Raw genomic sequence first — 47886 nt, forward strand, 5'->3', positions numbered from 1 at the left:
AGGCTTTGCTCCGGCGTACGGCCCGCTCGCTAAAGCTCGGGGTTCCTTCGTTACGGAACCGATCCGGGCGCAGCGAAGGAACCCGAGCCTGCGAGGGCCGAACGCAGGAGCAAGCGTTTTTTTGCTTACTTTTTTTAGGCGTTTGTAAAAAAAGTGAGTCGCCGTAAGGGCGAAACCCTAAGCCGCCGTTACCGCAGCAACGGATATACACACCAAACCAACCGATAACCGCCCACAAAAAAAACGCCCCAATCTCTCAACCAGGGCGTTTTCTTGAAGCTTGAAGCTTGCAGCTGATCTCTTAGTGCGAAACCGCCCCACTCGCCCCCAACCCCGTCTGCGAACGCACAAACTGCGGGAAGAACAGCGCCCGCTCGTTGTCCGCAGCCGCCGACTTGTCAGTGATCGAGAAGAACCAGATGCCGATGAACGCAATGATCATCGAGAACAGCGCTGGATACTCGTAAGGGAAGATCGCCTTCTCGTGATGCAGGATCTGCACCCAGATGGTCGGGCCGAGGATCATCAGACCCACCGCACTCACCAGACCCAGCCAGCCGCCGATCATCGCGCCGCGGGTGGTCAGCTTCTTCCAGTACATCGAAAGCAGCAGCACCGGGAAGTTGCAGCTCGCCGCGATAGAGAACGCCAGGCCGACCATGAACGCGATGTTCTGGCTTTCGAACAGAATGCCCAGACCAATCGCCAGCACCGCCAGGGCAATGGTGGTGATCTTCGAAACGCGAATCTCGTCCTTCTCGTTGGCCTTGCCCTTCTTGATCACACTGGCGTAGAGGTCGTGCGAGACCGCCGAAGCACCGGCCAAGGTCAGACCGGCTACCACCGCAAGAATGGTTGCGAATGCCACCGCCGAAATGAAGCCCAGGAAGATGCTGCCGCCGACCGCGTTGGCCAGGTGCACCGCCGCCATGTTGTTGCCGCCGAGCAAGGCGCCCGCCGCATCTTTGAAAGCCGGATTGGTGCTGACCAGCAGAATCGCGCCGAAACCGATAATGAAAGTCAGGATATAGAAGTAGCCAATGAAGCCGGTAGCGTACAGCACGCTTTTGCGCGCTTCCTTGGCGTCACTTACGGTGAAGAAGCGCATCAGAATGTGCGGCAGGCCAGCGGTACCGAACATCAGCGCCAGACCCAGCGAAAACGCCGAAATCGGATCCTTGACCAAACCGCCCGGGCTCATGATCGCTTCGCCTTTGGCGTGAACCTTGATCGCCTCAGAGAACAGCGTGTTGAAGTCGAAGCCGACGTGCTTCATCACCATCAACGCCATGAACGAGGCACCGGACAGCAGCAACACAGCCTTGATGATCTGCACCCAGGTCGTTGCGAGCATGCCGCCGAACAGCACGTAGAGGCACATCAGCACACCGACCAGAATCACCGCAACGTGGTAATCGAGGCCGAACAGCAGCTGGATAAGCTTGCCGGCACCGACCATTTGCGCGATCAGGTAGAACGCCACCACCACCAGCGAACCGCAGGCCGACAGGGTGCGGATCTGGGTTTGCCCGAGGCGGTAGGACGCGACGTCGGCGAAGGTGTATTTACCCAGGTTGCGCAGGCGCTCGGCGATCAGGAACAGAATGATCGGCCAGCCCACCAGGAAGCCGATGGAGTAGATCAGGCCATCGTAGCCAGAGGTGAACACCAGCGCGGAAATGCCCAGGAAGGACGCCGCCGACATGTAGTCACCGGCAATCGCCAGACCGTTCTGAAAACCGGTGATCTTGCCGCCCGCGGCGTAATAGTCGGCAGCCGAGTTGTTTTTCTTCGATGCCCAGTAGGTGATGTACAGCGTCGCACCGACGAAGGCCACGAACATCAGGATCGCCGGGATATTCAGCGGTTGCTTGGCCACGGCACCGGTCAGAGCGTCAGCCGCCCAGGCACCGGGGGTGAACGCGGCAACACTCAGTAGAGCCATCAGACGCCGGATCATTGCTGAGCCTCCTTGAGAATCGCATTGTTCAGGTCGTCGAACTCCCCATTGGCACGGCGCACGTAGATGCCGGTCAGGATGAACGCCGAGACAATCAGGCCGACACCGATCGGGATGCCCCAGGTGATCGAAGATTGCGGACTGAGTTTCGCCCCGAGCACGTGCGGCCCGTACGCGATCAGCAGGATGAATGCGGAGTAAAGCCCAAGCATGATTGCCGAGAGAATCCAGGCGAATCGTTCCCTTTTCCGAACCAGCTCCTTGAATCGGGGACTGTTTTGAATCGAGAGGTAAATGCTGTCGTTCATTGTTTTTATCCTCGCAGCACAAATTATTGTTGGAACGTAGCTAATGTATTCGGCTGCGAGAGAGGTTCCAGACGACCTTAGTAGTAGATGGCCATGATGTTTTTGCCATTTTCAAGCACACACAAAACAACTGTAGGAGTGAGCCTGCTCGCGATGGCGTCGTGTCAGTCGATATTGCATCAACTGACAGACCGCATTCGCGAGCAGGCTCGCTCCCACATGGGCTGTAGCGGTGTTTAGATTATTTGGTCCAGTCAGCCACGCGATCCGGGTGTTTGGCCACCCAGTCCTTGGCCGCTGCATCAGGCTTGGCGCCGTCCTGTATCGCCAGCATCACTTCGCCGATTTCGTCTTTCGATGCCCACTGGAAGTTTTTCAGGAACTTGGCCACTTCCGGCGCTTTGGCTTCCAGGCCTTTGCTGCCGATGCTGTTAACGGTTTCAGCCTGGCCATACACGCCTTTCGGATCGTCGAGGAAGCGCAGTTTCCACTTGGCGAACATCCAGTGCGGCACCCAGCCAGTGACGGCGATGGATTCGTTTTTCTTCTCGGCGCGGGTCAGTTCGGCAATCATGCCGGCGCCGGAACTGGCCTTGAGGCTGTACTTGTCGAGGCCGTAATCCTTGATCGCCTGATCGGTCTTGAGCATCACGCCTGAACCGGCGTCGATGCCGACGATACGGTTTTTGAAGGTGTCATCGGTTTTCAGGTCTTCGATCGACTTGGCTTTTACGTACTCCGGCACGATCAGGCCGATTTTTGCGTCCTTGAAGTTCGGGCCGTAGTCGACGACCTGATCCTTGTTCTTCGTCCAGTAATCGCCATGGGTGATCGGCAGCCAGGCCGAGAGCATGGCGTCGAGTTTGCCGGTGGCCACGCCCTGCCACATGATCCCGGTGGCGACGGCTTGCAGCTTCACGTCGTAGCCGAGCTTCTGTTTGATCACTTCGGCCGCCACGTGAGTGGTCGCGACGCTGTCGGACCAGCCGTCAACGTAACCGATATTCAGGGTCTGTTTTTCAGCGTTGGCGAAAGTGGAACTCATCGCAAGCACCAGAGCGGCACCTGCGCCTAAAAGTCGTCGCATCTTCATCGTTTACTTCCCCGAAATGCTGCGCCCGACGGATGCCGGGCATCGTCAACGTATTGTTATGGTGCACAGCGCCCCCATCACGCCCGACTGCAAACTCGCTGGAACATCAGTGGAGTACTGATGGATTGATCATCAACCTCGCGCCTTGGTCGACCTGCTCTGTCAGCGACCTCAAGGCAACGAGAAACGACATCAGAAAGCCATTAATCAAGCGAGATTAATTGGCGCCGGACAATCCGCCCGAACTTTGCATGTACAACGCCTGCAAGCCACCTGCCCTTCTATAAATGCAGGTAACATGCGTCGCTTTGCTGCCACTCGGCCTGACCATGTCCGCGACGTTCCGATTTCCTTTTCTGCCCTATCTGTTCGCCTGCCTGCTCGGGCTCCTGGCCCTTGGCGGTTTCTGGTATGGCCTCGGCCAACCGGTGATCCTGCCCGACGCTGCAACGCCGACGCACAAGCTGCAATGCGCCTCCTACACGCCGTTCGACAAGGACCAGTCGCCGTTCGACGTGCCGTTCAAGTTGCGGCCGGAGCGCATGGACGCCGACCTTGCACTGCTGGCGACACGCTTCGAATGTATTCGCACCTATTCGATGACAGGCCTCGAAGCCCTGCCCGTTCTTGCGCGCAAACACGGTCTGAAGTTGATGATCGGCGCGTGGGTCAACAGCAATTCGGTGGATACCGAGCAGGAAGTCGAGCTGCTGATCAAATCGGCCAATGCCAATCCCGACGTAATTACCGCGGTGATCGTTGGCAACGAGGCGCTCTTGCGCAAAGAGGTCACTGGCGCGCAACTGGTGCGGCTGATCAACAAGGTCAAGAGCCAGGTCAAGCAACCGGTGACCTACGCCGACGTCTGGGAATTCTGGCTCAAGCACCCGGAAGTCGCCCCGGCTGTGGACTTCCTCACCATCCATTTGCTGCCCTATTGGGAAGACGATCCCTCCAACATCGACGTAGCGCTGCAACATGTCGCAGATGTGCGCCAGGTGTTCGGCCATAAATTCGCGCCCAAAGACGTGATGATTGGTGAAACCGGGTGGCCGAGCGAAGGCCGCCAGCGCGAAACCGCCGTGCCGAGCCGGGTCAACGAGGCGAAATTCATTCGTGGCTTCGTGGCGATGGCCGAGCAGGAAGGCTGGCGTTACAACCTGATCGAAGCCTTTGATCAGCCATGGAAACGCGGCAGTGAAGGCGCGGTCGGTGGCTATTGGGGGCTGTTCGATGCCGACCGTCAGGACAAGGGCGTGCTCGCCGGCCCGGTGAGCAATGTGCCGTACTGGAAAGCGTGGCTGGCGGTCGGCGCATTGATTTTCCTCGGCACGCTGATCCTTGGCGGTGCCGTTCGCACCACACGTTCGGCACTGCTGCTGCCGCTGCTTGGTGCCGTCGCTGCTTGCTCGATTGGCGCCTGGGGCGATCTGGCGCGGCTGACCACGCGGTTCGCTGGCGAATGGCTGTGGGTCGGCTTGCTGACCGGGTTGAATCTGTTGGTGCTGGCGCATGCCGCACTGACCTTGAGTGCGCGTACGGGTTGGCGTTTACGCGCATTCGATGTCCTCGAGCGTCGTGCCGGCTGGCTGGTGGCGGCGGCAGGCTTTGCCGCGGCGGTGATGATGCTGGAGATGGTCTTCGATCCGCGCTATCGCAGTTTCGCCAGCATGGCGTTCGTACTGCCGGCACTGGTGTACCTGTGCCGCCCTGCGAGCGTGCCGCGTCGGGAGATCGCGCTACTGACGTTTATCGTCGGTGCAGGGATTGCGCCGCAGTTGTATCAGGAAGGATTGCAGAATCAGCAGGCTTGGGGGTGGGCGTTGGTCAGCGGCTTGATGGTGGTGGCGTTGTGGCGCTGCCTGCGGGTTCGCAAAGGTTGAGCAACAGCGAGATCAAAAGATCGCAGCCTTCGGCAGCTCCTACAGGGTGTACGGCATTCCAATGTAGGTGCTGCCGAAGGCTGCGATCCTTTCTGTCAGGCGCCGCGAGAAGATCTGACCAGGCGCAGCCCGGAAATTACTACGGCAAACACCGCCAACGTGGTGTTGTACAACGCCAGTGCCGGCAACCCGAACACCAGCGCCAGTGCCGCCAGCCACCACCCTGCCCGCCCGGGCACAAAAAAGCCCAATACCGCAGCACCCACCGCTGCCCAGCCCAGCACCTTGAAATGAATCATCAGCCCGAGGTTCGAACGCACAACGCATTCCCAGCGACTGGCCTCGTCAACGCAGAGGCCCACCCACTGCCCGTCTTCCATGAAGCCATAACGTGCGGCGTAACTGGCAGCCAGCCACAGGGGCAACAAAACGAGCAGCACAATCACGGGCAAACGGCGGGACATGGAGCACTCCAATCGGTGGAAATCGGCGGCCAGCTTAATCTGCCAACCGGCATTCGCAAGCACTAACAACTGTTAACTGTTCAGCGAGCCCTCGCAACGTGTATCGTCCAGCTACTATTACCCCGAATTCCGCCTGTTTGGTGCCGCAGCATGGCACTTTGGCGCGTGGCCGGTGGTCATAGCCTGCGAACTTCAATCGGCACCTTCCTCTAAGGGATCCATTCATGCTCCGTTCCTTGCGCTTCGCCGCGCTGTTCAGCGGCCTTATCTTGAGTGCGTCCGCACTGGCGGTGGATATCGACGCCGCCAGCTATGGCTACCCGCTGACCAACCCGTTCGAGGCGACGATCGCCACGACTCCGCCGGACCTGCGTCCGGAGTTGCCGCTGGACGACGACATCAATCAATCGGACCGCAGCGTCACCCTGCGCCCGGAGCGCGAGTTCCAGTTGCCGGACAATTTCTGGGCAGTCAAGAAGCTCACCTACCGCATCGCTACACAGGACAAGCCGGCGCCACTGATCTTCCTGATCGCCGGCACCGGCGCGCGTTTTGACAGCACGCTCAACGAATACCTGAAAAAACTCTATTACAAGGCCGGCTATCACGTTGTGCAGTTGTCGTCGCCGACCAGTTTCGACTTCATCAGCGCCGCCTCGCGTTTCGCCACCCCGGGCGTGACCAAAGAAGATGCCGAAGACATGTACCGGGTGATGCAGGCAGTACGGGCACAGAATCCGAAGCTGCCGGTCACCGAGTATTACTTGACCGGTTACAGCCTTGGCGCCCTGGATGCCGCATTTGTCGCGCATCTGGACGAGACCCGCCGCAGCTTCAACTTCAAGAAAGTCCTGCTGCTCAACCCGCCGGTCAACCTGTACACCTCGGTGACCAACCTCGACAAACTGGTCCAGACCGAGGTCAAGGGCATCAACAACAGCACCACGTTCTATGAACTGGTACTGGCCAAGCTGACCCGCTACTTCCAGCAGAAAGGCTACATCGATCTCAACGATGCACTGCTGTATGACTTCCAGCAGTCCAAGCAGCATCTGACCAACGAACAGATGGCCATGCTGATCGGTACTTCGTTCCGCTTCTCGGCGGCCGATATCGCCTACACCTCGGACCTGGTCAACCGTCGCGGCCTGATCACCCCGCCGAAATTCCCCATCACCGAAGGCACCAGCCTCACGCCGTTCCTCAAGCGTGCGCTGCAATGCGACTTCGACTGCTACATCACCGAACAGGTTATTCCGATGTGGCGCGCGCGCACCGACGGCGGCAGCCTGCTGCAACTGATCGATCAGGTCAGCCTGTATGCGCTCAAGGATTACCTGCACGACAGTCCGAAAATCGCCGTGATGCACAACGCCGACGACGTCATCCTCGGCCCGGGCGACCTGGGCTTTCTGCGCAAGACCTTCGGTGATCGCCTGACCGTTTATCCACTGGGCGGCCACTGCGGCAACCTTAACTACCGCGTCAACAGCGACGCCATGCTGGAGTTCTTCCGTGGCTAAATATCTCCTGCTGATTGCAGCGTTCCTCTGTGCAGGCGTGGCCCAGGCCGACAACAGCAAAGCCGATGCACCGGTGGTGGTCGACAGCGACGGTTTCAAGGAACCGCTGACCAAACTCAAGTTCAACCCGGGCCTGGACCAGCGTGAGTTCGAACGTTCGACGCTCAACGCGCTGAACGTCTACGACCCGCTGGAGTCGTGGAACCGCCGGGTCTACCACTTCAATTACCGGTTCGACCAGTGGGTGTTCCTGCCGGTGGTCGATGGTTATCGCTACATCACCCCAAGCTTCGTGCGCACCGGGGTGAGCAACTTCTTCAACAACATTGGCGATGTGCCGAATCTGGTCAACAGCCTGTTGCAGTTCAAGGGCCAGCGCTCGATGGAAACCACCGCGCGCCTGCTGCTCAACACCACCATCGGCATCGCCGGCCTGTGGGACCCGGCCACCGCCATGGGCCTGCCGCGCCAGAACGAAGACTTCGGTCAGACCCTGGGCTTCTACGGCGTACCGGGCGGCGCCTACTTCGTCTTGCCGATCTTCGGCCCGTCGAACCTGCGCGACACTGCAGGTCTCGCCGTGGATTACACCGCCGACACCGCAATCAACTTCCTCAATGTGGCGGAAGTCAGCTCCAACCACCCGGAAGTCTGGGCCCTGCGCGCGATCGACAAGCGCTACCAGACCAGCTTCCGCTACGGTCAGATGAACTCGCCGTTCGAGTACGAGAAAGTGCGGTACGTGTACACCGAGGCGCGCAAGTTGCAGATCGCCGAGTAAATCGGAGGCCGCAAAACACAAGGAGCGAGCCTGCTCGCGAAAGCGGAGTTTCAGTCGATATGAATATTGACTGGACTTGCGCATTCGCGAGCAGGCTCGCTCCCACATTTGTTATGTGTTGTTGATTAACCCTTGAGCGCTTTCCAGAGTTTGCCAACAACAGTCACTACCGCCAGTACCACGGCGCCGGCGATAATCCCCGCAACACCATTGAGCAGCATCGGCACGGCAAACCCGGCACTGCCTGCCGCTGCGCCAACGCCTTCGATCCAGTGATGCAGCACCGGCACGCCATGGGTGAGGATGCCGCCGCCGACCAGGAACATCGCCGCCGTGCCGACCACCGACAGGGTTTTCATCATGTACGGTGCGGCACTGAGAATACCGCCGCCGATTTTTTTCGCCATCTGCCCGGGTTTCTGCGTCAGCCACAGCCCCAGGTCGTCGAGTTTTACGATGCCGGCCACTAGGCCGTAAACGCCGACGGTCATGACAATGGCGATGCCGGACATGACGACCACTTGCTGCGTCAGCGAGGCGTCCGCCACGGTGCCGAGGGTGATGGCGATGATTTCTGCCGAGAGGATGAAGTCGGTGCGGATCGCGCCTTTGATCTTGTCCTTCTCGTACGCCACCAGATCGGTGGCCGGGTCGGCGACGGCCTCAGTCAGTTGCGCATGCCCGGCGTCGTCTTCCTCTTTGCTGTGCAGGAACTTGTGCGCAAGCTTTTCGAAACCCTCGAAGCACAGGTACGCACCGCCGACCATCAACAGCGGCGTCACCAGCCACGGCACAAAGGCGCTGATCGCCAGCGCCGACGGCACCAGGATCAGTTTGTTGACGAACGAGCCCTTGGCTACCGCCCAGACCACGGGAATTTCCCGCTCGGCGCGCACGCCCGAAACCTGCTGGGCATTGAGCGCCAGATCATCACCGAGCACCCCGGCGGTCTTCTTGGCGGCCATTTTCGTCATCAATGCAACGTCATCCAGAACGGTGGCGATGTCATCGATCAGCACCAGCAAACTGCTTCCTGCCATGAATCCTGTTTCCTTCTATGTATGAATGTTGCCAAGCATACGCGACCGCCGGCCACAAGGTGCATTGTTGAGCGCCGCTCAAGGCCGGTGCTACCATGCGCCACCGCCAGAACAGGCAAGGAACCACCGGGTTTATGAGCACAATTCGCGAGCGTAACAAAGAACTGATCCTGCGCGCCGCCAGCGAAGAGTTTGCCGACAAGGGCTTCGCAGCGACCAAAACCAGCGACATCGCCGCCAAGGCGGGATTGCCCAAGCCCAACGTCTACTACTACTTCAAATCCAAGGAAAACCTCTACCGCGAGGTGCTGGAAAGCATCATCGAGCCGATTCTGCAGGCCTCGACCCCGTTCAACCCGGACGGCGTGCCGAGCGAAGTGCTGAGCGGTTACATTCGTTCGAAAATCCGCATCTCCCGCGACCTGCCCTACGCCTCCAAAGTGTTCGCCAGCGAAATCATGCACGGCGCCCCGCACTTGAGCGCTGACCTGGTCGAACAGCTCAACAGCCAGGCCAGGCACAACATTGCCTGCATCCAGAGCTGGATCGACCGCGGCCAGATCGCCCCGATCGACCCCAACCACCTGATGTTCAGCATCTGGGCCGCCACCCAGACCTACGCCGACTTCGACTGGCAGATTTCCGCAGTGACCGGGAAAGACAAGCTGGACGAGGCGGATTATGAAGCGGCAACGCAGACGATTATCCGGTTGGTGTTGAAGGGGTGTGAGCCGGATCAGTGAGACCGCCGAAACCGCTTCGCGAGCAGGCTCGCTCCCACAGGGGGTTGGGACATTTTGTGTCCACGCCAAATCCAATGTGGGAGCGAGCCTGCTCGCGAATAGCGGCAACTCAGACTTTGACTCATAACCAAATCGAATCCCACAACGGATAATCGCCAAGGCTATCGACCAGCCCTGCCCGCAATGGGTTGGCAATCACATACCGAGCCATCCTCACCAGATTCTCCTCTTTACGCAGCGCCCGGTCATGGAAACCCGGCTGCCAAATGCTGGCCTCCCGACCGGTAGAACGCTTTACTGCTTTGGTACTGAGGGACTTGGTTCGCTGCATCACCTCACTGAGCGAGCCTTTTTTCAATTCAATCAGCCAATGAAAGTGAGCTGGCATGACGACCCAAGCCAGAGAGCTGGCCACCCCCATCTCTTCGGCTGCCCGGAACTGAGTTACAAGCAATCTGCCCAGGAAAAAATCACTGAATATGGGTTCTCTCCCGGCGGTATTGGCGGTCAAAAGATAAATGCGGTTGTGTTCTGAATAGCGTCCGATGCGCAAGCGATGTGAAGCAGATAAACCCGGCATTCCATTGCCTTCTCATATGTTGATCATGAAAAGGCTAGCCGGGGAAATAGCGAAGAGAGCGCCAGGGTTTTAACAAGCTGTGTAGCGAAGATCGTAATCGCGAGCAGGCTCGCTCCCACAGAGGGCTTCAGCGATTCAGACATTTTGTGTCCGGCCAAAAGCAATGTGGGAGCGAGCCTGCTCGCGAAAGCGGTTAACCAGACGCCTACAATCAAGAAACTACCCCCCCATCCGCCCTCAAATCCAGCGCCTCCACCGCTCTGATCGCCACCTGCTCATCCACATCCGACAAATCCCCACTGATCCCGATCGCGCCCAGCACTTCACCCGCCTGACTGCGAATCAAAACGCCACCCGGTGCCGGCACAACGCTGCCCTGCCCCATGCTGTTCAGCGAAGAAAAAAAGGCCGGGCGTTGTTGGGCGTCCTGGGCGAGCAGGCGTGAGCCTTTGCCCAGGGCGATGGCGCCCCAGGCTTTGCCGATGGCGATGTCGGGGCGTAGCAGGCTGGCGCCGTCTTCGCGTTGCAGGGCGATCAAGTGGCCGCCGGTGTCGAGCACTGCGATGGTCAGCGGCGCGGCGTTGATGCCGCGCCCTGCATTGATGGCTTCGCTAATCAGGTTGACTGCGACTTTCAAGGTTAAAGCGCTCATGGTGCCGTCCTCATTTTGTTATAGGGAAAGTCGTGGGACTGCGCGTTTGTGCCGCAGTCCGATGGCACAAATAGAACACAATGAGTTATTTTTTTGTATACAATAATTCTCGAAAAGCGCCACATGCGACGAAAAGCCACAGCAGAGCGGGCTGTCGAAGAATGAAACAGGCGCTTGAGAAAATGGATTGACCTGCGCCGTCCGCCGTGAATACACTCTGCGCAAAGCCACTTGTATACAATTACAAAACGTAAAGAGGCACAAAACCATGAGCAAAATGAGAGCAATCGAAGCCGCCGTTCTGGTGATGCGCCGCGAAGGGGTTGATACCGCTTTTGGCATCCCGGGCGCAGCGATCAACCCGCTGTACTCCGCCTTGCAGAAGGTCGGCGGCATCGATCACGTCCTTGCTCGCCACGTTGAAGGCGCCTCGCACATGGCCGAGGGCTACACCCGCACCAAGGCCGGCAACATCGGCGTGTGCATCGGGACTTCCGGCCCGGCCGGTACCGACATGGTCACCGGGCTCTACAGCGCCTCGGCCGACTCGATTCCAATCCTCTGCATTACCGGCCAGGCACCCCGCGCCCGTATGCACAAGGAAGACTTCCAGGCTGTCGACATCACCAGCATCGTCAAGCCAGTCACCAAATGGGCGACCACGGTTCTGGAGCCGGGCCAAGTGCCTTACGCCTTCCAGAAAGCTTTTTATGAAATGCGCTCCGGCCGTCCGGGCCCAGTGCTGATCGACCTGCCGTTCGACGTGCAAATGGCCGAGATCGAATTCGACATCGACGCTTACCAACCGCTGCCACTGGCCAAACCGACTGCGACCCGCGTGCAGGTCGAGAAGGCTTTGGCTTTGCTGGATCAGGCCGAGCGTCCGTTGCTGGTGGCCGGTGGCGGCATCATCAATGCCGACGCCAGCGATCTGCTGGTCGAGTTCGCTGAGCTGACCGGTATACCGGTCATCCCGACTCTGATGGGCTGGGGCACCATCCCTGACGATCACCCGTTGATGGTCGGCATGGTCGGCCTGCAGACGTCGCACCGTTACGGCAACGCGACGATGCTGAAATCCGACGTGGTGCTGGGCATCGGCAACCGCTGGGCCAACCGTCACACCGGTTCGGTTGACGTCTACACCGAAGGTCGCAAGTTCATTCACGTCGATATCGAAGGCACGCAGATCGGCCGTGTGTTCACGCCGGATCTGGGGATCGTTTCCGACGCCGCCGCCGCGCTGACCGTGTTCATTGAAGTGGCCCGTGAATGGCAAGCCGCCGGCAAACTGAAAAACCGCAGCGCATGGCTGCAGGATTGCCAGCAGCGCAAGGCCAGCCTGCATCGCAAGACTCACTTCGATAACGTGCCGGTCAAGCCGCAGCGCGTTTACGAAGAAATGAATCAGGTGTTTGGCAAGGACACCTGCTACGTCAGCACCATTGGTCTGTCGCAGATTGCCGGCGCGCAGTTCCTGCACGTCTACAAGCCGCGTCACTGGATCAACTGCGGTCAGGCCGGCCCGTTAGGCTGGACCATTCCGGCAGCGCTGGGCGTGGTCAAGGCCGATCCGAACCGTAAAGTCGTGGCCCTGTCGGGGGACTATGATTTTCAGTTCATGATCGAAGAACTGGCAGTCGGCGCTCAGTTCAAACTGCCGTACATCCACGTTGTGGTGAACAACTCGTACCTGGGCCTGATCCGTCAGGCCCAGCGCGGGTTCGAAATGGACTACTGCGTGCAGCTGTCCTTCGATAACCTGAACGCGCCGGAACTCAACGGTTACGGGGTTGACCACATCGCAGTTGCCGAAGGCCTCGGCTGCAAGGCGCTGCGTGTGTTCGAACCATCGGAAATCGCCCCTGCCCTGCGCAAGGCCGAACAGATGATCGAAGAGTTCAAGGTGCCGGTGATCGTCGAGATCATTCTGGAGCGTGTGACCAACATCTCCATGGGTACCGAGATCAACGCGGTCAACGAGTTTGAAGACCTGGCACTGGTCGGCAATGACGCGCCGACGGCGATTTCGTTGCTCGATTAACTGCTGACCGCTCTCATTGTGGGAGCGAGTTATATGGCGAGGGAGCTTGCTCCCGCTGGGGCGCGAAGCGGCCCTCAAAATCCTGGGTCTGCTACGCAGCCCAGCGGGAGCAAGCTCCCTCGCCACACAGGCTCGCTCCCACAGGAGACCTCACAAGATTTACGGGAGACCATCATGCCGCGTTTTGCAGCCAACCTGTCCATGCTGTTTACCGAACAGGATTTCCTTGCCCGTTTCGACGCCGCCGCCAAGGCCGGTTTCAGTGGCGTGGAATACTTGTTCCCGTACGACTTCAGTTCCGCCGAAATCAAGGCAAAACTGGCAGCCAACGGTCTGACCCAAGTGCTCTTCAACCTGCCGGCCGGTGACTGGGCCAAAGGCGAGCGCGGTATCGCCTGCATGCCGGACCGGGTCGAAGAGTTCCGTGCCGGGGTCGATCTGGCGATTGCCTACGCCCAGGTGCTGGGCAACACCCAGGTCAACTGCCTGGCCGGTATCCGTCCGCAGGGCGTCGACGATGCCACCATCGAAAAGACCTTCGTCGCCAACCTCAAATACGCCGCCGACAAGCTGCAAGCGGCGGGTATAAAACTGGTGATGGAAGCGATCAACACCCGCGACATTCCCGGTTTCTACCTGAACAACACCGCCCAGGCCCTGTCGATTCGCGAGCAGGTCGGCAGCGCCAATCTGTTCCTGCAATACGACATCTATCACATGCAAATCATGGAAGGCGACCTGGCCCGCACGCTGCAATCGCACCTGGCCGAGATCAACCATGTGCAGCTCGCGGACAACCCGGGACGCAACGAGCCGGGCACCGGTGAGATCAACTACCGCTTCCTGTTCGAACACCTCGACCGCATCGGTTATCAGGGTTGGGTCGGCTGTGAATACAAGCCGTTGACCACCACTGAAGCCGGCCTCGGCTGGTTGAAAACCCACAACGCAATCTGACCAACACGTGACCCCTGTAGGAGCTGCCGAAGGCTGCGATCTTTTGATCTTGACCTTCAAAAGCAAAAGCAAAATCAAAAGATCGCAGCCTGCGGCAGCTCCTACGGCTGTTTATAAAAACAAGAGGATTTTCTCATGGCTAAAATCGGATTCATCGGCACCGGCATCATGGGCCACCCAATGGCGGCGAACCTGCAGAAAGCCGGTCACAGCCTGTTCCTGTCGCAACATCACGACGCTGCCCCGGCGGATCTGGTCGCTGCTGGCGCCGTTGCCCTGGCCAACACGCGCGAAGTGGCGCAGGAAGCCGAATTCATCATCGTCATGGTTCCCGACACCCCGCAGGTCGAAGACGTGCTGTTCCGTGCCGACGGCGTGGCGGCCGGTATCGGCAAAGGCAAAGTGGTCATCGACATGAGCTCGATTTCGCCAACCGCCACCAAGACTTTCGCGGCGAAGATCAACGAGAAAGGCGCGCAGTACCTCGACGCGCCAGTGTCCGGTGGCGAAGTCGGCGCCAAGGCCGCGACCCTGAGCATCATGGTCGGTGGCGACGCCGATGCCTTCGAACGCGCCCTACCGCTGTTTCAGGCGATGGGTAAAAACATCACCCTGGTCGGTGGCAATGGTGACGGGCAAACCGCGAAAGTCGCCAACCAGATCATCGTCGCGTTGAACATTCAGGCGGTAGCCGAAGCCCTGCTCTTCGCTGCGAAAAATGGTGCTGATCCGGCCAAAGTGCGTGAAGCACTGATGGGCGGTTTTGCCTCTTCGAAGATTCTTGAAGTGCACGGCGAGCGCATGATCAAGGGCACCTTCGACCCGGGCTTCCGCATCAGCCTGCACCAGAAGGACCTGAACCTGGCCCTGCAAGGCGCCAAAGAGCTGAACATCAACCTGCCGAACACCGCCAACGCCCAGCAAGTGTTCAGCACCTGCGCGGCCATCGGTGGCAGCAACTGGGATCACTCGGCGCTGATCAAGGGCCTGGAACACATGGCCAATTTCTCGATCCGCGACAAGTAGGCGCTGCCGAAGGCTGCGATCTTTTGATCTTTAGCCAGACAGCTCACCGCATGACCCGCTAAAAGATCGCAGCCTGCGGCAGCTCCTACAGGACCCGGTTCATCCAGTTGAAGGGATGTTCCATTCAGAGCTTGCCCAGGCTGCTTCCTTCGAATAACAAGAATTCCGGGAGCCCGCCATGTCGGTCGATCCGCAACAACTGCTGCGCGAGCTGTTTGCCACAGCCATCGACGCGGCCCATCCGAACCAGGTCCTCGAAGCCCATTTGCCGGCCGACCGTACCGGTCGCGTCATCGTCATCGGTGCCGGCAAGGCCGCTGCCGCCATGGCGCAAGTGGTCGAGCGTTGCTGGGAAGGTGAAGTCTCAGGCCTGGTGGTGACCCGCTACGGTCACGGCGCCCCGTGCGAAAAAATCGAGGTGGTCGAAGCCGCGCACCCGGTGCCGGACGCCGCCGGTCTGGCCGTGGCCAAACGCGTGCTGGAACTGGTCAGCAACCTCAGCGAAGACGACCGGGTGATCTTCCTGCTCTCCGGCGGTGGCTCTGCCCTGCTCGCCCTGCCGGCCGAAGGCATCACCCTTGCCGACAAACAGTCGATCAACAAAGCCCTGCTCAAATCCGGCGCGACCATCGGTGAGATGAACTCCGTGCGCAAGCACCTCTCGGCGATCAAGGGCGGGCGACTGGGCAAGGCCTGCTGGCCGGCGACGGTGTATACCTACGCGATTTCCGATGTACCCGGCGACCTCGCCACGGTCATCGCCTCCGGCCCCACCGTGGCCGACCCCAGCACCTCGGCCGAAGCACTGGCGATCATCAAGCGTTACGGCATCGACATTCCGGCCTCGGTGCGCAATTGGCTGCAGAGCCCGGAATCGGAAACGGTGAAACCCGGCGACCCGAGCCTGGGGCGCAGCCATTTCCAATTGATCGCCCGCCCGCAGCAATCGCTGGATGCGGCGGCGGTGAAATGCCGTCAGGCCGGTTTCAGCACATTGATTCTCGGCGACCTCGAAGGTGAATCCCGCGAGGTGGCGAAGGTCCACGCCGGCATCGCCCGGCAGATCATCCACCACGGCCAGCCATTGGCGGCGCCGTGCGTGATTCTCTCCGGCGGCGAAACCACGGTGACCGTGCGCGGCAATGGCCGTGGCGGGCGCAACGCCGAATTCCTCCTCAGCCTGACCGACAGCCTCAAGGGCCAGCCCGGCGTCTACGCCCTGGCCGGTGATACCGATGGCATCGACGGCTCGGAAGACAACGCCGGCGCGATCATGACCCCGGACAGCTACGCCCGCGCCGCTGCCCTCGGTTTGAGCGCCAGCGACGAGCTGGATAACAACAACGGCTACGGCTACTTCCAGGCGCTCGATGCGCTGATCGTCACCGAGCCGACCCGCACCAACGTCAACGACTTCCGCGCCATTCTGATCCTTGAGAACTGCAAATCATGACGCCTGACAAAAAGGTCAAAATCCTCGCCACCCTCGGGCCTGCGGTCGATGGCATCGACGACATCCGCGAGCTGGTCGAGGCCGGGGTCAACATCTTCCGCCTGAACTTCAGCCACGGCGATCACGCCGACCATGCCAAGCGCTATCAGTGGATCCGCGAAGTCGAGCGCCAGCTCAACTATCCGTTGGGCATTCTGATGGATCTGCAAGGGCCGAAACTGCGCGTCGGCAAGTTCGCTGACGGCAAAGTGCAACTGCATCGCGGTCAGGCGTTCCGTCTCGATCTCGATGCGACGCCGGGCGATGAACGTCGGGTAAACCTGCCGCATCCGCAGATCATTGCCGCGCTGGAAGCGGGCATGGACCTGCTGCTCGACGACGGCAAGCTGCGCCTGCGCGTGGTCACCAAGTACGCCGACGCGATCGACACCACCGTGCTCAACGGTGGCGAACTGTCGGATCGCAAAGGCGTCAACGTGCCGCAAGCGTTGCTCGATCTCAGCCCGCTCACCGCCAAGGATCGCCGCGATCTGAGCTTCGGTCTGGAGCTGGGCGTGGACTGGGTCGCGCTGTCGTTCGTGCAGCGTCCGCAGGACATCGTCGAGGCCCGCGCATTGATCGGCGACAAGGCGTTTCTGATGGCGAAAATCGAGAAGCCGTCAGCGGTCGAGCAACTGCGTGAAATCGCTGAATTAAGCGATGCGATCATGGTCGCCCGCGGTGACCTGGGCGTGGAAGTACCGGCGGAAAGCGTGCCGCAGATTCAGAAAAACATCATCACCACCTGCCGCGCACTGGGTCGACCGGTGGTGGTGGCCACGCAGATGCTCGAGTCGATGCGCTTCTCCCCGGCACCGACCCGCGCCGAGGTGACTGACGTCGCTAACGCCGTGGCCGAAGGTGCCGATGCGGTGATGCTGTCGGCGGAAACCGCGTCCGGCGAGTACCCGCTGGAAGCCGTGCAGATGATGAGCAAGATCATCCGCCAGGTGGAAAACGGACCGGATTATCAGACCCAGCTCGACGTCAGCCGGCCGAAGGCGGAAGCCACCGTATCCGATGCAATCAGCTGTGCCATCCGGCGCATCAGCAACGTGCTGCCGGTGGCCGTGCTGGTCAATTACAGCGAGTCCGGCGCCTCGACGTTGCGCGCATCGCGGGAGCGGCCGAAAGCGCCGATCCTCAACCTGACGCCGAACCTGCAGACCGCGCGACGCCTGAGCGTGGCCTGGGGCATTCATTCGGTGGTCAACGATCGCCTGCGTCAGGTCGACGAGGTCTGCTCGACCGCGCTGGAGATTGCCCAGGCGCAAGGCATGGCCGAGCGAGGCGACACGTTGCTGATCACCGCCGGTGTGCCGTTCGGGCAGCCGGGGTCGACCAATTCGCTGCGCATTGAGACGTTGATTTAGCGCTTGTACCGGCCTCTTCGCGAGCAGGCTCGCTCCCACATTGGTTCTGTGTCGATCACAGAACCGAGACTGGACGCAGATCCATGTGGGAGCGAGCCTGCTCGCGAAGCAGGCGCCTCGGTTTTCCCTGACTTTCAGAACTGTCATGCCTGCCAATCATTTCAACACCCACTGCCCCGACTGGGCCGAGGCTTTGCTCAACGGTTTCAGTCAGATTTTCTTCCAGCGCCATCCGCTGTGCGGCCTGCTGTGTCTGTTGGCGATTCTGCTGACGGCGCCAGTGCTTTTCGCCGGGGCGTTGCTCGGTGGCGTCGCCGGTTTGCTCACCGCGCAACGGCGCAACTACGCCAAGGCCGACCGCCAGGCCGGGCTGTTCAGCTACAACGGCGTGCTGCTCGGCCTGCTGCTGAGCCTGTATTTCCCCTGGTCGCCGCTGCTGCCGCCGCTGATTCTGGCGGCTGGCGGGCTGAGCGCGATGCTCACCCAGCAATGGCTCAAACATGTATACCGCAGCCGCTCGATACCGGCGTACACCTCGCCGTTCGTGGCCATCAGTTGGGTGCTGCTGGTGTTCGCCGAGCCGTCCGCGCCGATGGCTTCGCTCGATCTGAACGCGGCGAATGCACTGGCTGCCGAGTTCAAGGGCTTGGGACAGGTGATGTTTCTTGACCACCCTTTGGCGGGGGCATTGATTGCCAGCGGCTTGCTGATCGCTGATCGCCGGGCTTTCTGCTGGGCGCTGCTGGCGTCGGTGATCGGCCTCGGCGCCAGTCTGCTGCATCACGAAACGTCCGCCGCCCTGCTCGGCCTCGGCAGTTACAACGCCGTGCTCGCCGCCCTCGCCTTCAGCGCGCAACGCCAGCATCCGTGGCTGCCGCTGCTCGGGATTGTCCTGGCGCTGCTGGTGACACCGCTGTTTGCTGCCCTTGGACTGGCGACGCTGACCGCGCCGTTCATTCTCGCCTGCTGGCTGATCAGTGCCGGTACACAAATGCTCGGTAAAGGTTCGCTTGCGCATGAGCCTTGCGCTCACGGGGACAATCAACCTAGGCTGCGCTGATCTTCGATTCAGGCGTTTTCCATGGACAGCAGCAACAATTGGCGCGAACGGCTTTACGTCATGATTTTCCAGAGCGACACCCCGGCCGGGCGTCGCTTCGACGGCATCCTGCTGTTGATCATCCTCGCCAGTCTGGTGATTGTGATGCTCGACAGTATCGACAGCATCCATCGCAATTACGCCGACGTACTGGCCTACATCGAGTGGGGTTTCACGGCGATTTTTCTCGGCGAGTACATCCTGCGTCTGTACTGTTCGCCCAAACCGCTGCGCTACGCTTTCAGCTTCTACGGGCTGGTGGATTTGCTGGCAATCGTGCCCGGCATCCTCGCGCTGTATTACAGCGACGCGCAGTATCTGCTGATTATCCGCATCATCCGGATGCTGCGAATTTTTCGCGTACTCAAGCTCAGCCCGTACCTCAAGCAAGCCAATTACTTGATGTCGGCGCTGCGTGGCAGCAAGCAGAAAATCGTCGTGTTTCTGGTCAGCGTCTGCACCTTGGTGACGGTGTTCGGCACGCTGATGTACGTGATCGAAGGCCCGGAACATGGCTTCACCAGCATTCCCAAAGGCATTTATTGGGCAATCGTCACCCTGACCACTGTTGGCTTTGGCGACATCGTGCCGAAGACACCACTGGGCCAAGTGATTTCCTCGCTGGTGATGATCACCGGTTATTCGATCATCGCTGTGCCCACTGGCATCTTCACTGCAGAACTGGCCAACGCCATGCGCGGCGAGCAGCTGCAACATGACTGCCCGACCTGCCAGAAAAAGACCCACGAGCAGAGCGCGGCGTTCTGTTCGCGCTGCGGCAGTCAGCTATTCAAGAAAGAGGAATAAGCACAGAGCTTTTTAATCTTTAAGCGACTCATTCCCTCCCGTTATAGTCGCTGGCAATTAAACATCACCCTGTAGGAGCTGCCGAAGGCTGCGATCTTTTGATCTTGATCTTCTGCAAGCAAGATCAAAAAATCGCAGCCTTCGGCAGCTCCTACACATCCGCAACCAACAAGGAATGCGCAGTGAACAAACTCTTTGGCGCCTCACTTCTCGCCGCCGGCCTGGCCCTGGCCAACATCGCTCAGGCAGCACCGACGCTGCTCAACGTTTCCTACGACGTGATGCGCGATTTCTACAAGGACTACAACACTGCGTTCCAGAAACACTGGCAAGCCGAGCACAAGGAAAACATCACCGTGCAGATGTCCTTCGGCGGCTCGAGCAAGCAGGCGCGCTCGGTGATCGATGGCCTGCCGGCCGACGTCATCACCATGAACATGGCCACCGATATCAACGCCCTCGCCGACAACGGCAAACTGGTCCCGGACAACTGGGTCACGCGCCTGCCGAACAACAGCGCACCGTTCACCTCGGCCACCGTATTCATCGTCCGCAAGGGCAACCCGAAAGCCTTGAAAGACTGGCCGGATCTGCTCAAGGATGGCGTGCAGGTGATCGTGCCCAACCCGAAAACCTCGGGCAACGGCCGCTACACCTACCTGTCGGCCTGGGGGTATGTGCTGAAAAACGGCGGTGACGAGAACAAGGCCAAAGACTTCGTCGGCAAGCTGTTCAAGCAGGCACCGGTGCTGGATACCGGTGGCCGCGCCGCCACCACTACGTTCATGACCAATCAGATCGGCGACGTGCTGGTGACCTTTGAAAACGAAGCGGAGATGATCGCCCGCGAGTTCGGTCGCGATCAGTTCGAAGTGATCTACCCAAGCGTCTCCGCCGAAGCCGAGCCACCGGTGTCCGTGGTCGACAAAGTCGTCGACAAGAAGGGTTCGCGAGCGGCGGCTGATGAATATCTGAAATACCTGTGGTCACCTGAAGGCCAGGAAATTGCTGCGGCCAACTACCTGCGCCCGCGTGATCCGGCGGTGCTGGCCAAGTACACCGATCGTTTCCCGAAGGTGGATTTCCTCTCGGTGGAGAAGACCTTTGGTGACTGGCGTACGGTGCAGAAAACCCACTTCAACGATGGTGGCGTGTTCGATCAGATTTATAGCGGGCAGTAAGGCCTGATCTGAAAAACAGAAAGGCGACCCACCGAGGTCGCCTTTTTTGTTGCGCGGGAATACAGGTCATTACACAACGTAATAACAGTTATCATCCGAAAACGTCTTCTGCCAGTCCACGTTGTCCATTAGCCTCACCGCTTTCCTGTGCCCGACTCGAGTAATCCTATGACCACCACTCCTCACGCAATGACCCGAGGCATGGTCCTGCTGTTCGCGTTCTGCTGCGGCGCCATCGTTGCCAACATCTACTACGCACAACCGATCATCGGTCTGATCGCACCGGACATCGGCCTCTCCGACACCATGGCCAGTTTCATCGTTTCGCTGACGCAGATCGGTTATGCGCTGGGCCTGTTCTTTCTGGTGCCGCTGGGCGATCTGCTGGAAAACCGGCGGCTGATGATCATCACCACGGTCGTGGCGATCGCCAGTCTGCTCGGCGCTGCGTTTACCGAGCAGCCGAACGTGTTTCTGCTGATCTCCTTGCTTGTCGGCTTCAGCTCGGTGTCGGTGCAGATCCTGATTCCGCTGGCCGCGCATCTGGCGCCGGAAGAGTCCCGTGGCCGCGTGGTCGGCGGGATCATGGGCGGCCTGCTGCTGGGCATTCTGTTGGCGCGACCGGTGTCGAGCGTGGTCGCCGACCACCTCGGCTGGCGCGCCATGTTCATGATCGCCGCCGGGTTGATGGCGGCTATCAGCGTGTTGCTGGCGCTGACCGTGCCCAAGCGGCAGCCGGATCACAGCGCCACGTATGGCCGACTCATAGGTTCGCTGTGGACGCTGCTGCGCCAGCAACCGGTGCTGCGTCAGCGGGCGTTTTATCAGGGTTGCATGTTTGCCACGTTCAGCCTGTTCTGGACCGCGGTACCGTTGGAACTGGCGCGCAACCATGGCCTGTCGCAAAGCGAAATCGCGATCTTCGCCCTGGTCGGCGCCATCGGTGCCATCGCTGCGCCCATCAGTGGCCGTCTCGCCGATGCCGGCCACACACGCATCGCTTCGCTGCTGGCCATGCTGTTCGCCAGCCTGAGCTTCCTGCCCGCCTTCATCCACCCGGCCTACAGCGTTATCGGCCTGGCCGTGACCGGCGTAGTGCTCGACTTCTGCGTGCAGATGAACATGGTGCTCGGCCAACGCGCGGTGTACTCGCTGGACTCGAAAAGCCGCGGCCGCTTGAACGCGTTGTACATGACCAGCATCTTCATCGGCGGCGCCTTCGGCTCCTCGGTGGCCAGTGCGGTGTACGAACATGGCGGCTGGTTGTGGATCGTGATTGTCGGCAGCGTATTTCCATTGCTGGCGTTGTTGCGGTTTTTGAGCGCATCGCAAAGCGCTTCGCTGGCGCAACGAAAAGTCGCGTCCTGAGACGATGTCATAGTGGGAGCGAGCCTGCTCGCGAAGACGTCAGTGCAGATCATATTTGCGCTTACGGACACAGTGCTTTCGCGAGCAGGCTCGCTCCCACAGGTTTTTGCGGCGTACTCCAATTCCCCCGCAGACGAAAAAAACGGCGATCCGAGGATCGCCGTTTCTCTTACTGCCCGAACTTCTTCCCCAACCCCGGCGGTACACCGTGGATGTTGGTGTCTTCCCACGGGCCGTTGGGGCTGACCGAGCGGCTCCAGCCGTTGTTCCAGCGGTAATAGGTGCGCTGGCGGTAGAAGGTGTTGGTCTGGTCGTCGAGGACGTAGACGCCGAGTTTCTGGTCCCAGTGACTGTTGCCGCCCGGTGGCGGGGCGAAGCTGGCCGAGGTGCGCGGCACAGGTTTGGCGGGTTTGGCCGGGATGCTTTTGCCGGGGGTCGGCGACGTCGATGGCGTCGGGCTCGGTTGCGAAGGCGGGATCGGCGGCAGGTTGGTGGTCGGTTCAGGTCGCTGTACCGCACATGCACTCAAGCCCAGGGCCAGTGTGAGGACTGTGATGCGGGCAATCGTGTGCATGGCGGGGCTTTCCTGTTGGATCCGGTTAGTTGTCCGGGCTGTCGATGGTCAGTTTTTGTGGCGCGGTGGTGCTGCTGGCCAGAGGGCCGCTGCGGCCGACCCACTCACCGGCGGTCGGTTGACCGGCCCGTGAGATGCGCGCAACCAGTTGGACTTCAGGGAAGTTGGACAGTTTCAACTGCGGCATCATTGCGTCGGCATCGCCCAGTTCGACGGTCACCGGTAGATCGGCCACCGTCAGGCGCTTGGCGGCCAGCGGCGCCGGAGGGCCGGAAGTGGCGCGGGCGAAGATGAACACGCTGTCGCCTGGTTGCACTTTGCCCTTGAGTTCGCCGGCCAGATCGACGCTGACCTTCAGCAATGCAGTTTTCGGCGCTGGCGCTTGGGCAACCTTGCCACCACTGGCTTGCAAGCGTTCGGCGGCGCGCTGGATGCCGCCTTCGAGGGCGGCACGGGATTTGTCGTCCGTTGGCAGTTGCGCGAGCAGGCGATTCCAGTAGTCGATGGCCTCCTGATAGCGCTCGCCCTCGAAGGCGGCGATGCCGAGCAGGCCGAGGCTGGTGACTTCTTTCGGATCGGCTTTCAACGCTTCGTCAGTCAAGGCCTGAATCTTCTCCGACCATTTTTTACCGTTGGCAAAATACTGCGCCTGCGCCCACTGGCCGAGCAACTCCGGTTGGCGCCCGGCGAGATTGGCGGCGCGCTCGAACATCTTCGCCGCGTCCGCCGGGCGCTCCTGAGCCATGTAGGTACGGCCGAGGAAATACAGGCCCTCGGCGGAATCCGGTTGCGCGGCAACCGCACGTTCCAGACGCTGGGTCATCTGCTCCATCGACTGGGGTGCCTGAGCGAACTCGCGGGTCAGTTCGACCTTGTCGGCGGCACCGAAATGCAGATAAAGACCCAGGCCCAACACCGGCACCAACACCGCAGCCAGCAGCGGCAATGGCTTGCCCAGACGCGAAACACGCGGCGCGACGACGCCTTCGGTATCGGCGAGCAGTTCACGCGCGGCTTCCGCGCGGCCGCTGTCCAGTTGCGCGGCGTCGAGCACGCCTTCGGCCTGCTGCGCTTGCAGCTCGGCGACTCGTTCCTGATACAGCGCGACGTTCAGCGCGGTACGATCTTCCTCCCGCTGAGCGCGGCGTTCACGCAGCACCGGGATCAGCAGAAAACTCAGGGCGACCAGAAGCAACAGCCCTGCGGCAAGCCAGAAATCAATCATTCTTGGTTTTTATCCAACAGTTGGTCGAGGCGCTGACGTTCTTCGGCAGACAGCGATGGCGGCGTTTCGGCACGTTGCCCGCGACGGCGGCGCACGATCAGCGCAATTACCACAAAACCACCGAGCAGCAAACCCGCCGGACCGAACCAGAGCAGCGCGGTCTTGGCATTCAGTGCCGGTTTGTAGCGGACGAAATCACCGTAGCGATCGACCATGAAATCGATGATCTGCTGATTGTCCTTGCCCTCGCCGAGCATGCGGAAAATCTCTTTGCGCAGGTCGGCGGCGATCGGCGCGTTGGAGTCGGCGATGTCCTGGTTCTGACACTTGGGGCAGCGCAGTTCCTTGGTCAGTTCACGGAAGCGCTCGCGGTCGACCTCTTTGGCAAATTCGTAGGTGTCGATGGCCGCATGCGCGACACCGGCCAGGCTCAAGCCCAACACCACTGCAACGAGGAAGCGCTTCATGGCTTGGCCTCATCAACGAGCGCCTGATACCGGGCGGCCAGTTTTTCGCGCCAGACCTGCTCGTCGATCACCCCGACGAATTTGTCGCGGATGATGCCCTTGGCGTCGATGAAGAAGGTTTCCGGCGCGCCGTAGACACCGAGGTTCAGGCCCAGCGAACCTTCGTCGTCTCGGATGTCCAGCGCGTACGGATTGTGAAACTCGGCCAGCCATTTCAAGGCATCGGCGTTGGTGTCCTTGTAGTTGATGCCGTAGATCACCACGCCGCGCTCGGCGAGTTTGTTCAGCACCGGGTGCTCGACCCGGCAGGAAATGCACCAGGTGCCCCAGACATTGACCAGCGCCGGTTTGCCGAGGATGTCGGCGCGGGTCAGCGTCTTGTCGCCCTGCACGCTCGGCAGGGAAAATTCCGGGAACGGTTTGTTGATCATCGCCGACGGCAGTTCCGCCGGATCCAGATACAGACCGCGATAAAGAAACACTGCCACCAGCAGGAAAATCGCCAGCGGCAGCAACATCAACCAACGTCTCATGCCGCCGCTCCCGTCATGCCCAGTGCTTCGCGCACTTTGCTTTTCACCTTGACCCGATAACGCCGATCCAGCGCTGCCAGCAATCCACCCAACCCGGTGAGCAGCCCGCCGAACCAGATCCAGCGCACAAACGGTTTGACGTGCACGCGCACCGCCCAGGCGCCGTTGTCCAGCGGCTCGCCGAGGGCAACGTACAGGTCGCGGGTGAAACCGGCGTCGATCCCGGCCTCGGTCATCACCGAGTTCTGCACCGTGTACAGACGTTTTTCCGGGTGCAGCACGCTGATTTCCTTACCGTCACGAATGACGCGGATGGTGCCCTTGTCCGAGGTGAAGTTCGGCCCCTCGAAGTGTTCGGCGCCTTCGAAGACGAACTGATAACCGGCCAGATCCATCGACTCGCCCGGCGCCAGACGCAGATCGCGTTCGGCACTGTTCTGGCTCGACAACACCACGCCCAGCGCGCACACGGCGATACCGAGGTGGGCGATCTGCATGCCCCAATAGCTGCGGGTCAGCGTCGGCAAACCCTTGATCAGACCTTTGTGGCGGGTCTTGTCGAACAGGTCGCGCACGCCGGCGAGCAACACCCATGCCGCCAGCAGGAAAGTCGCGATCACCGCCCAGTTGAAGTCGCCGTAAGCGACGCCAGCCACCACCGCCAATGCGACGCTGCCGAGCAGCACCGGAGTGAGCATGCTCGCCAGCCATTTCACCGGGGTGTCCTTCCAGCGCACGATCACACCGACCGCCATCACCAGCATCAGCAGTGCCATCAACGGGATGAACAGCGCATTGAAGTATGGCGGGCCGACCGACAGTTTGGCGCCGCTGAGCGCATCGAGGATCAGCGGATACAAAGTGCCAAGCAGGATCATCGAAGCCGCGACGACCAGCACCAGGTTGTTGCCCAGCAGCAGGGTCTCACGCGACCAGAGGTTGAAGCCGACCTGGCTTTTCACCACTGGCGCACGCAGGGCGAACAACGTCAGCGAACCACCCACCACGAACAGCAAAAAGATCAGAATGAATACGCCGCGCTCAGGATCGGAAGCGAACGCGTGCACCGATGTCAGCACGCCGGAGCGCACGAGGAAGGTGCCGAGCAGGCTCAGGGAGAATGCAGCGATCGCCAGCAATACCGTCCAGCTCTTGAACACGCCGCGCTTTTCGGTGACGGCCAGTGAGTGAATCAGCGCAGTGCCGACCAGCCATGGCATGAACGAGGCGTTTTCTACCGGATCCCAGAACCACCAGCCGCCCCAGCCGAGTTCGTAGTACGCCCACCACGAACCAAGGGTGATGCCGATGCCGAGGAAGGCCCAGGCGACGATGGTCCACGGACGCGACCAGCGTGCCCATGCCGCATCGAGACGCCCGCCAAGCAAAGCGGCGATGGCGAAGGCGAAGGCCACGGAGAACCCCACATACCCCATGTAGAGCATCGGCGGATGCACGATCAGGCCGATGTCCTGCAGCAACGGATTGAGGTCACGGCCATCGGCGGGAATCTGCGGCAGGATCCGCGAGAACGGGTTCGACGTCAGAATCAGGAACAGCAGGAAACCGGTGCTGATCATGCCCATCACCGCCAGGACGCGGGCAAGCATGACTTGCGGCAACTGCCGGGAGAACACCGACACGGCAAAAGTCCAGCCGCCGAGGATCAACGCCCATAACAGCAGCGAACCTTCGTGTGCGCCCCACACCGCGCTGAACTTGTAGTACCAGGGCAACGCGCTGTTGGAGTTCATCGCCACGTAGCCGACGGAGAAATCGTCGGTCATGAACGCATAGGTCAGGCAGCCGAAGGCAAACAGCAGAAAGGCGAACTGGCCCCACGCCGCCGGTTGCGCCAGGCTCATCCACAAGCGGTCGCCGCGCCATGCGCCGAGCATCGGCACCACGGCTTGCACCAAGGCGAAACACAGGGCGAGGATCATCGCCAAATGGCCCAGCTCAGGAATAAACAGTGCGGCAGCCATCGATCAACCCTCCTTCACAGGCGTCGGTGCGGATTGACCGCTGTCTTTCAATGCTTTGGTTACCTCCGGCGGCATGTACTTTTCGTCGTGCTTGGCCAGCACTTCATCGGCCACGACCACGCCGTCAGCGTTGAGCTTGCCGAGGGCGACGATGCCCTGCCCTTCGCGGAACAGATCCGGGAGGATGCCGCGATAGGCGATGGTCACGGATCTGTTGAAGTCGGTGACGACGAATCTGACGTCCAGCGAATCCTTTGATCGTTGCAGCGAACCGGCCTCGACCATGCCGCCGGCGCGGATGCGCGTGTCCTGCGGCGCTTCGCCATTGGCAATCTGCGTCGGCGTGTAAAACAGATTGATGTTCTCCTGCAACGCGCTCAGGGCCAGGCCGACAGCAGCGCCGACCCCGACCAGAATGGCCAGAATGATGATCAGACGTTTTTTGCGCAGCGCATTCACTTGCCGTTCTCCCGGCGCAGACGACGCGCCTCTTGTTGCAGATAACGCTTGCGCGCCACAATCGGCGCCACGACGTTGAGGGCCAGCACCGCCAGACAGATGCCGTAGGCCGACCAGACATACAGGCCGTGATGGCCCATGGCGAGAAAGTCGCCAAAGGAAGCAAAACTCATCGCGCCGCCTCCAGACTCTGCTGCACTTCGGTCTTCACCCAACTGGCGCGGGCCTCGCGCTTGAGCACTTCAAGGCGCATGCGCAGCAACAGCACAGCGCCGAAGAAGCAGTAGAAACCCAGCACGGTCAGCAGCAGCGGCAGCCACATTTCGGCGGGCATCGCCGGTTTCTCCGTGAGGGTGAACGTCGCGCCCTGGTGCAGGGTGTTCCACCACTCCACCGAGTACTTGATGATCGGAATGTTGATCACGCCGACGATCGCCAGCACCGCGCAGGCCTTGGCGGCGCTGTCGCGGTTGCTGATGGCATTGCCCAGCGCGATCACGCCGAAATACAGAAACAGCAGAATCAGCATCGAGGTCAGGCGCGCATCCCAGACCCACCACGAGCCCCAGGTCGGCTTGCCCCAGATCGCTCCGGTGACCAGCGCCACGGCGGTCATCCACGCACCGATGGGCGCAGCACATTGCAGAGCGACGTCGGCCAGTTTCATCTTCCATACCAGCCCGACCACGCCGCACACCGCGAGCATCACGTAGATCGACTGGGCGAGCATCGCCGCGGGTACGTGGATATAGATGATGCGAAAGCTGTTGCCTTGCTGGTAATCCGGCGGCGCGAACGCCAGGCCCCAGACCACACCAACGCCGATCAGCAGCAACGCGGCGAGGCTCAACCACGGCAGGAACCTGCCACTGATGCCATAGAACCACTTGGGTGAGCCGAGCTTGTGAAACCAGGTCCAGTTCATACTGTTTCCATCACGGTTGCCGCTCATCGTCGTGAGCTGGCAAAGGGTCTTTGCTGATCAGATTTTGATCAGACCTCATTATTCGCCGACGCTGATCTTCAGGCCAGCCGCTATTGCAAAGGGTGTCAGGGTGATTGCCAGTGCGGTAAGGCTGGCCATCCATAACAGGTATCCAGTCGCCGGCATGCCCTGCAACGCCGCTTGCAACGCGCCGCTGCCGAGAATCAACACCGGGATGTACAACGGCAGAATCAGCAGTGCCAGCAACAGGCCGCCGCGTTTCAGGCCGACCGTCAGTGCCGCGCCGACTGCGCCGAGCAAGCTCAGCACCGGCGTGCCCAGCAGCAACGACAGCAGCAGTACCGGCAGGCACGCCGCCGGCAGACCGAGCATCAACGCCAGCAGAGGCGATAGCAGCACCAGTGCCAGACCGGAGAAAAGCCAGTGTGCCAGCACCTTCGCCAGGACCAGAAGCGGCAGCGGGTGCGACGAAAGGACCCACTGTTCCAGCGAACCGTCTTCAAAATCACTGCGAAACAGTCCGTCCAGAGAAAGCAGGACCGACAGCAATGCCGCCACCCAGACTAACCCCGGGGACAGGTTTTGCAAGACTTGAGTTTCCGGGCCGACGGCCAGCGGGAACAGCGCGATGACGATGGCGAAGAAAATCAGCGGATTGGCCAGCTCTGCCGGGCGGCGGAACAGCAGACGGGATTCGCGGGCGAGCAGTAGACCGAACACACTCATACTGCCCATTTCCCCAGATCGATGTCGCGATAACCGGCCGGCACCCGGCTCAGCGTATGGTGCGTGGTCAGCACCACCAGCCCACCGCGTTCGCAATGCCCGGCCAGATGTTCTTCCAGTTGCGCGACACCTTGCTTGTCGAGCGCGGTAAACGGCTCATCGAGAATCCACAGTGGCGGGCAGTCGAGATACAACCGCGCCAGCGCCACGCGACGTTGCTGACCGGCGGAGAGACTGTGGCAGGGAACATCCTCGAAGCCGCGCAATCCTGCGGCTGCCAGTGCCTGCCAGATGGCGTCGCGCTCGGCGGGCTGATGCAGGGCGCAGAGCCACGACAGATTTTCTTCCGGGGTCAGCAAGTCCTTGATCCCGGCGGCGTGGCCGATCCACAGCAGATTGCGTGCAAGTTCACTGCGTTGTCCGGCCAGTGGCTGGCCATTGAGCAGCACCTGGCCATCGGTGGGTTGCATCAGCCCGGCGAGCAACCGTAACAAACTGGTCTTGCCGCTGCCGTTGGGGCCGCTGATCTGCACCATGTCGCCACTGGCCAGACGCAATTCGAAGTTTTCGAAGAGCAGCCGCAGATCGCGTTCACACGCCAGGGCAACGGTTTGCAGGACAGGACTGGTCAAGGGATCACGGGCCTTATACGGTTCAAGTCGGCTCTGGCGCGGCCGTTAAAGAGATGCAGCATAGATGCTTTGATCGCCCGTTCTGGCGAGCTGGATCAAACAATTGCTATGTTTTTTGAACGAAGCGCACGACGCGCGGCATTATACATGCCGTGCCTTACTCTCAAGAGCGCAATTTCCTCAGGTTGTGTCCGCGTATGACAGGCGAAATGAACATCCTCCCGCTGCCACCCACCGTGCCGGCGAGCGCTCGCCCGCAGATGGGTGAACTGCTCAAGCTGCTGACGCCGGTCGAGGGGCTGATTGGCGCCGGGCAAAGCGCCAAGGCCGAGGTGTTGTCGCTCAAGCAGGCCGATCAGACCTTTGAGTTGCTGCTGAAGGTAACCCTCGACAGCGGTCGCCAGACCACCGTGCAGGCCAGCAGCAATCTGCCGCTGCCACAGGGCACCAGTCTGGCGATCACGCAGCCGTCGGCCGGCAATCTGGCGATCACCGTGCAGCAAGCAATCGCCAGCAGTGTCGCCACCCTTACCCGTATCGATACCGCACAATTGCCCACCGGGACCCTGTTGCAGGGCAAAGTCGTGACCTCGCAGGCATTGCCCCAAACGCCGGGGCAAGCAGCGGTGTTCCGTTCGATGGTGACCCTGCTCAACACCGCTTTGAGCGGCAGCACCCTGACCGTCGACAGTCCGCAACCGCTGCGCATCGGCACCTTGTTGTCGGCGCAGGTGCAGGATGCGCAAACCCTCAAATTCGTGCCGCTGAGCAGCCGCCAGGAGCAACTGGCCGTCAGTCAGCAATTGCTCGGCCAGCAAAGTCGCCAGGGCTCGCTCGATGGTCTGCTGAAATTGCTGCAGAACCTGCCGCCGGCCACGGATCAGACCTCGGCCGATCTGCGCGCGGTGGTCGGCAAGTTGCTTGCCAGCCTGCCCGACGTGCAGCAAATGAGCACCGCCAAAGGCGTGGCGCTGGCCTTGGCCAACAGCGGCGCGTTCCTCGAAGCCAAATTGCTTGGCGGACAAAACCCGACCCTCGCCCCTGACATGAAGGCCGACCTGCTCAAGCTGATCGCGCAACTGACCCCGGGCCTGCCGAGCAACACCAGTTTCAACGCGATCATCGCCGCCAACACCCTGGCGCAGGCGCTGCCGAGTTTCGTCCGTAACGCCCTGGGCACCCTCGGCCAGGTCAGCGCGAAACCGGTGCCGAGCAGCTTCCCGTTGCCCGAACGGCTGCTGGCGAAACTGGAAGGCGAAGGCGATCTTGAACAACTGCTGCGCCTCGCCGCCGCTGCGGTGTCGCGTCTGCAAAGTCATCAACTGTCGAGCCTGGAACAGACCGGCGTCACCGACGATGGCCGCCTGCTCAGCACCTGGCAGCTGGAAATTCCCATGCGCAACCTGCAGGACATCGTGCCGCTGCAGGTCAAGGTCCAGCGCGAAGAAGCGCCGGAACGCGAACCGCAACCGCACGAACGCCGTGACGAGCGCGAGCCGAAACAGCATCTGTGGCGCGTCGATCTGGCCTTCGATCTGGAACCCCTCGGGCCGATGCAGATTCAGGCGCAGTTGATCGCCGGCAGCCTGTCCGGCCAGCTGTGGGCCGAACGGCCGTACACCGCCGACCTGATCGAGAACAATCTATTCGCTCTACGTCAACGTCTGCTGGATCGCGGGCTGAACGTTGGCGACATCGACTGCCACCACGGCACCCCGCCGCAGGGCAACCAAACTCGCCTCGAACACCGCTGGGTCGACGAAACCGCATGAACGATTCCACTGCCCCACGCCAGGCCATCGCCCTCAAATATGACGGCAACCACGCCCCGACCCTCACCGCCAAGGGTGACGAGGAACTGGCCGAAGAAATCCTGCGCATCGCCCGCGATTACGAAGTGCCGATCTACGAGAACGCCGAACTGGTGCGGCTGTTGGCGCGAATGGAACTGGGCGACAGCATTCCTGAAGAGCTCTATCGCACGATCGCCGAGATCATCGCGTTTGCATGGAATCTGAAAGGCAAATTCCCCGAGGGACAAGACCCGAACGCGCCGATGGTCGAGAAAGATGTGACCCTGCGCGGCGATGATTATTAAGCCTTAAAAGCAAAAGATCGCAGCCTTCGGCAGCTCCTACAGGGAAATGCGAATCCCATGTAGGAGCTGCCGAAGGCTGCGATCTTTTGATCTTGCTTCTAGTTCTTGTGCAACTTGCGCATCAACTCCGCCTCAGCCTGGGTCAACCCGCACGACTGGGTCAGTTCATCGACGCTCGCGCCCATGCCCACCAGTTTCGCCGCCTGGGCGAATGACAGGCTCGACGGGTCGCGTTGTTCCAGGGCGACGATCTTGTCCGGCAACGGACTCACCACCGCGCGCAACTCGTGCAGGGCGTCGCCCATGCGCACGTTGCCGTTCTGGTAATCGTCGACACGCTTGGCCAGTTCCTTGATGCGCTGATCGCGCAGCGCATCGCCCTGGGCCTGTTGCGCAGCGATCACCCGCTGCGCCTTGATGTACGAGACGAACATCGCCAGCGTGCCCGCCCAGAACAGGAACAGAACAATAACCGCAACCTCGAGAATCAAATCAGATGCTCTCCAGTTCCGACCATTCTTCTTCGCTCATCATCTTGTCCAGCTCGACCAGAATCAGCAGCTCGTTGTTCTTGTTGCACACGCCCTGGATGAACTTGGCCGATTCCTCGTTACCGACGTTCGGCGCGGTTTCGATTTCCGACTGACGCAGGTAAACCACTTCAGCCACGCTGTCGACCATGATGCCGACGACTTGCTTGTCGGCTTCGATGATGACGATACGGGTGTTGTCGCTGATTTCACCGCTCATCAGGCCGAAGCGCTGACGGGTGTCGATCACGGTCACAACATTACCGCGCAGGTTGATGATCCCCAGCACGTAGCTCGGTGCCCCCGGCACTGGAGCGATTTCGGTATAGCGCAGCACTTCCTGCACGCGCATCACGTTGATGCCGTAGGTTTCGTTATCCAGTTTGAAGGTCACCCATTGCAGGATCGGATCTTCAGAACCTTTTGCATTCGACGCCTGACCACTCATACCCTGACCCCTCGAAAAAACCGCCCTGGGCGGTGTGTGTTCTGTTTGGTGGCACTGAAAAATGCCATCGCCTGATTGTTATGTCGGCTGCTATGTCGGTTTATGTAGCGGCTTGTTGCCGCCCAAGTGCTTTGCCCCGCCGCTGGCGATCAATTCGGCCAGCGCGGATACGTCAAGCAATGCACACATGTGCTCAATCACGGTGCCGGCGAGCCATGGCCGCTGACCCCGGTGACTTCTCCATTTGATTTCATTCGGGTCCAGGCGCAACGAGCGGCTGACCTGATGCACCGCCAGCCCCCACTCGTAACCTTGTACCGAAATCACGTATTGCAGGCCCTGACGGAAGTCATCGCGATAACGATCCGGCATGACCCAGCGTGCGGTGTCCAGAACCTTCAGGTTGCCGGCCTGGCTCGGCAGGATCCCGAGGAACCACTCCGGCTGACCGAACAGCGGCGTCAGCTCGTGTCCGGCCAGCGAATAGATCGAACCGAGGCACACCAACGGCACCGCCAGGGTCAGCCCGGCGACATCGAACAGCAGGCATTCGAACGCTTCGGCGGCCCAGGCCGGACGGCCATCGGTTTCCACCGGTGGCGGCGGGTTGTTCGGCGGCAGGTGCACTTCGACCAGCGGCGGGATCAGAACCTGCGGTTCTGAAACTTCCGGCGCGGGCTCTGGCTCGGGCTCGGGTTCCGGCACTGTCAATAATTGTGTTTGCAGCAGCGGCGCCAGAGTCGACAGCGGCGCGCGCGGTTCGTCGATCAGCGCAACCGGTGCTTTGGCCACAGGCGCGATGGCAGGCGCGGGCACCGGGCTGACGGTTTTCTGTGCGTCGCGGGCCTGCTCTTCGAGCACCGCAGCCTGGAATTCATCCATGGCCTGGGCGCTTTCCAGCATTTCAGGCTGCGCCTTTTCCAACACTGGCGGCTGCGCTTCGACCGGCGGCGGCACGTCTTCGGGCAGGTCCAGCAGCAGATCTTCCAGATAGGACTGCAAGGCCTGTTGCGGACGTGAAGTCAGCTTGACCGGCCGGTTCATGCGCAACCCCCTGTAGGAGCTGCCGAAGGCTGCGATCTTTTGATCTTCTGAGGAACACTGGCAGGCAAGATCAAAAGATCGCAGCCTTCGGCAGCTCCTACACGGATGGAGATCATGTTCAGGCCACCTGCGGAACAAGTTGCTGCGCGAGCAGGTGCTTGAGCAGCGCGCGGTAGGCCAGTACGCCACGGCTCTTGCCGTCGAATTGCGAAGGCGTGACGCCAGCTCGGCTGGCATCGCGCAGACGGGTATCGACCGGGATGTAGCCGTGCCAGATATCGTCGGGGAATTTATCGCGCAGCACACGCAAGGTACCCATCGAGGCCTGTGTGCGGCGGTCGAACAGAGTTGGCACGATGCTGAACGGCAGTGGCTGTTTGCGCGAACGATTGATCATCGCCAGGGTGTTGACCATGCGCTCCAGACCTTTGACGGCCAAGTGCTCGGTCTGCACCGGGATCACCAGTTGCTGGCTCGCCGCAAGGGCGTTGACCATCAGCACGCCAAGCAATGGCGGGCTGTCGATGATCGCGTAATCGAAATCCTGCCACAGCTGCGCCAGACTCTTGGCGATCACCAGACCCAAACCACTCTGCCCCGGTGATTGACGCTCCAGGGTAGCCAGTGCGGTGCTCGACGGCAGCAGGGAAATGCGCTCGTCGCTGGTCGACAGCAGCAGTTGTCCCGGCAAGCCTTGCGGCACGCTGCCCTTGTGCAGAAACAGGTCGTAGTTGCTGTGTTCCAGGCTGTCGGGGTCGTAACCAAAATAGCTGGTCATCGAGCCGTGCGGATCGAGATCGACAATAACCACGCGCTTGCCCGCCTCGGCCAGCAATCCGGCTAAAGCGATGGAGGATGTGGTTTTACCGACACCACCCTTTTGATTGGCGACTGCCCAGACTCTCATTCAGTTCGTTCCTCCCGGCCGGGTTGATTGGCCGAGACATGCTTCAGCGTGTTAATGCGGGCGACGGAGAATTGACGGCACTCTCGCGTCCCGGTGTCTTGACCGGGGTTGGTGCAGTTTGTGTGCCAGCGCGCTTCAACGCCGCGTCCGGTTGCGCATTGGCGGTTCCGGTGCCGGTGAGGCTGCGGCGCACATCGAGATTGCGCGACACCACCAGCACCACGCGGCGGTTCTTCGCCCGGCCTTCGACCGTGGCATTGTTGGCCACCGGCTGGAATTCGCCATAGCCCACCGACGCCAGCCGACCGGGGTTCACGCCCTGCATCGCCAGCATGCGCACGATGCTTGCCGAACGCGCCGAGGACAGTTCCCAGTTGGTCGGGTACTGCGCGGTGCGGATCGGTTGATCGTCGGTGAAGCCTTCGACGTGGATCGGATTGTCGAACGGTTTCAGGATCGCCGCGACCTTGTCGATGATGCTGAAGGCGATGTCGCTCGGCATCGCGTCGCCGCTGCCGAACAACAGGCTGGAATTGAGCTCGATCTCAACCCACAACTCGTTGCCGCGCACGGTCATCTGATTGGAACTGATCAAGTCACCGAACGCGGCGCTGATGTCATCGGCGATGCTTTTCAGCGGATCGCTGGCGCCGGCGATCCCGGCGTCGACCTGCTCGGCGTCCTTGACCAGCGGCTTGGCCGGGGTCACGGTTTTCGGCCGCTCGTCGCCGATCGGAATCGGTTTGAGCGAGCGATCGGAGTCGGTAAACACGCCGATCAGCGCTTCGGAAATGACTTTGTACTTGCCTTCGTTGATCGACGAGATCGAGTACATCACCACGAAGAACGCGAACAGCAAGGTGATGAAGTCCGCGTAGGACACGAGCCAGCGCTCGTGGTTAACGTGTTCTTCCTGATGCCTGCGACGAGCCATGGTCCATTTCCCCCATCAATCCATGAAGCCCTGAAGCTTCAGCTCGATAGAGCGCGGGTTTTCACCTTCGGCGATCGACAGAATGCCTTCCAGCAACATTTCGCGATAACGCGACTGCCGCAACGCGATGGACTTGAGCTTGGCTGCGACCGGCAAGAGGATCAGGTTGGCACTGGCCACGCCGTAGATGGTCGCGACGAACGCCACGGCAATGCCGTTACCCAGTTGCGACGGATCGGCGAGGTTGCCCATCACGTGGATCAGGCCCATCACCGCACCGATGATGCCGATGGTCGGCGCGTAGCCGCCCATGCTCTCGAAGACTTTGGCCGCTTCGATATCACGGGATTCCTGGGTGTAGAAATCCACTTCGAGGATGCTGCGAATAGCTTCCGGCTCGGCGCCGTCAACCAGCAGTTGCAGGCCTTTGCGCGAATAGCTGTCGGGCTCGGCATCGGCCACCCCTTCCAGGCCGAGCAAGCCTTCCTTGCGTGCGGTGAGGCTCCAGTTGACCACGCGGTCGATACCGCCGGCCAGGTCCACGCGCGGCGGAAAGAAGATCCAGGCGAGAATCTGCATGGCGCGTTTGAACGCGCTCATCGGCGATTGCAGCAGCGCGGCACCAACAGTGCCACCGAGTACGATCAGCGCCGCCGGGCCGTTGGCCAGCGCGCCGAGGTGACCGCCCTCAAGGTAGTTGCCGCCGATGATGGCGACGAACGCCATGATGAGGCCGATAAGGCTGAGAACATCCATCAGATACACGCCTCGACGATGTGCTTGCCGATATCGTCCAGACCGTACACGGCGTCAGCCAGATCAGCTTTGACGATGGCCATCGGCATGCCGTAGATCACGCAACTGGCTTCGTCCTGCGCCCACACCGAGCTGCCGCCCTGCTTGAGCAGACGCGCGCCTTCGCGGCCGTCGGCGCCCATGCCGGTCAGCACCACTGCCAGAACTTTGTCGCCGTAGGATTTCGCCGCCGAACCGAACGTAATGTCCACGCACGGCTTGTAATTCAGACGCTCGTCACCCGGCAGAATCTTCACCGCGCCACGGCCGTCGATCATCATCTGCTTGCCACCCGGCGCCAGCAGCGCCAGGCCCGGACGCAGGATGTCGCCATCCTCGGCTTCCTTGACGCTGATGCGGCAGAGCTTGTCCAGGCGCTCGGCAAAAGCCTTGGTGAACGCTGCCGGCATGTGCTGGATCAGCACGATCGGCGCCGGAAAGTTCGCCGGCAATTGCGTGAGTACGCGTTGCAGCGCTACCGGGCCGCCAGTCGAGGTACCGATGGCAACCAGTTTGTAGGCTTTGCGTTTCGGTGCCGACGACGAAGCGCTGGCAGCGGATGCACGGGCAGGCGCTGGCGCAGGAGCCGGACGCGTCGGCACAGGGCTGCTGTGGCTGCCGTAGCTCGCCGCCGCTGGAGCAGGCGTCGGCGCTGGCGCGGCGGCAGGTGCCGGCGCGCTGTAGGCACTGAAACGACGGTTGCTGCGCGAGATGCTGTGGACTTTCTCGCATAGCAGCTGCTTGACCTTCTCGGGGTTGCGCGAGATGTCTTCGAAATTCTTCGGCAGGAAATCCACCGCACCGGCGTCCAGCGCATCGAGGGTCACGCGCGCGCCTTCGTGGGTCAGCGAGGAGAACATCAACACCGGAGTCGGGCAGCGCTGCATGATGTGCCGCACCGCCGTGATGCCGTCCATCATCGGCATCTCGTAGTCCATGGTGATCACGTCTGGCTTGAGGGCCATGGCCTGATCGATCGCCTCTTTACCATTGGTGGCCGTGCCGACCACCTGGATGCTCGGATCCGCTGAAAGAATTTCCGAGACGCGGCGGCGGAAAAAACCCGAATCGTCCACCACCAGGACTTTGACTGCCATAAACACTCCATTAGGTGCAGCGAGGCGTCATCGCCCCGCCGCCCCGGATTCAAATACGCTTTGTGGCGTAACGCTTGAGCATGCTTGGAACATCGAGAATCAGCGCAATGCGGCCGTCACCGGTGATGGTGGCGCCGGACATGCCCGGAGTCCCCTGGAGCATTTTGCCCAATGGCTTGATGACCACTTCTTCCTGGCCCACCAGTTGATCGACGACGAAGCCGATCCGCTGGGTGCCCACCGAAAGAATCACCACATGGCCTTCGCGCTGCTCTTCGTGAGCGGCGGAGCTGACCAGCCAGCGCTTGAGGTAGAACAGTGGCAGCGCCTTGTCGCGCACGATCACTACCTCCTGACCATCGACGACATTGGTGGTCGACAGGTCGAGGTGGAAGATTTCGTTGACGTTGACCAGCGGGAACGCGAACGCCTGATTGCCGAGCATGACCATCAGGGTCGGCATGATCGCCAGGGTCAGCGGCACCTTGATGACGATCTTCGAGCCCTGGCCCTTGGTCGAGTAGATGTTGATCGAACCGTTGAGCTGGGAAATCTTGGTCTTGACCACGTCCATGCCGACACCACGGCCGGACACGTCGGAGATCTCGGTCTTGGTCGAGAAGCCCGGGGCGAAGATCAGGTTGTAGCACTCGGTATCGCTGAGGCGATCGGCCGCGTCCTTGTCCATCACACCGCGTTTAACGGCAATCGAACGCAGGACGTTCGGGTCCATGCCTTTGCCGTCGTCGGAGATCGACAGCAGGATGTGGTCGCCTTCCTGCTCGGCCGCCAGCACCACGCGACCGCCACGGGCCTTGCCCGACGCTTCGCGCTCTTCCGGCGACTCGATGCCGTGGTCGACAGCATTGCGCACCAAGTGGACCAGCGGGTCCGCCAGGGCCTCGACAAGGTTCTTGTCGAGGTCGGTTTCTTCACCCACCAGTTCCAGGTTGATCTCTTTCTTCAGCTGCCGTGCGAGGTCGCGAACCAGACGCGGGAAGCGCCCGAAAACCTTCTTGATCGGTTGCATCCGCGTCTTCATCACCGCGGTCTGCAGATCAGCCGTGACCACGTCGAGGTTCGACACGGCCTTGGACATGGCTTCGTCGCCGCTGTTGAGGCCCAGGCGCACCAGACGGTTACGCACCAGCACCAGCTCGCCGACCATGTTCATGATCTCGTCGAGACGCGCGGTATCCACGCGCACAGTGGTTTCGGCTTCGCTGGCCGGTTTTTCCGGTGGCGGTGGCGCAGGAGCACGGGCCGGAGCCGGTGCAGCAGCGGCGGCCGGTTTCGGCGCCTCGGCTTTCGGCTCAGGCTTGGCGGCAGGTTTCGGTGCAGCAGCGGCAGCCGGAGCTTTGGCCGCTGGGGTAGCGACGCTCGAAGCAGCGCCCGCAGTCGCAGCACCCACGTCAGTGAACTTGCCTTTGCCGTGCAATTCGTCGAGCAGCGATTCGAATTCGTGATCGCTGATCAGGTCGCTGCCGGCCGCAGCGGCTGCCGGTACAGCAGGCGTTGCCGGTGCCGAGGCAATGGCCGATTCCAGCGCGTCAACGGCGAAGTTGCCCTTGCCGTGCAACTGATCGAGCAAGGCTTCAAATTCGTCGTCGGTGATGTCCGAGCTGTCGCCTGCAGCAGGTGCGGCCGGAGCCGCTGCTGCTGACGCCGGAGCGACCGCATCCACTGCAAACTGACCTTTGCCGTGCAGTTGATCAAGCAGCGATTCAAATTCGGCGTCGGTGATTTCATCGCTGGCCGCCGTGTCGGCAACCTGCGCGGGCGCCACAGCAGCGGCCGGAGCCTCGGCTTGCGCCTTGACGGCATTCAGCGAGTCCAGCAGTTGTTCGAATTCGTTATCGGTGATGTCTTCCGATGCGCTTTCGGCGACCGGTTCTTCCACCACTTCTTGCGGTGCGGCCACGGCTTCATCAGCCGATTGCGGCTCGGCCAGGCGTGCCAGCGCGGCGAGCAGTTGCGGCGTGGCGGCAGTGATCGGTGCACGCTCACGGACTTCGCTGAACATGCTGTTCACCGCGTCCAGTGCTTCCAGAACAACGTCCATCAGTTCTGCATCAACGCGACGCTCACCCTTGCGCAGGATGTCGAACACGTTTTCGGCGATGTGACAGCACTCCACCAGCTCATTGAGCTGAAGGAAGCCGGCGCCCCCTTTTACAGTGTGGAAACCGCGAAAAATTGCATTGAGCAGATCTGCATCATCCGGACGGCTTTCCAGCTCGACCAGTTGTTCGGACAGTTGCTCAAGAATCTCGCCGGCCTCAACCAGGAAATCCTGAAGGATCTCTTCATCGGCGCCGAAGCTCATTAATGGGGTGCTCCTACAGGTCTAAAAACCCAAAAAACCTAAAATTCCAAAACTCTAGAACCCGAGGCTGGATAACAAATCGTCCACATCGTCCTGACCGGACACAACGTCTTCTCGTTTATCGGCATGAATCTGCGGACCTTCACCCTGCGAGAGATGTTTTTGTGGATCTTTTTCGGCAAGCATCGCGGCGCGGTCATGTTCGATGCCGGCAAAGCGATCGACCTGACTGGCCATGAGCACAAGTTTGAGCAAATTGCTTTCGACTTCGGTGACCAGTTGGGTCACGCGTTTGATCACCTGGCCGGTGAGGTCCTGATAATCCTGGGCCAGCAGGATGTCGTTGAGATTGCTCGACACCGCGCGGTTGTCCGTGCTGCTGCGTGACAGAAAACCGTCGACCCGGCGCGCCAGTTCGCGGAACTCTTCAGCCCCGACCTCGCGACGCATAAAGCGGCCCCAGTCGGCACTCAACGTCTGCGCTTCATCGGCCAGACTGTTGACCACCGGCGTTGCGCTTTCCACCAGATCCATGGTGCGGTTGGCCGCGGCTTCGGTCAGCTTGACCACATAGCCCAGGCGTTCGGTGGCGTCGGTGATTTGCGACACTTCCTCGGCCTGCGGCATGTGCGGATCGATCTGGAAATTGACGATCGCACTGTGCAGTTCACGTGTGAGCTTGCCCACTTCCTGATACAGGCCGCGGTCACGGGTCTGATTGAGCTCATGGATCAGTTGTACCGCGTCGCCGAACCTGCCTTTTTCAAGGCTCTCGACCAGTTCGACCGCGTGTTTTTTCAGGGTCGACTCAAAATCGCCCTGTGAAGATTCGTTATGCTCCATAGCTCCCCCGCGCATTCATCAGCCGATGCGTTCGAAAATCTTCTCGATTTTGTCTTTCAGCGCCTGAGCCGTGAAAGGTTTGACCACGTAACCGTTCACACCGGCCTGAGCGGCCTCGATGATCTGCTCGCGCTTGGCTTCAGCAGTCACCATCAACACCGGGAGGTGCTTGAGTTTTTCATCGGCACGCACGTGGCGCAGCAGATCGATACCGGTCATGCCCGGCATGTTCCAGTCCGTTACCAGAAAGTCGATGCTGCCGCTGTTGAGCACCGGAATGGCAGTGGTGCCATCGTCGGCCTCGACGGTGTTGGTGAACCCAAGATCGCGCAGCAGGTTCTTGATGATCCGCCGCATCGTTGAGAAGTCATCAACGATGAGGATTTTCATGTCTTTGTTCAATTCGACCTCCAAGCAGTCTTAAACGCGCCCAGCACCTGGACACGCCACTTCAATCAATCGGCATAGCACTCGAAGTTTGTCTGGAGCACAACGGATCGAGACCGGCGCCGCTCATCACCGCACCAGCCTCGTTTCGCAGTGTCCCCACACTGCCTTCAGCGCGCTCGCCACTCCCCCAAACGCCCCCGCAAACGGGCCGCGCACTGGCTGTGTAACTGGCTGACCCGCGATTCACTGACGCCAAGGACTTCACCGATCTCCTTGAGGTTCAGCTCTTCGTCGTAGTACAGCGCCAACACCAGGCGCTCACGCTCCGGCAAATTGGCAATCGCGTCCGCCAGCGCCGCCTGGAAGCGTTCATCTTCCAGATCGCGTGACGGCTCCATATGAGCACTGGCGCCATCCTCGTGCAGCCCTTCGTGTTCGCCGTCCTGCAACAGGTCGTCGAAACTGAACAGGCGACTGCCCAAGGTGTCATTCAAAATCCCGTAGTAATCGTCGAGACTCAATTGGAGTTCGGCCGCAACCTCGTGATCTTTAGCGTCACGACCGGTTTTAGCTTCAATCGAGCGAATCGCGTCGCTGACCATCCGGGTATTGCGGTGAACCGAGCGTGGCGCCCAGTCCCCTTTGCGCACTTCGTCGAGCATCGCGCCGCGGATTCGAATGCCCGCGTACGTTTCGAAACTGGCGCCTTTGCTGGCGTCATATTTGGTCGAAACCTCCAGCAGACCGATCATTCCGGCCTGAATCAGGTCTTCGACCTGCACGCTGGCCGGCAGACGCGCCAGCAAGTGATAGGCAATGCGCTTGACCAGTGGCGCGTAACGCTCGATCAATTCGTACTGCGCGTCACGCGCCGACTTCTTGTAAAGATTCATGCCACTGGCGGTCATATCACAGGCCCTGCGGTTTGCTGCACGAGACGCTCGACGAAAAATTCCAGATGCCCGCGCGGGTTGGCGGGCAGCGGCCAGGTGTCGACCTTCTGGGCGATGGCCTTGAAGGCCAGCGCGCACTTGGAACGGGGAAAGGCTTCGTAAACGGCGCGCTGCTTCTGCACCGCTTTGCGCACGCTTTCGTCGTAGGGCACTGCGCCGACGTATTGTAGGGCGACGTCCAGAAAGCGATCCGTGACCTTGGTCAACTTGGCGAACAGGTTGCGCCCTTCCTGCGGGCTCTGCGCCATGTTGGCCAGCACGCGGAAGCGGTTCATGCCGTAGTCGCGGTTGAGCAGCTTGATCAGTGCATAGGCGTCAGTGATCGAAGTCGGCTCATCGCAGACCACCAGCAACACCTCCTGCGCGGCGCGGACGAAACTGACGACCGAGTCACCAATACCCGCAGCGGTGTCGATCACCAACACGTCGAGATTGTCGCCGATGTCGCTGAACGCCTGGATCAGGCCGGCGTGTTGCGCCGGGCTCAGGTGCACCATGCTTTGCGTGCCGGAGGCCGCCGGCACGATGCGGATCCCGCCCGGGCCCTGCAACAGCACATCGCGCAGTTCGCAACGACCTTCGATCACGTCGGCCAGCGTGCGTTTGGGTGTCAGCCCCAGCAGCACGTCAACGTTCGCCAGACCCAGGTCGGCGTCCAGCAGCATGACCCGACGGCCAAGCTCTGCCAGCGCCAGGGACAAGTTCACTGACACGTTAGTCTTGCCGACGCCACCTTTGCCGCCGGTCACCGCGATCACCTGTACGGGATGCATGCTGCCCATGTTATTTCTTTACCTTGTCTTGCATAGACGGAGGCCACATTACTGGCTGCGCGTTCCCGATCGGAACAATGCGTGGCAGACCATCGATGTAGGTACAAAAACTGTTCATGATTACCTCAGCCAACCTGCTTGGTCGGGCTGTGATAGATATCAGCGAACATGTCAGCCATGGCTTCTTCGCTGGGTTCTTCCTGCATTTGCACGCTGACGGCGCGGCTGACCAGTTGATGACGGCGCGGCAGATGCAGATCATCCGGAATCCGTGGGCCATCGGTCAGGTACGCGACCGGCAATTCATGACTGATCGCCAGGCTCAGCACTTCGCCGAGACTGGCCGTTTCATCCAGTTTAGTCAGGATGCAACCGGCCAGCCCGCACCGCTTGTAACTGTGATAAGCGGCGGTTAGAACCTGTTTCTGGCTGGTGGTTGCCAGCACCAGATAATTTTTTGAACGAATGCCACGCCCGGCCAGGCTCTCAAGCTGCATGCGCAGCGCCGGGTCACTGGCTTGCAGCCCGGCAGTATCAATCAAAACCACGCGTTTGCGTAGCAGTGGATCCAATGCCTGCACCAGAGACTGGCCCGGATCGACGTGAGTCACCGGCACATTGAGAATGCGCCCCAGGGTTTTCAGTTGTTCCTGCGCACCGATGCGGAAGCTGTCCATGCTCACCAGCGCAACGTTCTGCGCGCCGTACTTGAGCACGTAACGGGCGGCAAGCTTGGCCAGCGTTGTGGTCTTGCCCATGCCGGCCGGGCCGACCATGGCAATCACCCCGCCCTCTTCCAGCGGCTCGACTTCCGGTACGGCAATCATCCGCGCCAGGTGCGCCAGCAGCATGCGCCAGGCCTGACGCGGCTCTTCGATATCGGTAATCAGCGCCAACAGATCGCGCGACAGCGGGCCGGACAGGCCGATGCGCTGCAGACGGCGATACAGATTGGCCTGGGCCGGACGGCTGCCTTGCAGCTGATTCCAGGCCAGGGTGCCGAGCTGCACTTCCATCAGCTCGCGCAGGCTGTTCAGTTCAAAACGCATCGAATCCAGTGCTCGCGGATCGACACCCGCCGAGGCCTGCGCCGGCGCTGCGGCCGGACGCGCCGGTTCAGCGTAGGTCGGCTCGGTCAGCGGCTCGGCAGCGGTCAGCGGCAGGCCCGCCGTCAACGGCAGGCCGGCGAACAACTGGCGATTGGTGTTGCCGTCGGCTTCGCCACGCAGGCTCAGTTCGGCCTGGGCGGTGACAATGCGCGACTGGGTCTTGCGCAGCTCGTCTTCGAGTTCCATGTTCGGAACCCGTGGCGCCAGCGCCGACAACTTGTAATCCAGTGCCGCCGTCAACTCGACGCCGCCGGCGATGCGGCGGTTGCCGATGATGGCGGCATCAGCGCCCAGCTCATCGCGAACCAGCTTCATGGCCTGACGCATATCGGCGGCGAAAAAACGCTTAACTTGCATAAACCACTACCTCAGCCGTTGGGCCCTACTGTCGCAACGATGGTCACTTGCTTGTTGTCCGGTACTTCCTGGTAGGCCAGCACATGCAGCCCTGGGACTGCGAGGCGACCAAAGCGCGAGAGCATCGCGCGAATCGGGCCTGCTACCAGCAGGATCACCGGTTGGCCTTGCATTTCCTGACGCTGCGCCGCTTCGATCAACGAACGTTGCAGCTTCTCGGCCATGCTTGGCTCCAGCAGAACGCCCTCTTCCGAGCCTTGTCCTGCCTTCTGCAGACTATTGAGCAATATCTGTTCCAACCTTGGTTCCAATGTGATCACAGGCAGCTCGGACTCAGTGCCTACAATGCTTTGGACGATGGCGCGGGATACGCCGACCCGCACTGCAGCCACCAGCGCGGCGGTATCTTGACTCTTGGCCGCATTGTTAGCGATGGCTTCGGCGATGCTGCGAATGTCGCGCACCGGCACGTGTTCGGCGAGCAGCGCCTGCAGGACTTTGAGCAATTGCGACAGCGAGACCACGCCCGGCACCAGCTCTTCAGCCAGTTTCGGCGAGCTCTTGGCCAGCAATTGCATGAGTTGCTGCACTTCCTCATGGCCGATCAGCTCGCTGGAGTGCTTGTACAGAATCTGGTTCAAGTGCGTGGCAACCACGGTGCTGGCGTCGACCACGGTGTAGCCCAGCGATTGCGCCTGGGCGCGCTGGCTGATTTCGATCCACACCGCTTCCAGCCCGAAAGCCGGATCTTTGGCGTTGATTCCGTTGAGCGAGCCATAGACCTGGCCCGGGTTGATCGCCAGTTCGCGATCCGGGTAGATCTCGGCTTCGGCGAGAATCACGCCCATCAGGGTCAGGCGATACGCGCTGGGCGCCAGATCGAGGTTGTCGCGAATATGCACGGTGGGCATCAGGAAGCCCAGATCCTGCGAGAGCTTCTTGCGCACGCCCTTGATCCGCGCCAGCAGTTGCCCGCCCTGATTGCGATCCACCAGCGGAATCAGGCGATAACCGACTTCCAGGCCGATCATGTCGATCGGCGTCACGTCGTCCCAGCCCAGCTCTTTGGTTTCCATAGCGCGGGCCGGCGACGGCAGCAGTTCCTGCTGACGCTTGACCTCTTCCAGTGCCACGACCTTGGCGACGTTCTGTTTTTTCCAGAACAGGTACGCGCCGCCAGCGGCCAGCGCGGCCATGGTCAGGAAGGAGAAGTGCGGCATGCCCGGCACCAGACCCATCACCGCCATCAGACCTGCGGCCACCGCCAGCGCCTTGGGCGAGGCGAACATCTGCCGGTTGATCTGTTTGCCCATGTCTTCCGAGCCCGAAGCACGGGTCACCATGATCGCCGCCGCTGTCGATAACAACAGTGATGGCAATTGCGCCACCAAACCGTCACCGATGGTCAGCAACGCGTAAACCTTGCCGGCATCGCCGAAGCTCATGCCGTGCTGGAAGATACCCACCGCCATGCCGCCGATGAGGTTGATGAACAGAATCAGCAGACCGGCGATGGCGTCACCACGGACAAACTTGCTGGCACCGTCCATCGAACCGTAGAACTCGGCCTCCTGGGCGACTTCCTGGCGACGGGCCTTGGCCTGGTTCTGGTCGATCAGACCCGCGTTGAGGTCGGCGTCGATCGCCATCTGTTTGCCGGGCATCGCGTCGAGGGTGAAGCGCGCGCTCACCTCGGAAATCCGCCCGGCGCCCTTGGTCACCACGACGAAGTTGATGATCATCAGAATCGCGAAGACCACGATACCAACCACGTAGTTACCGCCGATGACCACTTCACCGAAAGCCTGAATCACCTTACCGGCCGCGGCATGGCCGTCCTGACCGTGGAGCATCACCACCCGCGTCGAGGCTACGTTCAAGGCCAGCCGCAGCAGCGTCGCCACCAGCAGAATGGTCGGGAACACCGCGAAATCCAGCGGCCGCAGCGCATACACGCAGACCAGCAGGACGACGATCGACAGAGCGATGTTGAAGGTAAAGAAGACGTCGAGCAGGAACGGCGGCACCGGCAGCATCATCATCGCCAGCATGACCAGCAGCAACAACGGCACGCCCAGATTGCCTCGACTGAGGTCGGCAACGTTGGTGCGTGCTGTATTGAATAACTGAGTGCGATCCACCGGTTTTCCCCGTTCCTTTAAAGCAAACTTTTGACGCCCGGAGCGGGCGCACGGCGGCTATTGCAAGAAGCCTTCCAACTTTCGGCCAAGCAGAAAAGATCGCAGCCTTCGGCAGCTCCTACATGGATTTACGTCTCCTGTAGGGGCTGTCGAAGGCTGCGATCCTGTTTTTTAAACGACGAGTTTAAAAGACACCTGCAGACACGGTCTCAAGGCTACAAATCCTTGCGCCAATACCTACAGCCAAGCCAGAATCCGCCGGCTTGTGCACCTGGGGGTCGGGTTCTATTGTGGTCCGGTCGCTGACGAATCAGCGATCGGGTTTAGCGACTCGAGTCTATGTAGGCGCACTAGCGCTCCAAACTCAATTTGCAGACATTCTTTCTGCAATTGCTGTCATGGCGGCTGTGCGTGGGAGACCTTCGGGTCTGCCGGGCGCCTACACCCGGTTCGCTAACCTGCGTCCAGCCGCCACCCTTTCTTGTTTAGCGACAGGTTTTGGTGGCCTCACCTGTAGGAGCTTAACCATGATCAAACCCACACCCAACCCACCCGAAACCGACCCCACCTCCCCCTACGAATCTCTCGATTCAAAAAAACTCCACGACGCCGCCGAACGCGCCCTCGATCATTACCTCTGCCCACCCGGCTCCACCCCACCGCCGTACACCCCGCGAGCGATGTACGCCGTCACCGCCGACACCAAAAACGAAGACCTGCTGGCCAACGCCTGCGAGACGCTGGCCTCAGCGAAAACCATCGCCCAGGAATTCGCCGGGCTGGTCAAGCCATCGCAGCGCCGGACGCTGATGGGGATCGCACAACTGATCATGCTCGGCGAACTGGCGGTGAATCGGGTGCTGGATAATCTGGAGTTGCCTCAGTAACAGGCCGTCAGTGAAGCGTTGAGGCTGCCGACGCCTTCGCGGGCAGGCCCGCTCCCACAGGGATCTGTGTCGATCACAAGGCTGTGTTCACACCGCCGCTGAACCTGTGGGAGCGAGCCTGCTCGCGAATACGGCCTCAAAGTCTTGGCATCTTTCCGGGCAAAAAAACACGCTCGCATTCAGCTAAAGCGACAACCACTCGTCGGAAACATGTGCGCACCTGTCAGATCTGACAGGTGCGCAATTTGCAGTTAAGCGTTTTGATGACTCCTGCCCGTTCCCACTACGCAGGAGCTCCGACCATGTCCACTTCTACCCCGCCCGATAACACCG

Annotated in this window: 47 protein-coding genes; 16 read left to right on the forward strand and 31 right to left on the reverse strand. The window is 60.8% G+C overall.

Annotated elements, in window-relative coordinates:
* Positions 1-301: 301 nt before the first annotated feature.
* The 3 genes from VNV36_RS16820 to VNV36_RS16830 form a co-directional block, all read right to left on the reverse strand.
* A complete protein-coding gene (locus VNV36_RS16820) occupies positions 302-1960 on the reverse strand; it encodes a cation acetate symporter (RefSeq protein ID WP_325718734.1) in 1659 nt (552 codons plus the stop codon).
* Entirely contained in the window at positions 1957-2268 is a 312-nt protein-coding gene (locus tag VNV36_RS16825) for a DUF485 domain-containing protein (protein ID WP_325718735.1), read from the reverse strand. Before VNV36_RS16825 ends, VNV36_RS16820 begins: the two co-directional genes overlap by 4 nt.
* A 241-nt stretch (positions 2269-2509) precedes the next feature.
* On the reverse strand, positions 2510-3361 hold the full coding sequence (locus VNV36_RS16830; protein ID WP_325718736.1) for a glycine betaine ABC transporter substrate-binding protein: 852 nt from the start codon (positions 3359-3361) through the stop codon (positions 2510-2512).
* Positions 3362-3648: 287 nt separating this feature from the next.
* Here VNV36_RS16830 and VNV36_RS16835 point away from each other — a divergent pair, with 287 nt between their 5' ends.
* Positions 3649-5244 carry a glycoside hydrolase family 17 protein gene (locus VNV36_RS16835; protein ID WP_325718737.1) on the forward strand — a complete coding sequence of 532 codons (1596 nt, stop codon included), beginning with the start codon at positions 3649-3651 and terminating at the stop codon, positions 5242-5244.
* 95 nt (positions 5245-5339) lie between these two features.
* On the opposite strand, the gene VNV36_RS16840 is transcribed toward VNV36_RS16835, so the two are convergent.
* Entirely contained in the window at positions 5340-5708 is a 369-nt protein-coding gene (locus tag VNV36_RS16840; RefSeq protein WP_325718738.1) for a hypothetical protein, read from the reverse strand.
* 224 nt (positions 5709-5932) lie between these two features.
* On the opposite strand from VNV36_RS16840, the gene mlaY reads away from it, so the two are divergent.
* Together mlaY and VNV36_RS16850 are read left to right on the forward strand one after the other, a co-directional pair.
* Positions 5933-7231 (forward strand): lipid asymmetry maintenance lipase MlaY, encoded by a 1299-nt coding sequence (gene mlaY, locus VNV36_RS16845; RefSeq protein ID WP_325718739.1) that lies wholly within the window; start codon positions 5933-5935, stop codon positions 7229-7231.
* Complete coding sequence (locus VNV36_RS16850) at positions 7224-8012, forward strand: MlaA family lipoprotein (RefSeq protein ID WP_325718740.1); 789 nt, start codon at positions 7224-7226, stop codon at positions 8010-8012. Before mlaY ends, VNV36_RS16850 begins: the two co-directional genes overlap by 8 nt.
* A 125-nt stretch (positions 8013-8137) precedes the next feature.
* On the opposite strand, the gene VNV36_RS16855 is transcribed toward VNV36_RS16850, so the two are convergent.
* A complete protein-coding gene (locus VNV36_RS16855) occupies positions 8138-9052 on the reverse strand; it encodes a DUF808 domain-containing protein (protein WP_325718741.1) in 915 nt (304 codons plus the stop codon).
* Positions 9053-9186: 134 nt separating this feature from the next.
* On the opposite strand from VNV36_RS16855, the gene VNV36_RS16860 reads away from it, so the two are divergent.
* Complete coding sequence (locus tag VNV36_RS16860) at positions 9187-9795, forward strand: TetR/AcrR family transcriptional regulator (RefSeq protein WP_325718742.1); 609 nt, start codon at positions 9187-9189, stop codon at positions 9793-9795.
* Between the two features lie 121 nt (positions 9796-9916).
* Here VNV36_RS16860 and VNV36_RS16865 read toward each other — a convergent pair whose 3' ends face one another.
* Entirely contained in the window at positions 9917-10375 is a 459-nt protein-coding gene (locus VNV36_RS16865; RefSeq protein WP_325718743.1) for an REP-associated tyrosine transposase, read from the reverse strand.
* A 211-nt stretch (positions 10376-10586) separates the two neighbouring features.
* On the reverse strand, positions 10587-11027 hold the full coding sequence (locus tag VNV36_RS16870) for a GlcG/HbpS family heme-binding protein (RefSeq protein WP_325718744.1): 441 nt from the start codon (positions 11025-11027) through the stop codon (positions 10587-10589).
* A gap of 268 nt (positions 11028-11295) precedes the next feature.
* On the opposite strand from VNV36_RS16870, the gene gcl reads away from it, so the two are divergent.
* From gcl to VNV36_RS16915, 9 genes are all read left to right on the forward strand, one after another.
* A complete protein-coding gene (gene gcl / locus VNV36_RS16875; RefSeq protein ID WP_042607573.1) occupies positions 11296-13071 on the forward strand; it encodes a glyoxylate carboligase in 1776 nt (591 codons plus the stop codon).
* A 174-nt stretch (positions 13072-13245) separates the two neighbouring features.
* Entirely contained in the window at positions 13246-14028 is a 783-nt protein-coding gene (gene hyi / locus VNV36_RS16880; protein ID WP_325718745.1) for a hydroxypyruvate isomerase, read from the forward strand.
* 135 nt (positions 14029-14163) lie between these two features.
* Entirely contained in the window at positions 14164-15054 is an 891-nt protein-coding gene (locus VNV36_RS16885; RefSeq protein ID WP_325718746.1) for a 2-hydroxy-3-oxopropionate reductase, read from the forward strand.
* 178 nt (positions 15055-15232) lie between these two features.
* On the forward strand, positions 15233-16507 hold the full coding sequence (locus tag VNV36_RS16890; protein WP_325718747.1) for a glycerate kinase type-2 family protein: 1275 nt from the start codon (positions 15233-15235) through the stop codon (positions 16505-16507).
* Positions 16504-17919 (forward strand): pyruvate kinase, encoded by a 1416-nt coding sequence (gene pyk, locus VNV36_RS16895; protein WP_325718748.1) that lies wholly within the window; start codon positions 16504-16506, stop codon positions 17917-17919. The genes VNV36_RS16890 and pyk overlap by 4 nt, the downstream gene beginning before the upstream one ends.
* A 145-nt stretch (positions 17920-18064) precedes the next feature.
* Complete coding sequence (locus tag VNV36_RS16900; protein WP_325718749.1) at positions 18065-18979, forward strand: urea transporter; 915 nt, start codon at positions 18065-18067, stop codon at positions 18977-18979.
* Between the two features lie 21 nt (positions 18980-19000).
* The gene (locus tag VNV36_RS16905; protein ID WP_325718750.1) at positions 19001-19825 is read left to right on the forward strand and encodes an ion transporter; all 825 of its coding nucleotides are present in this window, start codon (positions 19001-19003) and stop codon (positions 19823-19825) included.
* A 182-nt stretch (positions 19826-20007) separates the two neighbouring features.
* On the forward strand, positions 20008-21006 hold the full coding sequence (locus VNV36_RS16910) for a sulfate ABC transporter substrate-binding protein (protein ID WP_325718751.1): 999 nt from the start codon (positions 20008-20010) through the stop codon (positions 21004-21006).
* Between the two features lie 168 nt (positions 21007-21174).
* Positions 21175-22374 (forward strand): MFS transporter, encoded by a 1200-nt coding sequence (locus VNV36_RS16915; protein ID WP_325718752.1) that lies wholly within the window; start codon positions 21175-21177, stop codon positions 22372-22374.
* Positions 22375-22543: 169 nt separating this feature from the next.
* On the opposite strand, the gene VNV36_RS16920 is transcribed toward VNV36_RS16915, so the two are convergent.
* The 10 genes from VNV36_RS16920 to ccmA all read right to left on the reverse strand — a co-directional run bounded on the left by VNV36_RS16920 (position 22544) and on the right by ccmA (position 29921).
* On the reverse strand, positions 22544-22948 hold the full coding sequence (locus VNV36_RS16920; protein ID WP_007919958.1) for a hypothetical protein: 405 nt from the start codon (positions 22946-22948) through the stop codon (positions 22544-22546).
* Between the two features lie 25 nt (positions 22949-22973).
* Positions 22974-24173 (reverse strand): c-type cytochrome biogenesis protein CcmI, encoded by a 1200-nt coding sequence (gene ccmI, locus VNV36_RS16925; RefSeq protein ID WP_325718753.1) that lies wholly within the window; start codon positions 24171-24173, stop codon positions 22974-22976.
* Positions 24170-24640, reverse strand: coding sequence for a cytochrome c-type biogenesis protein (locus VNV36_RS16930; RefSeq protein WP_325718754.1), 471 nt, complete (start codon positions 24638-24640; stop codon positions 24170-24172). The genes ccmI and VNV36_RS16930 overlap by 4 nt, the downstream gene beginning before the upstream one ends.
* A complete protein-coding gene (locus VNV36_RS16935) occupies positions 24637-25173 on the reverse strand; it encodes a DsbE family thiol:disulfide interchange protein (protein WP_325718755.1) in 537 nt (178 codons plus the stop codon). Before VNV36_RS16935 ends, VNV36_RS16930 begins: the two co-directional genes overlap by 4 nt.
* Positions 25170-27158: a heme lyase CcmF/NrfE family subunit gene (locus VNV36_RS16940; RefSeq protein WP_325718756.1), complete on the reverse strand. Its 1989-nt coding sequence runs from the start codon at positions 27156-27158 to the stop codon at positions 25170-25172. Before VNV36_RS16940 ends, VNV36_RS16935 begins: the two co-directional genes overlap by 4 nt.
* A 3-nt stretch (positions 27159-27161) precedes the next feature.
* The gene (gene ccmE, locus VNV36_RS16945; RefSeq protein WP_325718757.1) at positions 27162-27617 is read right to left on the reverse strand and encodes a cytochrome c maturation protein CcmE; all 456 of its coding nucleotides are present in this window, start codon (positions 27615-27617) and stop codon (positions 27162-27164) included.
* Complete coding sequence (gene ccmD, locus VNV36_RS16950; protein ID WP_325718758.1) at positions 27614-27790, reverse strand: heme exporter protein CcmD; 177 nt, start codon at positions 27788-27790, stop codon at positions 27614-27616. The genes ccmE and ccmD overlap by 4 nt, the downstream gene beginning before the upstream one ends.
* Positions 27787-28542 (reverse strand): heme ABC transporter permease, encoded by a 756-nt coding sequence (locus tag VNV36_RS16955; RefSeq protein ID WP_325718759.1) that lies wholly within the window; start codon positions 28540-28542, stop codon positions 27787-27789. The genes ccmD and VNV36_RS16955 overlap by 4 nt, the downstream gene beginning before the upstream one ends.
* Positions 28543-28620: 78 nt before the next feature.
* The gene (gene ccmB, locus VNV36_RS16960; RefSeq protein WP_039763615.1) at positions 28621-29289 is read right to left on the reverse strand and encodes a heme exporter protein CcmB; all 669 of its coding nucleotides are present in this window, start codon (positions 29287-29289) and stop codon (positions 28621-28623) included.
* Positions 29286-29921, reverse strand: a complete 636-nt coding sequence (gene ccmA, locus VNV36_RS16965; protein WP_325718760.1) for a cytochrome c biogenesis heme-transporting ATPase CcmA — start codon at positions 29919-29921, stop codon at positions 29286-29288. The genes ccmB and ccmA overlap by 4 nt, the downstream gene beginning before the upstream one ends.
* 197 nt (positions 29922-30118) lie before the next feature.
* Between ccmA and fliK the strand changes: the two genes are divergently transcribed.
* Positions 30119-31693 carry a flagellar hook-length control protein FliK gene (fliK, locus tag VNV36_RS16970; RefSeq protein WP_325718761.1) on the forward strand — a complete coding sequence of 525 codons (1575 nt, stop codon included), beginning with the start codon at positions 30119-30121 and terminating at the stop codon, positions 31691-31693.
* Complete coding sequence (locus VNV36_RS16975) at positions 31690-32019, forward strand: EscU/YscU/HrcU family type III secretion system export apparatus switch protein (protein ID WP_325718762.1); 330 nt, start codon at positions 31690-31692, stop codon at positions 32017-32019. The genes fliK and VNV36_RS16975 overlap by 4 nt, the downstream gene beginning before the upstream one ends.
* Positions 32020-32117: 98 nt before the next feature.
* Here VNV36_RS16975 and VNV36_RS16980 read toward each other — a convergent pair whose 3' ends face one another.
* The 14 genes from VNV36_RS16980 to flhA form a co-directional block, all read right to left on the reverse strand.
* The gene (locus VNV36_RS16980) at positions 32118-32510 is read right to left on the reverse strand and encodes a DUF2802 domain-containing protein (protein WP_007919978.1); all 393 of its coding nucleotides are present in this window, start codon (positions 32508-32510) and stop codon (positions 32118-32120) included.
* Between the two features lies 1 nt (position 32511).
* Complete coding sequence (locus VNV36_RS16985; protein WP_325718763.1) at positions 32512-32997, reverse strand: chemotaxis protein CheW; 486 nt, start codon at positions 32995-32997, stop codon at positions 32512-32514.
* A gap of 90 nt (positions 32998-33087) precedes the next feature.
* A complete protein-coding gene (locus VNV36_RS16990; protein ID WP_325718764.1) occupies positions 33088-34041 on the reverse strand; it encodes a CheW domain-containing protein in 954 nt (317 codons plus the stop codon).
* 118 nt (positions 34042-34159) lie between these two features.
* Entirely contained in the window at positions 34160-34948 is a 789-nt protein-coding gene (locus VNV36_RS16995) for a ParA family protein (RefSeq protein ID WP_325718765.1), read from the reverse strand.
* 43 nt (positions 34949-34991) lie between these two features.
* Positions 34992-35882 (reverse strand): flagellar motor protein MotD, encoded by an 891-nt coding sequence (motD, locus tag VNV36_RS17000; protein ID WP_253500432.1) that lies wholly within the window; start codon positions 35880-35882, stop codon positions 34992-34994.
* A 15-nt stretch (positions 35883-35897) separates the two neighbouring features.
* Positions 35898-36638 carry a flagellar motor protein gene (locus VNV36_RS17005; protein WP_039763601.1) on the reverse strand — a complete coding sequence of 247 codons (741 nt, stop codon included), beginning with the start codon at positions 36636-36638 and terminating at the stop codon, positions 35898-35900.
* Complete coding sequence (locus VNV36_RS17010) at positions 36638-37774, reverse strand: protein-glutamate methylesterase/protein-glutamine glutaminase (RefSeq protein ID WP_325718766.1); 1137 nt, start codon at positions 37772-37774, stop codon at positions 36638-36640. Before VNV36_RS17010 ends, VNV36_RS17005 begins: the two co-directional genes overlap by 1 nt.
* A 49-nt stretch (positions 37775-37823) precedes the next feature.
* A complete protein-coding gene (locus VNV36_RS17015; RefSeq protein ID WP_325718767.1) occupies positions 37824-40100 on the reverse strand; it encodes a chemotaxis protein CheA in 2277 nt (758 codons plus the stop codon).
* A 54-nt stretch (positions 40101-40154) separates the two neighbouring features.
* Positions 40155-40943 carry a protein phosphatase CheZ gene (locus VNV36_RS17020; RefSeq protein WP_042607546.1) on the reverse strand — a complete coding sequence of 263 codons (789 nt, stop codon included), beginning with the start codon at positions 40941-40943 and terminating at the stop codon, positions 40155-40157.
* Positions 40944-40961: 18 nt separating this feature from the next.
* On the reverse strand, positions 40962-41333 hold the full coding sequence (locus VNV36_RS17025; protein ID WP_024012118.1) for a chemotaxis response regulator CheY: 372 nt from the start codon (positions 41331-41333) through the stop codon (positions 40962-40964).
* A 167-nt stretch (positions 41334-41500) separates the two neighbouring features.
* Positions 41501-42241: an RNA polymerase sigma factor FliA gene (gene fliA, locus VNV36_RS17030; RefSeq protein ID WP_016771059.1), complete on the reverse strand. Its 741-nt coding sequence runs from the start codon at positions 42239-42241 to the stop codon at positions 41501-41503.
* Positions 42238-43068 carry a flagellar synthesis regulator FleN gene (gene fleN / locus VNV36_RS17035; RefSeq protein WP_016771060.1) on the reverse strand — a complete coding sequence of 277 codons (831 nt, stop codon included), beginning with the start codon at positions 43066-43068 and terminating at the stop codon, positions 42238-42240. The genes fliA and fleN overlap by 4 nt, the downstream gene beginning before the upstream one ends.
* A gap of 116 nt (positions 43069-43184) precedes the next feature.
* Complete coding sequence (flhF, locus tag VNV36_RS17040; protein WP_325718768.1) at positions 43185-44525, reverse strand: flagellar biosynthesis GTPase FlhF; 1341 nt, start codon at positions 44523-44525, stop codon at positions 43185-43187.
* A gap of 11 nt (positions 44526-44536) precedes the next feature.
* The gene (gene flhA, locus VNV36_RS17045; protein WP_325718769.1) at positions 44537-46666 is read right to left on the reverse strand and encodes a flagellar biosynthesis protein FlhA; all 2130 of its coding nucleotides are present in this window, start codon (positions 46664-46666) and stop codon (positions 44537-44539) included.
* Positions 46667-47193: 527 nt separating this feature from the next.
* On the opposite strand from flhA, the gene VNV36_RS17050 reads away from it, so the two are divergent.
* Complete coding sequence (locus tag VNV36_RS17050; protein ID WP_325718770.1) at positions 47194-47553, forward strand: DUF6124 family protein; 360 nt, start codon at positions 47194-47196, stop codon at positions 47551-47553.
* The last annotated feature ends 333 nt before the right edge of the window (positions 47554-47886 follow it).

The sequence above is a fragment of the Pseudomonas sp. genome (genome assembly GCF_035554175.1).
Classification (GTDB): Bacteria; Pseudomonadota; Gammaproteobacteria; order Pseudomonadales; family Pseudomonadaceae; genus Aquipseudomonas.

Excerpts from the sequence above, each read along its gene's own strand:
- VNV36_RS16820 (WP_325718734.1), bottom strand. The coding sequence starts at position 1,960 with ATGATCCGGCGTCTGATGGCTCTACTGAGTGTTGCCGCGTTCACCCCC.
- VNV36_RS16825 (WP_325718735.1), bottom strand. The coding sequence starts at position 2,268 with ATGAACGACAGCATTTACCTCTCGATTCAAAACAGTCCCCGATTCAAG.
- VNV36_RS16830 (WP_325718736.1), bottom strand. The coding sequence starts at position 3,361 with ATGAAGATGCGACGACTTTTAGGCGCAGGTGCCGCTCTGGTGCTTGCG.
- VNV36_RS16835 (WP_325718737.1), top strand. The coding sequence starts at position 3,649 with ATGCAGGTAACATGCGTCGCTTTGCTGCCACTCGGCCTGACCATGTCC.
- VNV36_RS16840 (WP_325718738.1), bottom strand. The coding sequence starts at position 5,708 with ATGTCCCGCCGTTTGCCCGTGATTGTGCTGCTCGTTTTGTTGCCCCTG.
- mlaY (WP_325718739.1), top strand. The coding sequence starts at position 5,933 with ATGCTCCGTTCCTTGCGCTTCGCCGCGCTGTTCAGCGGCCTTATCTTG.
- VNV36_RS16855 (WP_325718741.1), bottom strand. The coding sequence starts at position 9,052 with ATGGCAGGAAGCAGTTTGCTGGTGCTGATCGATGACATCGCCACCGTT.
- VNV36_RS16860 (WP_325718742.1), top strand. The coding sequence starts at position 9,187 with ATGAGCACAATTCGCGAGCGTAACAAAGAACTGATCCTGCGCGCCGCC.
- VNV36_RS16865 (WP_325718743.1), bottom strand. The coding sequence starts at position 10,375 with ATGCCGGGTTTATCTGCTTCACATCGCTTGCGCATCGGACGCTATTCA.
- VNV36_RS16870 (WP_325718744.1), bottom strand. The coding sequence starts at position 11,027 with ATGAGCGCTTTAACCTTGAAAGTCGCAGTCAACCTGATTAGCGAAGCC.
- gcl (WP_042607573.1), top strand. The coding sequence starts at position 11,296 with ATGAGCAAAATGAGAGCAATCGAAGCCGCCGTTCTGGTGATGCGCCGC.
- hyi (WP_325718745.1), top strand. The coding sequence starts at position 13,246 with ATGCCGCGTTTTGCAGCCAACCTGTCCATGCTGTTTACCGAACAGGAT.
- VNV36_RS16885 (WP_325718746.1), top strand. The coding sequence starts at position 14,164 with ATGGCTAAAATCGGATTCATCGGCACCGGCATCATGGGCCACCCAATG.
- VNV36_RS16890 (WP_325718747.1), top strand. The coding sequence starts at position 15,233 with ATGTCGGTCGATCCGCAACAACTGCTGCGCGAGCTGTTTGCCACAGCC.
- pyk (WP_325718748.1), top strand. The coding sequence starts at position 16,504 with ATGACGCCTGACAAAAAGGTCAAAATCCTCGCCACCCTCGGGCCTGCG.
- VNV36_RS16900 (WP_325718749.1), top strand. The coding sequence starts at position 18,065 with ATGCCTGCCAATCATTTCAACACCCACTGCCCCGACTGGGCCGAGGCT.
- VNV36_RS16905 (WP_325718750.1), top strand. The coding sequence starts at position 19,001 with ATGGACAGCAGCAACAATTGGCGCGAACGGCTTTACGTCATGATTTTC.
- VNV36_RS16915 (WP_325718752.1), top strand. The coding sequence starts at position 21,175 with ATGACCACCACTCCTCACGCAATGACCCGAGGCATGGTCCTGCTGTTC.
- VNV36_RS16920 (WP_007919958.1), bottom strand. The coding sequence starts at position 22,948 with ATGCACACGATTGCCCGCATCACAGTCCTCACACTGGCCCTGGGCTTG.
- ccmI (WP_325718753.1), bottom strand. The coding sequence starts at position 24,173 with ATGATTGATTTCTGGCTTGCCGCAGGGCTGTTGCTTCTGGTCGCCCTG.
- VNV36_RS16930 (WP_325718754.1), bottom strand. The coding sequence starts at position 24,640 with ATGAAGCGCTTCCTCGTTGCAGTGGTGTTGGGCTTGAGCCTGGCCGGT.
- VNV36_RS16935 (WP_325718755.1), bottom strand. The coding sequence starts at position 25,173 with ATGAGACGTTGGTTGATGTTGCTGCCGCTGGCGATTTTCCTGCTGGTG.
- VNV36_RS16940 (WP_325718756.1), bottom strand. The coding sequence starts at position 27,158 with ATGGCTGCCGCACTGTTTATTCCTGAGCTGGGCCATTTGGCGATGATC.
- ccmD (WP_325718758.1), bottom strand. The coding sequence starts at position 27,790 with ATGAGTTTTGCTTCCTTTGGCGACTTTCTCGCCATGGGCCATCACGGC.
- VNV36_RS16955 (WP_325718759.1), bottom strand. The coding sequence starts at position 28,542 with ATGAACTGGACCTGGTTTCACAAGCTCGGCTCACCCAAGTGGTTCTAT.
- ccmB (WP_039763615.1), bottom strand. The coding sequence starts at position 29,289 with ATGAGTGTGTTCGGTCTACTGCTCGCCCGCGAATCCCGTCTGCTGTTC.
- fliK (WP_325718761.1), top strand. The coding sequence starts at position 30,119 with ATGACAGGCGAAATGAACATCCTCCCGCTGCCACCCACCGTGCCGGCG.
- VNV36_RS16975 (WP_325718762.1), top strand. The coding sequence starts at position 31,690 with ATGAACGATTCCACTGCCCCACGCCAGGCCATCGCCCTCAAATATGAC.
- VNV36_RS16985 (WP_325718763.1), bottom strand. The coding sequence starts at position 32,997 with ATGAGTGGTCAGGCGTCGAATGCAAAAGGTTCTGAAGATCCGATCCTG.
- VNV36_RS16990 (WP_325718764.1), bottom strand. The coding sequence starts at position 34,041 with ATGAACCGGCCGGTCAAGCTGACTTCACGTCCGCAACAGGCCTTGCAG.
- VNV36_RS16995 (WP_325718765.1), bottom strand. The coding sequence starts at position 34,948 with ATGAGAGTCTGGGCAGTCGCCAATCAAAAGGGTGGTGTCGGTAAAACC.
- motD (WP_253500432.1), bottom strand. The coding sequence starts at position 35,882 with ATGGCTCGTCGCAGGCATCAGGAAGAACACGTTAACCACGAGCGCTGG.
- VNV36_RS17005 (WP_039763601.1), bottom strand. The coding sequence starts at position 36,638 with ATGGATGTTCTCAGCCTTATCGGCCTCATCATGGCGTTCGTCGCCATC.
- VNV36_RS17010 (WP_325718766.1), bottom strand. The coding sequence starts at position 37,774 with ATGGCAGTCAAAGTCCTGGTGGTGGACGATTCGGGTTTTTTCCGCCGC.
- VNV36_RS17015 (WP_325718767.1), bottom strand. The coding sequence starts at position 40,100 with ATGAGCTTCGGCGCCGATGAAGAGATCCTTCAGGATTTCCTGGTTGAG.
- VNV36_RS17020 (WP_042607546.1), bottom strand. The coding sequence starts at position 40,943 with ATGGAGCATAACGAATCTTCACAGGGCGATTTTGAGTCGACCCTGAAA.
- VNV36_RS17025 (WP_024012118.1), bottom strand. The coding sequence starts at position 41,333 with ATGAAAATCCTCATCGTTGATGACTTCTCAACGATGCGGCGGATCATC.
- fliA (WP_016771059.1), bottom strand. The coding sequence starts at position 42,241 with ATGACCGCCAGTGGCATGAATCTTTACAAGAAGTCGGCGCGTGACGCG.
- fleN (WP_016771060.1), bottom strand. The coding sequence starts at position 43,068 with ATGGGCAGCATGCATCCCGTACAGGTGATCGCGGTGACCGGCGGCAAA.
- flhF (WP_325718768.1), bottom strand. The coding sequence starts at position 44,525 with ATGCAAGTTAAGCGTTTTTTCGCCGCCGATATGCGTCAGGCCATGAAG.
- VNV36_RS17050 (WP_325718770.1), top strand. The coding sequence starts at position 47,194 with ATGATCAAACCCACACCCAACCCACCCGAAACCGACCCCACCTCCCCC.